A 56,986-nucleotide genomic window follows, 5' to 3' on the forward strand; every position below is an offset into this window, starting at 1 on the left:
TTGAATATGAGTTTGAGATTTTCGATGGTGCACTACTGACTCCGCGTTTGAACTACGGTTGGGTAGATGAGCAGTGGGCAAACCTGTTGTACGATGACAGCACCGATTTACTGGAGTCGCGTGGCTTGTTGTCGGCCTTGATTACTCTGGAAAAAGACGATTGGAAAGTCCAGGCTTATGGCCGTAACCTGACCGATGAAGAGTATATTTCCGGTCAGTATAATGCGCTGAATGTTGAGTATTTTGGCGCTCCCCGGACCGTGGGTGTGAATGTCACCTACAATTTCTAAAGTCTGAAAGCAGGGAATACAGTAGGTATTTGATAAGCCGGTACCCTTCGCCAAAGCGAGGTGCCGGCTTGTTTGTATGCAGATGAATATTTGTCGTGCAATTTGTTACATAGGAACTAGATTGATGATGAAAAAACTTGTTTTGGGGATGCCAGTCTTAAAAACGGGAATTTGGCTTGGCGCTTTTTTTCTCAGTCCGATGGGCTTGGCGTCGCAGAGTGATTTTGCCGATGCATGCCGGAACCTGAAGTCGTTGACGCTTGAGGGCTACGATATTGAGGTTACCGAAGCTGCCTATATCGATCGGTCAGAAAAAATGTCTGAAGCCCCCACTCAGTCGGTGGCTCCTAAAGGTTTCAAGCCCTATTGCAGTCTCAAGGGGTATTTTGAAAAGCGGGTGGGTGTGAATGATAAACCCTACGCGATTGGTTTTGGCCTGGCGTTACCAGAGAGCTGGAATGGACGCTTCCTGTTTCAGGGCGGGGGTGGCTTGAATGGTTTAATTCGCGAGCCTCTGGGGGCGCTTGCAGCGGGTGAGACCCCCGCATTATTTCAGGGTTTTGCGGTTGCCAGTACCGACAGTGGGCATCAAAGTGACAGTCTGTTTAATGTTGAGTTTTTTGAGGATCAGCAATCGCTGTTGAACTTTTATGATCGTGCGGTGGTAAAAACCACTGAGCTGGCGAAAAAAATTGTCGCGAACCACTACGGTCAACCTTCCCTGTACAACTATTTTGTCGGGTGTTCTACCGGTGGTCGTGAAGCGATGTCCATGTCGCAACGCTACCCCAATGTCTTTGATGGTATTGTTGCCGGTGCTCCGGCCATGCGCACCAACTACTCGGAAGTGGCGGATTTATGGTCCGCCGTGACCTTGCAGGCTCTGGTGGATGACCAGCAGCCTGAGCCATTCAGTGTGGCACAACAGAGCTTAATTGTTGATGGTCTGTTAAAGGCGTGTGACGCACGAGATGGTATCCGGGACGGGATGGTTGCAGATGTGGTGGGGTGTGACTTTAGCCCCGCTGCGTTGCAGTGTTCCGCTGAAACTGAAGGGGGAACATGTCTGACCGCAGCGCAGGTCAAGGCGTTGGATAAGGCCTTTGCCGGCCCACGGGACATCGACGGCCGCAATCTTTATCCGGGTTTTTTCTGGGACACCGGTGTCGCAGCGAAAGCAGAGCATGGGATTCCGGGGTTACTGCAGGGGGTTGCCGGCCCATTGGGTAAAAGCCGCATGGGGCCGCCGTTTGATCTGCAACGGGAAATTGCGATCGCCAGGGATTTTCCTTTGGCACCGGGCAATGCAACCTCCACCCAGCTCAGCACGTTTGCTCACGTGGGCGGTAAATTGATGTTCTTTCACGGCGCCAGCGATCCATGGTTTTCCGCCCAAGATACGTTGCAATACTATCAGCGTTTGGCCAAACGCAACGGCGGTCTTGAGCGCGTACAGCAGTGGTCACGGTTGTACCTGGTACCAGGCATGGGCCATTGCCATGGTGGCGAGAGTACGCTGGACCAATTTGATATGCTCAACCCCATGGTGAACTGGGTTGAACAGGGCAAGGCGCCGGAAGCCGTTGAAGCCACAGGCAAAGCATTCCCGGGACGTAGTCGTTCGCTGTGTCCTTATCCCGCCTACGGCCATTATCTGGGACGTGGTGACAGCGAAGAAGCTGTCAATTTTGACTGTAAGCGGTGACAACGAAGGTTCACCGTTGTGGCGTTCTGCTATTGACGGGTCCATACACTGATCGGCCCCTGGGTTGATCGGGCGACAAGGCCATCGAGTAACCGAGCGACCAGGGATCGCTCGGGGATCGCTGGCAACAAACTTACTGACGACTCTCGGCGTCAATGTCGTCCAGCTTATCGAGCTTGCGGATGGTGGGAAATAAATAACAGCCACCCACGGCAACGATCAATGCCATTAGCCCCCCCAGGGCGACAGTTGCCACCGGTGACAGAATCGTCGCCACGCTACCGGCGCGAAAATCCCCCATTTTGTTGGAGGTGGCAATAAAGATGGAATTAACCGCACTGACCCTGCCGCGCAGGTCATCCGGTGTCGCTATTTGAATCAGTGTCGAGCGAATGTTAACACTCACCATATCGGCCGCACCGTATACCCAGAGGGCGACCAGACTGAGCCAGAAAACCGTGGAATAGGCAAACAGGACAATCGATAAGGCAAACACCACCAGCGCGATAAAGAGGCTTGGGCCTGTGTTGCGCATCGGTATTTTGGCCATCACCAAGCCCACCATCACCGCCCCAAGAGCTGGCATGCCCCTTAACACCCCTAGTGCATCAGGCCCAACATGGAGAATATCCAGGGCGTAGATGGGCAGCAACGCCATCACGCTTCCTGCGAGAACCGCAAACATATCCAGACTGATGCTGCCCAGCACGATGGGGTTATTCTTAATAAATTGTATTCCTCCCAGCAGCTGAGCCAAGCCCCGTGCTGTGGGTTGGACGTGGCTGATTGCCGGCAACGTTAAAAAAAGAACAGTACCAGTGAACCCCAGGCCTCCGAGAACCCAATAGGTGTCTTTGTCTATCCACGCCAGCAACAGCCCGGCGATGAAAGGTCCGCTGGTGGAGGCCACGTTCCACACGGTTGAGGTGATGGCGACGGCTTGTGCCAGGGCTTCTCTGCTGACAATGTTGGGTAATATGGCTTGTTGGGCAGGCCCGAAAAAAGCCCGGCTACAGCCGTGAATGAACAGCAGCGTGAAAATGGTGTACTTATCGAAGTCTTGCGTGTGCATGGCGCTGGCGAGAAACAACAGGATCAGCGTTTCCAAAAGCGCGCAGATAACCAGAATCCTCTTGCGTGAAAAATGATCCACCACCCAACCGGTCACCATAAACAACAACAGCATGGGTATAATCTGCACCAGACCCACCATGGCCAGGTCAAATGGGTTGCCGGTGAGTTTGTAGAGGTGCCAGCCGATGGCAACACTGAGCATCGTGTTGGTGAGGCTCATACAGGCACGAGCCATGAGGTAGGGTATGAGAACAGAATAATTCATGGGATTTTTAGCCGACTGGATCAAAAGTGTACCTGCTTTACAGGTGTGACAGGTTTTGTCGGGGAAACTGGTTGACTGGGCGGAGAGTGTTTGTTGTCCCGATAAGTATCTCCAGGTTTGCTAGTGACCATCAGCTGGAATGTCAGCTGATGGTCATACAACTAAACCCCGGGTGTTTTGACGCTACAGGTTTTTAAATCTCTGATGTTAGGCTTTCTGGTTGCGCAGATGATCCACGCTCCATTCGCCCGCACCGGAGAACACGAAATACAAAAAGACAAAGGAGAACAATGCGGCCAGTTCACCGCCGTTGGCCAGAGGCCAGAAGTTTTGCGGCGCGTGGACCATGAAATAGGCAACGGCCATTAACCCGGATAGAAGAAACGCCACTGGGCGGGTGAATAAACCAATGAGAATCAAAAAGCCACCGGCCAGCTCCAGGACGCCGGCGACGCCAGACAGGGAAAAAAGATCAAATTCATACCGTTGAGCGACTGGGTAGCCCCAGATTTTTTGGGCACCATGCTGCATAAACATAAAGGCGGTAATGATGCGCAGTACACTGAGCACCCGGGGGCGCCATTGAGTTAAAACGTTATCCATCTCTATCTCCGTTGATTTTCGAATTAAGTGTTTTTATCTGGTCACTACATTGATATTCGCTACAAACCATTGTGGACCGTCTTTAGCTTTCTGCGGCGATCACGGTGCTGATCAGGTTGCCGCACGAACAGGGACCGTCGGAATGTCGCGATTCGAGAATGTGAGTTTATAGGGAACAGCAATAGAAGCTTCGCCATTAATCGTCGCTATTATAGAGGTAAGAGGGCTGGCCACCTAGTATCTGTAAACTTTTTGCATGCATCTTCAAGTAAAACCCATTGGGTTAAAGAGCGCCATTCATGCATAATTATTGTCGCTGAGTTGAGTTCGATTTCTCATCCCCAGCTATTACCGCTCTCTGGTAAAACTGCACAGGAATCAATGATTTCTGCACTTGGGCTGAGCCATCTTCATGCAAGTGGCTCAGCCGCCTTTTCTTTTTTTGCCAACATCTTCAGTTTGTTGTCTGAACCTCCTGCCGAAGAAAAGATTATTCATACCCGCTAAAGCAAACCCCATGAGTGCTCAAAGCCTCAAGCCTTTATAATTAAAGACAGCAATTAACGACAACCCAAGCCATCTATCACCCGGAGAATCACGAGCGTCCTATGACTCAACTATCGGTGCCCTTCATGCAGTTCCGCGGCGGCAGCTCGAAAGGACTGTATTTCCTCGCGTCAGATTTGCCAGCGGACCCGGCTGAACGCAACCAGTGGCTGTTGTCGGCAGTCGGGCGAGATGCGAGACAAATTGATGGTCTGGGTGGCGGCGATCCGCTGACCAGTAAGGTTGGCATTATCGCCCTCTCATCCCGTGACGATGCCGATATCGATTACCTGTTTGTGCAGGTAGTGGTCGGCGAAAACCGGGTCGATACGACGCCGAACTGCGGCAACATTCTGGCCGGAGTCGGCCCATTTGCGGTAGAGACGGGCTTGATGGCGGTGCAGGGCCCAGAAACTCGCGTCCGCGTTCACATGCTCAATAGCGGTAAGTTGTGCGAGCTGGTGCTGCAAACGCCCAACGGCGCTATGAATTATGACGGCGACACCCGTATTGATGGCGTACCGGGTACATCGGCTCCGGTCATTTGCAACTACATGGATGTGGCGGGGTCGGCTTGTGGATCCCTGTTGCCCACCGGTAATGTACTCGATGTAGTGGATGGTATTGAGGTCACCTGTGTGGATAACGGCATGCCCGTGGTGGTCCTTCGGGCTGAAGATATGGGCATTGTGGGTGATGAATCGCCTGCCGAACTCAACGCCAACGAAGTGCTGAAAGCCAGATTGCAATCCATTCGTTTGCAGTTGGGGCCCATGATGAACCTGGGTGATGTGGATGGCGCGGCTGTTCCTAAGATGTGTTTGATCTCTGAGCCTCAGCGCGGTGGTGTTATCAATACCCGCACGTTTATACCCTACCAGTGCCATGCCGCCATTGGTGTGCTGGGTGCGGTGTCTGCAGCAACGGCCTGCATTCTGCCTGGATCCGTTGCCGAGGGCATTGCCCAGGTGGATTTGACGACCCTCGGCATCGACAATCCTTTGCAGCTCTCTGTTGAGCACCCTTCGGGGGAATTTTCCGTGAGCCTGGCTGTGGACAACAATGGAGAACGTCCTGACGTTCGCAAAGCGGGTTTGTTGCGTACCGCACGCTTGTTAAGTCGCGGTGAAGTATTTATCTCCGAGCGCCTGATCAACCAGGGCTCTTAGTCAATCAAAAGCAAAATGTGTTGAACATATTTTGAGAATAACAAAACTGAATAGAAGGAAATGGCGATGAAAACCGTAGCTATAAAAAACATAGAAAGAGCCGATCCTGCCACAGCCGGCAACCTGGGTGATCTGGGTGTCGCCACAGTGCACGAAGCACAAGGCCGGGTAGGGCTGTTGAAGCCTTACATGCGCCCCATTTATCCGGGTGCCCGTATCGGTGGAAATGCAGTCACCATTATGGCGCAGCCTGGTGACAACTGGATGCTGCACGTGGCCATTGAATTGTGCCAGCCTGGTGATGTGTTGGTGGTGGCCTGCACCACGGACAACACCGATGGTATGTTCGGTGACCTGCTGGCAACCTCAGCCAAGGCTCGTGGCGTGAAGGGGCTGATTATTGATGCGGGCTGTCGCGATGTGCGCGATTTACAGGAGATGGATTTTCCGGTCTGGTCCCGCGCGATTTCTGCCAAGGGCACGGTTAAAAACACCCTGGGCGCGGTCAATGTCCCCATCGTTTGTGCAGGGCAGTTAATTTACCCGGGCGATGTGGTGGTTGCCGATGATGACGGCGTTGTGGTGATTGAGCGCAAGCAGGCCGACTCCGTACTGGAAGCCGGGCGTGCCCGTGAAGCACTGGAAGAAGAGAAACGTCAGAAGCTGGCCTCAGGGGTGCTGGGCATTGACTTGTACAATATGCGCCCGCGCCTGGAAGAGTTTGGCTTTAAATATGTGGAGACGCTCGAAGATCTGGATTCCCTTTGAGTGTTTGCTTGAGTTCGATAGCAGCGAACGACGTTTGAGAGCGTGTCGGTGATTATTGAGCGGTTGCGGTGGGCTGCTGTCGGAACTCTTTTGGTGAGACGCTGGCTAGGCGTTTAAAAAATCGGGTGAAATACGCGGGTTCACTGAAACCCAGGCTGTCAGAAACCTGGCTGATCGTCATGGAGGTGTAAATAAGGTTGCGTTTTGCTTCCAGCAGCAGACGATCATGAATCAGTTGCAGTGCTGTGCGCTGGGCAAAGCGCCGGCACAATGAGTTGAGGTGCGCTGCGGTAATCCCGAGGCGGTGCGCATAGGTTTCGATTGGGGTGTGGTTGCGAAATTCCCGCTCCAGCAGGCGTGAAAACTTGGTAAAGTGCTGGCTGCCTCGATCCGGGGTGGGCGATGTTTTTTCAGCGAGAGCCAATGCCTGGCGACTTAACACAATAATCAGGGCATTCACGGTTGCCTCGATCAACGATTCCCGGCCAGGTTCATGGCCACTGTATTCACGGTTCAATGTCACAAACAGTGTATCCAGAAAAGCTTTGTCCTCGCTGGCGTTGTAGCAGTGAGATTGACTCAGCATCGATTGATGGTCTCCCAACAGGTCAGCGAGTTGTTTTAACAGGGGCGGGGCCAGCGTCAGAACATACCCTTCAATGTCCTCGGAAAAACGAAAGCCGTGCACACACATTGGCGCTGCCAGCAGGATGCAGGGTGTTTGCAGTAGCTGCTCGGTACCATCAAGGCTGGCCACGGCGGTGCCGGTCTGGCAATAGAGTAGATGAGCAAGGTCTGTGTGGCGGTGAGGCTTGATTTCCCAGTGATGCAGGCGGCTGCGTTCGGCAATCGTCTCACAGTGAATCAAGTCCGGTGTCACCCAGTTGCCTTCTTCGCCGTAAAGCTTGAAGAACGGGATGTCTGCGTCATGAGTGCTCATTTGGTTCACCCTGATAAATCCATGAAAAGTCCAATTTTATCATTGTAATGTGCCTTCTAACAGCCCGACAGTCCGTGGAAAATGCAACCTTAATAAAAAATGACTGCATTAGGCCAAGTCGGCTTTGCGAAGGAGAAAGAGTTATGAAAACCAAGGTTGCCATTATTGGAGCGGGCCCATCAGGCTTGTTATTAGGACAGTTGTTGCACAAACGGGGCATCGATAATGTGATCGTGGAGCGCCAGTCGGCTGAGTATGTTCTGGGGCGAATTCGTGCCGGTGTGCTGGAGCAGGGCTTTGTCGATTTAATGCATGAGGCCGGCGTGGCGGGGCGCATGGACGCGGAAGGGCACGTTCACGAGGGTTTTGAAATTGTGGTGGGCGAGCGTCGGGAGCGCATTAACCTCAAGGAGCTCACGGGTGGTGATACCGTGATGGTCTATGGGCAAACAGAAGTCACGCGGGACCTGATGGAAGAGCGTCAGTCTAACGGTGCACCTATCTATTACGAGTCCAGTCATGTTCAGTTGCACGATCTGAAAACAGAATCTCCCTACGTCACCTTTGAACACAACGGCGAGAATATAAAGCTGGAGTGTGATTATGTGGCCGGCTGTGATGGGTTCCACGGTGTTTCGCGTAAAAGTATTCCTGCTGATGTCCTGAAGGAGTATGAGAGAGTCTATCCTTTTGGTTGGCTGGGGATGTTGTCCGATACTCCGCCGGTTGCCGATGAATTAATTTATGCCAAACATGAGCGAGGTTTTGCCTTGTGCAGTCAGCGTTCCGCCACACGCAGTCGTTATTATGTGCAAGTGCCGCTGACGGACAAAGTGGAAGACTGGTCCGACGAACGCTTCTGGGAAGAGTTAAAGTCGCGCTTGCCGAAAGATGTCGCCAATGATTTGGTGACAGGGCCGTCACTGGAAAAAAGTATCGCACCGCTGCGCAGTTTTGTCGCGGAGCCGATGCAATACGGGCGCCTGTTTTTGGCGGGAGACTCCGCTCACATCGTACCTCCAACGGGGGCAAAAGGGTTGAATCTTGCCGCGAGTGATATACATACCTTGTATTCGTTGCTGCAAAAGGTCTATCACGAAGGACGTACCGACCTGATTGACAAGTATTCTGAAACTTGTCTCCGTCGTATCTGGAAGGCCGAGCGTTTTTCCTGGTGGATGACCACCATGCTGCACAAATTTGACGGTGATGACATTGAGCGAAAATTGATTGACGCTGAGCTTGATTACACGCTCGGCAGTGCAGCGGGTCTAACAACCATTGCTGAAAATTATGTGGGACTGCCTTATGAAAATCTTGAGTGATTTGATGTTCATCAATTCACTCCAGGCATCAATTGTTTATTGATGCCTAAGTGCAAAATAAAACGAGTAAATGGCTAAGATCGGTACACTTAGTCTAGAGAAATCTGCCATAATGCGGGCAATAATGAACTTGCAGGGCTGCGCGCCATGTGCAGCCTTTTTCTGTGGAGAATAATAACGCATGGCTGGACCTATCCCCAATATCGATGATAAATCAGCAATTTCTGGCGGTACCTTAGAGGGCTCTCGGCAAAACACTTCCGGTTACGGCTTTGCCATGGGCATATTGACCATGTTGTTTTTTATGTGGGGTTTTATTACCTGCATGAACGACATTTTGATACCTCACCTGAAAGAAGTCTTCTCGCTCAGCTTTACCCAGGCCATGTTGATTCAATTTTGCTTCTTTGGGGCGTATTTTCTGGTGTCTCTGCCTGCGGGCAAGCTGGTTAAAAGGATTGGTTATCAGCGCGGCATTGTTGTTGGTTTGCTGGTCGCCGCTTTCGGTTGTTTTTTGTTTGTGTCGGCCGCTGATTTTCAGGTGTATGCGCTGTTTTTGATGGCACTGTTTGTGCTGGCATCAGGCATCACCATCCTTCAGGTTTCGGCTAACCCTTTCGTCACTGAGCTGGGCGAGCCAGCCAAGGCTTCCAGTCGTCTGAATCTGACCCAGGCTTTCAATTCTCTGGGTACCACATTGGCGCCCATGTTTGGCAGCGTACTGATTTTATCCGCAGTGGCTCAAACGGGCACTACATCTTTGCCCGAGGTGTCAGGCGCTGAGGCGGTAGAATTGCCTTACACCATTCTGGGCGGCATTCTGGTGTTGTTGGCCATTCTGTTTTGGTTTATCAAGCTGCCTTATATTCATTTGTCGGGGCCGTCGGCCAGTTCCGACAAATTGTCATTGTGGAATGAGCCTCGCTTACTGTTGGGGGCGCTGGCCATTTTTACCTATGTAGGTGCCGAGGTCAGCATCGGCAGCGTGTTGGTTAATTTCATTTCTGGCGAATTGGGCATGGGCTTTAGTGAAAGCCAGGCGGCCTGGTATGTCAGTTTTTATTGGGGTGGGGCCATGGTGGGGCGCTTCATTGGTGCTTACCTGATGCGTTTTGTCGATCCGGCCCGTCTGTTGATGATGAATGGTCTGTTGGCTGTGGTTTTACTCGGCCTGACCACCTTGGCGGACGGTTCGGTCGCCATGTGGGCTGTGTTGTTGGTGGGTCTGTGTAATTCTATTATGTTCCCCACCATTTTCAGCCTGGCGCTGGAAGGCTTGGGTGAGCACAAAAGCCAGGGCGCCGGCATTCTCTGCCTGGCCATCGTGGGCGGTGCCATTGTGCCTCTGCTGCACGGGGTTCTGGCCGATTCCATCGGTTTGCGCCTGGCGTTCCTGTTGCCTTGTTTGTGCTACCTGTACATTACCTTCTTTGGTGTCAGCGCCCGACGAAAGGCGCAATAATTTTTTCTAGTTTCTAGTTTCTAGTTTCTAGTTTCTAGTTTTGCCCTGGCGCCTTTTTTGAGCCAGGGCTTGCGGCGCCGCAGTCGGTGTGTCTTCTGGAATGAAGTTGCTATTGTTTCGGCATTTCCTGCGCCACTTGTCGCAACTGTTCCAGAAATAATTGAGCGGCCGGAGACAGGTGGCTGTGAACCCTCATGGTGACACCGATGGGTCTGTAGGTGTGATTCAGTGCAATCGGTAGTGCAGTGAGTACACCATAAAGTTTATCGAAGTAAATCTGATGTTCTGACAGCAGCGCCACACTGTCACTTTCCAGCAGCAATCCTCTGACCGTTGACAGTGAGCTGGTTTCAATGGTGTGCTCTGGTCGGGGCAGGTGATCTTGGCTAAGTTCGCGATCAAACAGTAAGCGAGCAGGCGTATTGCGAGCCGGTAAAATCCAGCGGTAGTGCTGCAAATCCCCAAGGGTAACCTTTTCCTGTTTCGTTAACGGGTGCCCGGTCCTGACAATGACGGCCAGTCGATCTTCAAACAACGTTTCGGTAACCAGTTCTTTTTCGTCCCCCAGAGGGCGGGTGGCACCCACAATAAAGTCCAGATCGCCGGAGCGCAGAGCCACTTCCAGTTGCGCATAGCGGCCTTCCGTGGTGGATACTTCCAGCTGTGGGTGTGATTTGAGGACACGGTTCATGGCTCGTGGGATCAGCACTGTCCGGGTATAAGGCAGGGTACCCACCGCCACTGTGCCGTAGGTCACGCCATCGAGACTGGCAATGTCATCAATGCCATGGCGCAGGTGGGCAAACGCCAATTTGAGGTGTCGGGCCAGTTGCAGGCAAAAAGGGCTGCAGTGAATACCGTTGGTATCGCGCTCAAACAACGACAGCTCCAGCAGGTCTTCCAGTTCCCGTACGGCGCCGGAAATGGCCGCCCGGGTAACCCCCAGATGCTGGGCGGCTATCTTGGTATCACGGTGATCGTATAAGGCAATAAAAGAGGCCAGCCGTTTGTAGCTGATGCTCATGGAAAAAACTGACAGCTTGCTGGCGTCTTTTACGTCGACTTTGATGTTTTGGTAGCTGGCGCCAGCAGCCCGAAATTCCGCTTCAGCCAATTCAACCCAGTGGGCCAGTTTTTCTCCACAGAGGGTGGGCTTCATCCCTGCCGGGGAGCGTTCAAACAGGGGTATCTCAAACTGAGTTTCCAGCTCGCCAATCGCTTTGGTAATGGCGGTCTGCGAGCGGTTGAGTTCTTTCGCGGCTCTGGTCAGGTTTTTGTGTCTGGCGACGTAGGCGAGTGCCTTAAGGTGGCGCAGGCTGATGTGGGGAACACCTTGCGTTTGAGGGATGTTCAAAAGCTTTTCTCATTGTCGATGGCGATCGGGGTTAGCCCTAAGAATAGCGCTAAAGATAGCTAGCGTACACACTTTGGCGCTATTTATACCGAATGTTAGTGAATTATACATTCGTTTGGGGCTGTACCAAACAGAGTGTGCTTTGGGGGTGGTGTGAACTTTTTTCATGGAAAGTAAACGCTATCCCATTAGCCCTGTGAATGCCCCGGGGGTTAGTCTTTACAGTGAGAGAGACAAGTACAGACAGAGCAAGAAGTACAGATAGAGCAAGCTGGTGGCGTGAGACGTGTCAGTTTGCAGTCGCAGTCTTGCTTGAAAGACGTTAAAGAAGCCGGTCTCGGTGAGAGGAAGTGTCTGCAATGGCTAACATCCAAAAAATTTGCCTGCTTGGTTTTGGAGAGGTCGGTCAAGCTTTGGCCGCGGACCTGTTGGCTCAGGGGCCTTTCCTTGAACTCTGTGCATTCGATAAGCAATTTTTGGTCGCTGACAGTCCTGCGGCCCAGGCACTTCAAGCCCATTCTGGCGTTAAAGCGGCTCTTTGGGCTGATCAAGCGGCTCAGGGCTGCCAGCTGGTTATATCGGCTGTGACGGCTGCACAGGCGTTGGCTGCAGCAGAGAGCGTGTTGCCAGGACTTGAAGCAGGGGCTTTCTTTCTGGAGCTTAATTCGGTGTCACCGGGCACAAAACAAGCGGTTGCCGACAAGGTGGCCGCCGCTGGAGGACGATTTGTTGAAGCCTCCATTATGTCCCCTATAGAGCCCAAGCGTCTGCAAGCTCCTATTTTGCTGGGGGGAGCCCATGCGCGTGAATTCTTACCACTTGGGTTGCAGTTGGGCTTTGCCGGTATGCAATTTTGTTCGGACGCTTTGGGCCAGGCTGCTGCAACTAAAATGTGCCGCAGCGTCATGATCAAGGGTATGGAGGCGCTACTGACCGAATCCCTGCTGTCTGCCCGCCATTACGGTGTCGAACAAACCGTACTGGAATCCCTGAACAATCTGTTTCCACTGCCGAACTGGCCAGAACACGCCCGCTATATGATTTCTCGCAGTTTGGAGCACGGAGTTCGTCGTGCAGAAGAAATGCGTGAAGTGTGTCTTACGGTGTCCGAGGCCGGTATTGACCCTCTGATGAGTCAGGGGTGTGTTGAACGCCAGGCGTGGGCCGCACAATTTAAAGACGCCTTACAACAAGACGATCTGAATCCGATGCTGGATGCGATCATCCATCAAAACCAATCTCAGGAGTGAACCCATGATTATCGATTGCCATGGTCATTATACGACGGCTCCGGCCCCACATCAGGAGTTCCGCGAAGCGCAATTGGCGGCGTTTGAAGGGGGGCAGCCCTTGCCCTCGCCGCCGGTCATTAGCGACGATGAAATTCGCGAAAGTGTCGAAAACAATCAGTTGCGGCTATTGCGTGAACGCGGTGCCGATATGACCATCTTTTCCCCGCGCGCATCGGCCATGGCGCATCATGTTGGCAACGAGGCGGTTTCGGCACAATGGACGCGTGCCTGTAATGATCTGATCAAACGCGTTGTGGACTTGTACCCGGAAATCTTTATCGGGGTCTGCCAGCTGCCACAATCCCCGGGTGTCTCCATTGCCAATTCCATTGCTGAACTGGAGCGCTGCGTGAACGAGCTGGGTTTTGTCGGCTGTAACCTGAATCCGGACCCCTCCGGTGGTCACTGGACCTCTGCGCCACTGACGGATAAAAGCTGGTATCCGTTCTATGAAAAAATGGTTGAGCTCAATGTACCCGCTATGATTCATGTGTCCGGTTCCTGCAACCACAACTTTCACGCGACCGGCGCGCATTACATCAACGCCGATACCACCGCGTTTATGCAGTTTATCCAGGGGGATCTGTTTAAAGACTTCCCGGACCTGCGTTTCATCATCCCGCACGGCGGTGGTGCGGTGCCTTATCACTGGGGACGCTACCGCGGTCTGGCCGATATGATGAACCGTCCACCGTTGGTGGAGCACGTGATGAAGAATGTATACTTTGACACCTGCGTTTATCATCAGCCCGGTATTGATCTGCTGTTTAAGGTGATCGACATTGACAATATTTTGTTTGGTTCCGAAATGGTCGGCGCAGTAAGGGGTATTGACCCGGAAACCGGGCAGTATTTTGATGATACCAAACGCTACCTGGAAGCCCTGAATTTGTCAGAGGAAGATCGCTATAAAGTATTTGAAGGCAATGCCCGCCGTGTTTACCCACGTCTGGATGAATCCCTGAAAGCGCGAGGCTTATGATCGTGACGGAAACAACAAAATTTACCATGGATGCCGACTGGTTGCCGTTTCATCCGGCACCGGTAAAACCCACTTATCAACCGCCTGCGGGGGCTGTAGATGCGCACTGCCATGTGTTTGGGCCAGGCGATCAATTTCCATTTGCCCCGCAGCGCAAGTACACCCCTTGTGATGCCTCCAAGGATCAGTTGTGGGCGTTGCGAGACCATTTGGGCTTTAGCCGCAATGTGATTGTGCAGGCCACCTGCCACGGTGCGGATAACCGTGCGTTGGTCGATGCGCTGGAACATTCCGAGGGTCGCGCGCGCGGCGTGGCCACCGTCACCGCAGACATCACCAGTGACGAGCTGGCCAAGCTGCATGCCGCAGGGGTTCGCGGTGTGCGCTTCAACTTTGTCAAACGTCTGGTGGATGCCTTACCGTTTGATTCACTGGGGACCATTGCTGAAAAAATCAAGCCGCTGGGCTGGCACATTGTGATTTACTTTGAATCGCAGGAGCTGCCTGAGCTGTACGATTTTTTTACCTCCCTCCCAACCACCGTGGTTGTGGATCATATGGGACGCCCGGATGTCAGCAAGCCGGTGGACGGCGAAGAGTTCAACCTGTTTGTGAAACTGATGCAGGAAAACCCGAATTTCTGGTCCAAGGTCAGTTGCCCGGAGCGGCTGTCTTTAACAGGGCCTTCCACTTATGACGATGTGGTGCCGTTTGCCCGCCGTATTGTGGAAAACTTCCCTGACCGGGTTTTGTGGGGCACGGATTGGCCACACCCCAACATGAAGAGCCACATGCCGGACGACGGTGAGTTGGTCAATATGATTCCACGCATTGCAGTCACTGAAGAGCTGCAACGCAAACTGCTGGTGGACAATCCGATGCGCCTTTACTGGCCAGAAGAGTGGCAAGCCGCTGGCAACAACACGGGAGAGAAGTAATGTCTCTGGACAAGCCTTATACCAATATACCCGGCACCACTATTTTCGACGCGGATATGGCACGTATCGGTTATCACTTAAACCAGTTTTGCATGTCCTTGATGAAAGCTGAAAATCGCGAGCGCTTTAAAGCCGACGAAAGAGCCTACCTGAATGAATGGCCGATGACCGAAGAGCAGAAACTGGCCGTCCTGGACCGGGATTACAATCGCATGATGGATCAGGGTGGTAATATTTATTTTCTGGCTAAAATCTTTTCCAGTGATGGATTGAGTTTTCAGCATGCGGCCGCCACCATGACGGGCATGAGCCAGGAAGAATACGCACAGATGATGCTGAATGGTGGACGTTCACCGCAAGGCAATCGTTATCTTGGCGAAGAGAAGGGGAAATAAGAACATGGCTAAAATTACTGCAGGTGTTGCCACCTCTCATGTTCCGGCCATTGGTGCCGCCATTGATTTGGGGAAAACTCAGGAGCCGTATTGGGCTCCGCTGTTTGAAGGTTACGAGTTTGCCAAACAGTGGATCGCGGAAGAAAAGCCGGACGTCATTTTGTTGGTCTATAACGATCATGCCTCGGCCTTCAGTATGGACTTTGTGCCAACCTTTGCGATCGGCTGTGCGGAAAAATTTGAACCTGCCGATGAAGGCTGGGGGCCACGTCCGGTGCCTACGGTGGAAGGTCATCCCCGATTGGCTTCACACCTCGCCCAATCGGTGATACAACAGGATTTTGATCTCACCATCGTCAACAAAATGGATGTGGATCATGGCTTAACCGTGCCGTTGTCGCTGATGTTTGGCCAGCCAGACGCCTGGCCTTGTAAAGTCATTCCGATTGCGGTCAACGTGGTGTTGTTCCCGCCACCGTCAGGGCGCCGTTGCTACGAATTGGGTAAAGCCCTGCGCAAAGCCGTCGACAGCTTTGATGAAGACCTGAATGTACAGATCTGGGGCACGGGTGGCATGAGCCACCAGTTGCAGGGACCGCGTGCAGGTTTGATCAATCAGGAATTTGATAAAGAATTTCTGGAAAAGATTGTCAACAATCCCGAGGAGTTGTCTCGGAAACCGCACATCGACTATGTGCGTGAAGCCGGATCTGAAGGCATTGAATTGGTCATGTGGCTGATCATGCGGGGTGCGTTGAATCCTGAAGTGATTGAGAAAAAACGCTTCTATCACGTGCCCGCGTCAAATACCGCGGTAGGTCATTTGGTTTTAGAAAATAAAGAGTAAATTTGTTACTGGAAGTCAAAGATTAATCAAAGATTCCTAAGCCATAGCCGGTGATTGCTCATCCGGCCTTGGCAACCCAAAGAAAACTAGGGAGAAAAGAATGAAAGTTGCATTAGCAGGCCCTGGCGCCTTCGGTATCAAGCATCTGGACGCCATTGAAAAAATCGACGGCGTCGAAGTGGTGTCGCTGATTGGACGTGACCTGGAAAAAACCAAAAAAGTAGCGGAAAAGTATCATATCGGCCACACCTCCACCGAGCTGGCAGACGCACTGGCATTGCCGGAAGTGGACGCGGTGATTTTGTGTACACCGACACAAATGCACGCTGCCCAGTCGATAGAGTGTATGCGAGCCGGCAAGCACGTGGAAGTGGAGATTCCACTGGCAGACAGCTGGGAAGAGGCTGAAGAAGTGCTCAAGGTACAAAAAGAAACCGGCAAAGTGTGCATGGTCGGTCACACCCGTCGATTCAACCCGTCACATCAGTACGTGAACAAAAAGATACGGGCTGGAGAGCTGAACATTCAACAGATGGATGTGCAAACCTATTTCTTCCGTCGCACCAATACCAATGCTCTGGGTGAGGCTCGCAGCTGGACCGATCATCTGCTGTGGCACCACGCCGCTCACACGGTCGATCTGTTTCGCTATCAGGCCGGTGCTGAAATCGTCTCCGCCAATGCACTGGAAGGACCAAAGCACCCGGAGCTGGGCATTGCCATGGACATGTCCATTCAAATGAAAGCGGCCAATGGCGCAATCTGTACCCTGTCCCTGTCCTTCAACAATGACGGCCCGCTGGGTACTTTTTTCCGTTACATCTGTGACAACGGCACCTACATTGCCCGCTATGACGATCTGGTGAATGGTAAAGAAGAGCCGATCGATGTTTCCAAGGTGGATGTGTCCATGAACGGTATTGAACTGCAGGACCGTGAGTTCTTTGCCGCCATTGCCGAAGGGCGTGAGCCTAATTCCAGCGTGGCACAGGTACTGCCTTGTTATAAAGTACTGCACGACCTGGAACAGCAACTGAACGCCGCTCAATAATTTGTGTCAACGCTAACCGCCACCGGAGAATTCGCTATGCAAACCCGTCGTATCGGCAACGCCGAAGTGCCCGCCATCGGTCTTGGGTGTATGAACCTGAGTCACGCCTACGGCACACCACCCGATACCGAGACTGCGACGGCATTACTGCATAAAGCGTTTGATCTGGGCGTTCGCCATTTTGACACGGCGGCACTTTACGGTTTCGGTGCCAATGAAACTTTGGTGGGTGAGGCGATAAAACCTTTCCGCCAGCAGGTTCATCTGGCCAGCAAGTGTGCGATGACCGGTGTTGAGGGGGTTCGCGTCATTGACGGTCGCCCTGAAACCTTGACCCGGACTCTGGATGAAGCGCTGACGCGCTTGCAGACCGATCACATTGATCTGTATTACCTGCACCGCTGGGATAAAAACGTGCCCATTGAAGACAGTGTGGGGGCTTTGTCCCGAGCGGTAGAGGACGGTAAAATTGGCGCGATTGGATTGTCTGAAGTCTCTGCCGCTACCTTGCGTAAAGCGCATGCGGTTCACCCCATTGCTGCGGTCCAGACCGAGTACTCCCTCTGGACCCGCAATGCGGAGATCGCTGTGCTGCAAGCCTGTAAAGAGCTGGACACGAGCTTTGTGGCCTTCTCGCCGGTCGCCCGCGGTTTTTTGACCGGTGCGGTCACTGACCCGGCTGCGTTCGCGGCCAAAGACATCCGCCGCAATATGCCGCGTTTTCAGGAACCGCACTTTAGCAGCAACCAACGTTGGCTGAATGAGTTTGCCGACCTGGCCAAAACAGAGAATTGCAGCATGGCGCAGTTGTCGCTGGCCTGGCTGTTATCGCGCGATGATCATGTCTTGCCGATTCCGGGTACCACCTCGATCGCACACCTGGAAGACAATCTGGCGGCCGCTGAGATCACGCTCTCAGCCGAGGTGATTGGCAAACTGGATGAGTTGATCAACCAGACTACGGTGAGTGGTCCACGCTACCCTGAGGCCACCCAGGCCGAGATTGATACGGAAGAATTTGCCTGAGCAAAACATGGCTTCGATAGCGGACGTCGTCGAAGCCATACCCTGCGTTGAATGCGGCTCCACTTTCCACTCTTTTGTCCGGCGCTACTTCCCCGTTTTATTTTCCGAATCCTGACCAATGACCCGGATGCTGTTGTCCGGGGCCTGGCTGAACAAATCCGCGTAGCGCAAAGTCGCGTTGGCGTGTTCGCGCATGATGGCTTCTGCGCGTGCGCCCTGGCCACAATCGATGGCATCAAAAGCGGCGTGGTGCTGCATATGGGCAAAGTTAAAGCGCCGGTATTCCTGATCCAGATGATTGCGGTCTATGGCCAGAGCATTAACAGACGCAAACGGTAAATGTTCATTGCGGCTCAAGGCGGAAACGATGGCGGGATTTTTACTGGCCTCGAGGATGAGGGTGTGAAAGCGTTGATTGAGGGAGTGATACTCCTCCAGGTCCAGTTCTGTAATGGAGCCTGTTGCGAACAGGGCGTCGCCCTGCGCCAGACATTCGCGCAGTCCCTGGCGTTGTTCGTCAGACAAACCGTTCTCGGCAGCTTGCCGGGCGGCCAGACCTTCCAATACCCCACGCACTTCGACGGCACCACTGATCTCTTCGGCGGACACCTCGCGCACCCGATAGCCACGACGTTCGAGCTTTTCCAGCAGGCCTTCCTGTTCCAGGGCCCTGAAGGCAATCCTGACCGGGGTGCGTGATACGCCCAGGCGCTCAGCCGTGGGAATTTCCGCCACGCGCTCGCCGGCCTGCAGCTCGCCGGAAGCAATCATTTGTCGGAGGGTGCTGAGCACATGTTGGCCGGGTTTTGTCATGGGGTGTTATTTTGAAATCCTGTGTCTCGAATGATGTCTGCATAAGTTGATATTTCCGACATCATAGCAGAATGGATCCAATTTGACGTCTTATCCCATTTGGCTATGCCCGATTCTTGGGCCGTTAAAGGCTCTAAACTGCCTCAGAGACCAAGGCTATTGTCGAATCACTGGGAAATGGGGTTCACTGGGAAGAGGAGTTGTGGCTAATGTGTATGCGTTATGCGCGGATCAAGCAGCCATTATGGCAACGGTTACGTGAAATACACGGTCACTATCAGGGTTGAAACTTAGCTCGTAGAGTTGAAACTCAGCTCGCTGAAAGGGTGCCTGCCACGAGGTGGCTCAGTCGAATGACTGAGCCACCTTGGTCAAGACTGGCTTACGCTTTGTTCATGTAATCGTTGAGTACTTCATGGAAACGCTGCACACGACGTTCTTGATGGGCCATGTTAAATCCCTGGAAGCCGGAGGATGACAGTCCTTCTTGCTGCATTTTGGCTATGCTGAGGTCTTCATCGGCGGTGCGCCCCAGAGACTTTTCCCCATACAGAAACTGGTCATGTTCGCAATCCTTGACTGGGAGATCCGGTCCACCCGCAGGGGACGGTGTGGTTTTCACTCCCTTGACGGGATGCACCATCCACCAGTGGTCAAACAAGCAGCGCTGAGGATCACCGGAGGGATGTGGTCGAGGCCGTAAAAGCTGGACGCCATCGGGGCCAACCGACAAGACGGTATTGGGGAAAATATTGTAAATAACATAGTCCGTGAACTGATAACTGGCGTAGTTTTCGTAGTGCTTATAGCCCTTTAATTCACCCAGCTCGCGCTTTGCGTTTTGCAGGGCGTGGCGAATCCGGCCATGATTTTCTTTGCCGTAGTAATCATCCGGGTCGAGGTTCCACTGGCGCATAATGACTGCCAAATGGTCTGCTACTTCGTCACCTTCCTGCAGTACAGAAGGATTGTGGGAGGGAAACCATCCGCGGTTGTGACCTTCCGCTAAGGTATCAAACTGGCAGGCCTCGTGATTGGCCTCAATATAGGGAATCAGACCGGGGTGTAATACCTGTACGTGGTAGGCTTCATTGAAATTATCGGTAATGATTTTCCAGTTACAGGGGCTATCGGCAGTCATATTCAGAACACGAACGGTATCCTGAATGTTGTAAGAGGCCAGGTCGGTGGTGACGACTTCGCCGAGAAACTCCTCCAGAGAGCAGGCATCCGGGTCCATATTTACCCAGATAAACCCGAATAGGTCGCGGCATTGTATTTCTTTAAGACCCACTCTGCCACAGGGACTCCCCTGTGGATAATCGTCTTCGTTAGGGACGTGAACCGTGTTGCCTTGACGATCAAACTGCCAGCCGTGGTATGGGCAGGTGAAATGGTTAATGAAAGATTCGCCTTCCTCGGAAATGCGAGTTCCCCGGTGGGGGCAAGAGTTGTAGAAGGCTCTTAATTGATTGTCATCGCCTCGAACACAGATTATCGACTCGCTGCCGAGGTTGGTGGTGACATACTCTCCGGGTTCCTCTATATGGTAGGAGAGCCCGGCAACGTTCCAGGTTTTTGACCAGACATTTTGCCATTCTTGTTTGGCGTATTCTGTGTCGGTGTAGCGTTCGGCACAAATAGAATCGCCGCGCAAGGTTGCTTCTGGTAACTTAATCGGTTGGTCCAGGTCGGATGTCAGAGCATAGGCACTGGTGGTTATCGTCATGGCAGAAAACCTCTCTTCAATATACTTATTGTATTTATAGGGGTTGGAAACTTAGTTTAGTCAAACGTATAAAAATAAACAATATTAATTGTTTTTTTTGGCTGAATTTCCGACCTTGACTGATGAAGTGGTCAAATGGGCTGTTATTCGCCGTGAATGGGCATAAACGTGCGCTGTTTGAATAGCCACTGGCCGTCTATTTTTACCAGCTTGTCATCATATTGTCCGCGTGGGCGTAATTCGGTGCCGTCCTGAGTCACCGCGACTTCTGCGGTATAGCTACGGGCGGTGGCGGTATTACCGGTTACCTGAATCGAACCCGGTGAGATGGCCATGAAGACAAACGGAAACAGTTCCATACCTTGCATCCAGCCTTCAATAATATTGCTTTTTCCTTTAACCGCTTCCATACCCGGGACTACGGGAAGGTTCCACTCAGATTCTTCTGCCCAGGTTGATCCCCAGGTATGGGCATTGCGTTGATTGACCCCATCGGCGTAGGTGTCCATCAGTTCACGGATCATTAACCGATCTTCAAAGTTGCCAGAAAAAGACATAACTTGCTCCTCGTGTGTTAGACATTCAATGAATAACATTGAATGTTTATTATTGTTACTTAAGTCAGGGTTCGAAAACTATACCGTATCAACAAACATTAAAACAATCATGTTTGTATTTATTGTTGTGTGGCTATAGAATATGCAACCAAACATGGGTTGTAACCTGCGATGAAAGGTAAGTTTATGCATTATAAGAATAAACAGTTTTATCTTAAGAAACGTCCACAAGGAATTGCTGATTTAGACAGCGTGCCCTTAAAAGAATCTGATATCACCCAAATTGAAGACGGCCAACTATTGATTGAAAATCATTACTTTTCAATTGATCCGGCGATTCGGGGGTGGATGCGCGATGAGCCCAGTTATATGCCGCCTATTGAGTTGGGCGAGGTCATTCGCAGTTCGACTGTGGGAACGGTGATCGAAAGCCGCCATCCGGAATATTCCGTGGGGGATGTGGTGTATGGCATCAATGGCTGGGAAACCCACAGCGTGTCAAATGGCTATTTCCTGACTAAGATACCTGACAACAACCGTTACCCCCTGTCGTATTATCTGAGTGTGATGGGCGCGGTGGGCTTGACTGCCTATTTTGGTATCACCGATCGCTCGGGCCTGAAACCAGGGGAGACCCTGTTGATGAGTGCCGCAGCCGGAGCTGTTGGGTCACTGGGGGGGCAAATAGCCAAATTGATGGGATGTCGTGTCGTGGGTATCGCCGGTAGCGAAGAAAAATGCGCCAGAATTAAGGCGTTGGGTTTTGATGATGTGATTAATTACAAAACCACAGATGATATGACTGCGGCCATTGCCAAAGCCTGTCCAGAAGGCGTTGATGTGTATTTTGATAATGTCGGTGGCGAAATTCTGGATGCCGCCCTGATGAATTTGAAGTCTCACGGACGCGTACTGTTTTGCGGTTCTATCTCGTCGTATAACGCGACGGAGCCGGTTCCAGGACCTTATAATTGGTGGCAGATCCTCGCTCGAAGCGCTGAAATTCGCGGTTTTTTGGTCAGTGATTATTTTTCACAGTTTGCCAGCGCGGCCGAAACTCTGGGACAGTGGTTGGATGATGGCAAGATAGAATTTAACGAAGAGATTGTCGAAGGTTTCGAAAATTGTTTGTTAGCGTTTAACCGCTTATTTGATGGTAGCAACCAAGGTAAGTTACTGATAAAAATCTAGCGCCCGGCAGTAACGGGTCATTGAATCCTAGTTATGTTGTAACCTGCTTAGGCGCTGTTTATCAGCGCCTTTTTTGTGTTTCTATACTTTGCGCTGACGGTATGAGAGGTTGATTTGCAATCTCTTTAGACAGCCAGTTAGACCGCGACCTGCAGCATACCCGCGTCAGAAACCTGCAGGGGATAGGTGTTGAGAGGGACGTTCGTCAGCTGTCCCATGGGTTTACCGGTTTCCAGGTTAAACCTCACACCATGCAGAGGGCAGGAGATGAAGCAATTGCGAATTCTACCGCCTTCCAGTTCCGCACGCTGATGCGTGCACATGTTGTCTACGGCGTAGTACTCTCCTCCGGCGTTGCAAATTAAGATATTTTTGCCGTCAATAAGCAGGGCCTTACTGCTGTTATGTTCCAGCTCGTGAGCTGGAAATGCGTCGTGATAGCGGGTCATAATATTCACTTCTTTTCTACGGTAGTCACTTCGTAGAACCACGGAGCCGATGTGGACTCGCGGTTCTACTCATGGCGAGATGAGGGTTCAAAACCGTGAACTCAGTCTCGATTACGCTTTCAAATATTTGTCTATGGTTTGGTGCAGGTGACGAATGCGACTCTCCTGATAAGTGGCGAGGCTCACAGTGCCTTTTTTGGAGGCGAGCATACCGCGCTGCACCGCGGGCATATTGCTGTCATCCTGATCAAACACCGGACCCAGTGCGCCCAGCTCCTCAGCGCAACTGAACGGCAGATTCGGATCGAGTTTGTTGACCGGCACGGCCGCGGGCTTCTCGCTTCCTTTGGGGTATCGCATCAACAGCATAATATCAAAAATGCAAGAGTTATGATCGTCGCCATTGGGCAAAAAACGATAGACAATGTTGCCATGATAGCCAACCCAGATTTGAAAATTGGGGAAGGCACTGTACAAAATAGCGTCTTCGAGTTCGGCCATGGTGGCTTGCGAAAGGTCTTCACCGCAAGCATCCTCAAACAGCCCACGATTGGTGTCGGCCACGTATTTTCTGGCGCTGACTCCGGCGGGAAGAATCTGGCCATCCGAGGAATTCAGGGCCATACGGCCAGACAATTCGAGAATGTCACGCATCACATCCTCTTCAGAAACCCCGGATAGATGCGGGCTGGGGACGCCCATGGGGGTTACGGATCTACTGATATTATCCCCAAAGGTGTCGTATTGAGAGTTGGCATCGCCCGTGAAGGTCATGATTTGACTGTGGGTAGCCACAGTGTGGAATGACTCCATAAACGCTTCAGCGCCTACTTTCCAATTGCACTTAACGACACGTTGCACATGAATGCCTTTGTAGTAATCGTGCAGTGGGTAGCGGCTGAAGTGATCGGGCAATGGCGCCAGGTATTCCTCCAGCGGTTGTGCGTGTTCATCGAAGTTAATAAACACAAAACCGCCCCAGGTGCCGACTTTGACCTGGGGGAGTTTCATGTCTTTTTCGTCAAGATGGCGGAAATCCCATTTACAGGGAATGCCTTTAAAGTCGCCGTCCAGATCCCAGGTGGCACCGTGAAAAGGGCATTTGAATTCTTTGACGTGCCCGTCCTCATCGCGCAGCAGACGTCCGCGATGGAGGCAAGAGTTAATGAAGCCTTTAATTTCGTTTTCACTGGAGCGGGTAATAATGACAGACTCATTGATCACTTCATACACATGGTGATCGCCAACTTCTGGAATGTCTTCTTCGCGGCAAGCCATTTGCCAGGCTTTAGGCCAGAGCTTTTTCGCTTCCAGATCGTGGTATTCACGAGAGACCCAGCGTGCAACGTCAAGGTCCTCGTCGCCCATGTGATCGCAGGAATTTTCGCGCAAATATAGGGGTACTTCGACCTCTTCGAGATCCAGTAAATCCTGAAAAGAGGTCCCTTGGCAGCGGACGTTATCACCTTGTTGACGAGCTTTATCGGTAGTGGTCATGGAGCTGACTCCTTAGTTATTATTTGGGGACTTACACGGTTAATATATTGACGCCACTGATGCCAGGAGCACCATAAACATGGGTGTAACCGACTTTGGGCGAGCCTGGCACCTGACGGTTACCCCCTTCACCACGCAGTTGTACACAAATTTCATGCACCTGGCGCAGGCCAGAGGCGCCCACCGGTTCACCGTTGGCCAGACAGCCGCCATCGGTATTGACCGGCATGGCACCATCGATGCGGGTGGCGCCATCGCGCAATAATTGTTCCTGTTCACCGTGCTCACAAAAACCGTTTTCGGCCATGTGAATGACTTCGGTACCGCTGTCGGTATCTTGCAGCTGCAAAACGTCTACCTCTTGCGGGCCGATACCTGCCAGTTCAAAGGCGGCTTTGGAAGCGGTGACTGTGGGGGCGTCGGCGACCTGCATGGGCTGCGACGGGCTGAATACTTCGAAGCTGCCATAGTGCCGGGTGCGCACGGCTGCGGCTTTGAGGAGAACGGGTTTTCGGGTATAGCGCCGGGCGATATCGGCGTTACAGAGAATCAGTGCTGCGCCACCTTCAGCCGGGCTGCAGAACATATACTTACGCAGTGGATCGCTGACCATTTGGGAGTTGGCGATTTGCTCGTAAGAAAGGGCTTCTCGACGCCAGGCGGTTGAGGTCAGTGAGCCGTTATAAAAAGCTTTCTCGGCGACCCGAATCAGGGCATCGTTGGTAATTCCATGATCGTGCATATAGCGCTGGGTCTTCATGGCAAAAAATTGAGTGGTTAACATCATGCCACTTTCACCATACCAATTATCCAGACCCCAGTCTGACGGTTTGGGGTTAAAGGCGCCGCGGGGGTGTTTATCAAAGCCAACCACAACCCCCATGTCGTATTCACCGGATTTTATTGCGGTGTAAGCTGCGTGCAACGAGCTGCCGCCGGTGGCACAGCCGTTCCAGATGTTAGTGAATTGCAGTCCTGTAAGGCCCAATTCATTGACCAGGGCATCGGCGTTGCCGCCATCCTGGCTGCCGCCGTAAGCAAATTGCATGTCTTTCCATTGCAATCCGGCATCGGCGAGTGCGGCGCGCACAGCGTTGGCGCCCTGTTGCTGCCCGGTCAACTCGGGAGAGCGACCGAAGGGGTGCAAACCGATTCCAATAATGGCCACGTCCATGGGTTACTCCTCTACAGGTTTAAAGCTGAACATCATAATTTGGTTACCGTCGGCATCAGTGCGCAGCGGTTCAACCACCAGGTCCAGAGGCATGCCGATGGTCAGTGGGGCAGCCGGGTTCAGTTGTATGCGACCTTCAACACGCACCCCGCCCGGCATTTCTACATAGCCTACCCCATAGGGGGTGAAGGATTCCGCTGTCTCATCGGTGGCGTAGGGGGGTTTGGGCATAAAGCTTTGAATGGTCCAGGTCCAAAGCTTGCCGCGGTGGCCAAGCGATACAATTTGGGTATCGCGCTGGCCACAACAGCGACAGTCCGGTTGGGACGGAAAGCTGGCTTCGCCGCAGTGCTGACACCGACTGCCGAGTAATTCCGGGTGGTCGGACGGCCAGCTGAACAGGCCTTCCTGGATTGCAATTTGAGAAGTCATATCCGTCCTCAGTGATGAATGGCTATGTTCAGCGAGTCGAGCACGGACTCGTGCATAGACTCGGAGAGAGTGGGGTGTGGAAATATGGTGTGGGCAAGCTCCTGCTCGGTGGCCTCCAGTTGCTGGGCAATGCAGAAGCCCTGGATTTGCTCGGTCACTTCCGCGCCAATCATGTGGGCACCGAGCAGTTCACCGCTGTGGGCATCAAACACGGTTTTGACAAAGCCGCTGGCTTCGTCAATGGCCAGTGCTTTGCCGTTGCCTGACAGGTTAAAGCGGCCAATCCGGACATCGAGGCCATTATCCCGGGCCGCCTTTTCGGTGAGACCGACACTGGCAATTTGCGGTCGGCAATAGGTGCAGCCGGGAACCCGGTTTTTTTGCAGAGGTTTTACCGCGCCCAGACCGGCAATTTTTTCGACACAGATCACCGCTTCGTGGCTGGCTTTGTGGGCGAGCCAGGGCGGCCCGGACACATCGCCAATGGCATAGAGCCCGACCACATTGGTTTTACTGAATTCATCGGTGCTAATAAAACCACGCTGGGTATGAACGCCGAGTGTTTCCAAGCCGAGTTGCTCAATGTTGCCGCTGATGCCCACCGCCACAATCACGCGGTCGAACGCTTGCGTGTGGTTGCCACTGTGGTCGGTGAGGGTAGCCGTCACCTCGTCGTCACTGAGCTGGATTGCTTGCACGGTTGTGGCCGTGTGCACAGCAATACCGCGCTGACGAAAACTTTTTTCCAGTTGAGTCGACACTTCCTGATCTTCAACCGGGACGATGCGCGAAGCGGCTTCGATTAACGTGACCTGACTGCCCAAATCATTATAGAGACTGGCAAATTCCACACCGATGGCGCCAGCGCCTATGACCAGTAATCGTTGGGGGAGTTTGGTTGGGGTCATCGCTTCGCGTGCGCCCCAGATCTTATCGCCATCAACGTGAATGTCTGGCAGGTCGCGAGCGTGGGCACCGGTGGCCAGAATAATGTGGTCGGCTTTATAGCGGCTGCATTCTGTGCCGTTGTTGATCTCCAGGGTAAAGGTATCGACCAGTCTGGCTTCACCCGCCAGGACCGTGATGTTGTGTTTTTTCATCAGGAACTCTATGCCCTGGCTGAGCCGTTTAGCGGTATTGCGGCTGTGGCCCACCAGTTTGGCAAGGTCGAGAGTCGGTGTGCCTATGTCGAACCCAAAGTGGGCAGCGTGTTTCAGGCTTTGGGCCATATCAGCGCCACGCAGCAGGGCTTTGGTAGGAATACAACCCCAGTTTAAACACACGCCACCCAGGTCAGACTTTTCGACCAGCGCGGTTTTAAAGCCAAGTTGCGCAGCGCGTATGGCTGCCACATAGCCGCCCGGACCACCACCGACTACCATCAAATCAAAATTGCTCATAACAGCACGTCCTCTCAGCCCAGTATGGTCGCGGGTTGTTCGAGCAATCCCTTGAGACAGCTCATAAATTCGGCTGCCAGAGCGCCATCAATAACCCGGTGATCACTGGATAGCGACAGAGACATCATGGTGGCAACCGTCAGCTCTCCGTTGCGGACTACCGCGCAGGGCTCGCCAGTGCCGACAGCCAGGATGGCTGCCTGCGGAGGATTAATGATGGCATCGAAGCTTTTGACGCCAAACATGCCCAGGTTCGATACACAAAAGGTTCCGCCCTGAAATTCTTCCGCTGACAGCCGGCCAATTTTGGCGCGTGTGGCCAGATCGCGAATCTCGTTCGACAGCGCGACCAGGCCTTTGGTCTCTGACGCTTTCACAATGGGGGTGATCAAACCTTCATCAATAGCCACCGCCACGGAAATGTCGGCATGCTGAAAACGGGTGATGTTTTCGCCATCAAACTGAATGTTCATGGAGGGAATTTTTTGCAGCGCGCTGGCACAGGCTTTAACGATAAAGTCGTTGACGGAAACTTTCGCCTGTCGGTTGCTAGCGTTAATGAGTTTGCGTGTGGCCAACAGATTATCAATACAGACATCGGTATTGACCCTGAAATGAGGCGCTGTTTGCTTGGACTCCTGCAGGCGACGGGCAATGGTTTTGCGCATGCCCGACATGGCTATGATCTCGGTTTGCAGTTCGGCAGGGGGCTCGATGTGGCTCTGCCCGGTAGTTGACGGAACCGGGGTCTGTTGGCGTGCGGCCTGAGCTTCCACATCCGCTTTACAGACGCGACCGCGATCGCCACTGGCGCGGCAATCCAGCAGATTGACCTTCAGATCTTTGGCTAATCTGCGCGCCACAGCGGTGGCTTTGACCTGACTGTCATCCGCCGCCGGGCGCGGCCGCTCGGCGGAGTCGCTCTGGCCGATTAACTGGCCGCCGGCGGCCAGCACAGCCTGCTCCAGATCGGCTTTGGTGACGCGATTGTGACGACCCGTGCCGTTCAAGTTGTTGAGGTTGACACCATAGTCTTTGGCCAGCCGACGGGCGACTACGGTAGCGCCTACCGAGCTGTCATCCTCTCCTAGAGCTAGACTGCCCAGTGAGGTTGTGGGTGTTGATGCAGCGGTGAGCGTCGGGGAAGAGGGCGCTAGCGGTTTGGCCTCCGCGTCTTGACGGGCAACCGGTGCGAGTTCCTGGGCAGCACTCTCTGTCGCATGGTTACTTGTGTCGTTGCTGCGGCTGGCAATGAAGACCTGAATGTCCTCTTCGCTGACATCGTTGGAAGCAATGACTCCCAGCAGTGCGCCGACATTGAGGGTATCGCCAGGGTTGGCAGTAATCGCTCGCAGGTTACCCGCATGTGACGCGGTAATAGTGTTGATGATTTTGCTTGTTTCCACATCGAGCAAATCGGCACCTTCGATGACCGGGTCGCCGATATTTAAATGCCAGACACTGATAACACCTTCTGACATTTCCATGCCCCACTTGGGCATGTTAATCGCTGTAATTACCGACATATTAAGCCCCCAGTACGTCTCTGACAGCGTTGACAATACGATCAACGCTGGGCACATAGGCATCTTCCAGTACCGGAGAAAACGGCACGGGTGCATGAGGTGCGGTGACTTTGCGAATCGGTGCACGCAAACTGGAAAACCCTTTTTCAGCCACGATACTGGAAATATCGGCGGCCAGACTGCAGCGCTCGTGGGCTTCATCTACGATAACCAGCCGCCCGGTCACTTCTACACTTTCCAGAATGGATTCTTCATCCAGTGGCGAGACCGTTCGTGGGTCGATTACGTCACAGCTGATGCCTTCTTTAGCCAGCAAGTCGGCGGCTTCGATGGCGCGAGTGACCATATTGGAAATGGCCACGATCGTCACATCGGTGCCCTGCCGCGGGAAGGCGGCTTCGCCGAAGGGGATGGTATAGGGCTCATCCGGCACTTCGCACTTCAGGTCATACATGATTTTATGTTCGAGAAAGAGAACCGGATCGTCGTCACGGATGGCCTGAATTAATAAGCCCTTGGCATCGTAAGCGTTGCTCGGCATCACTACCTTGAGTCCCGGAATGTGCGTGACCACTGGGTGTAGCATGTTTGAGTGCTGAGCTCCGGCACGCCAGCCGGCCCCGACGGTTCCCCGGATCACCATGGGGGTGCGGGCTTTGCCGCCGAACATATAGCGGAACTTTGCCGCCTGATTAAAAATCTGGTCAAAGCAAACACCGATAAAATCGAAAAACATTAATTCAGCTACCGGTCGCAGACCATTGTTGGCAGCACCGGCAGCGGCGCCAATGATGGCCGACTCACTGATGGGGGTGTCAATAACCCGCTCGCGACCAAACTCGGGCATAAGACCTTTGGTCACGCCAAAGACGCCGCCGTAGGCATCGTCCTGGCCGGCGCAGCCTGCACCGCCGGAAACTTCTTCGCCCAGGATGATGACCGTGGGATCACGGCGCATTTCCTGACGCAGGGCATCATTGATTGCCTCCCGGTAAGTTTTGAGAGAACTGGTGCCTGATGTAGGTGTAGTGGTCATGCGTAGTTCCTAATTATTTTTGTATTCAGTGCTTTTTTAGTGAGAGCTTTTTAATAAGAGCAGTAAACGTCAGCCATCAAATCTATGGCCGGATCAGGGTCGGGGGCGTTCAGGCCTTCTTGCACGGCAGAGGCAATGAGTAGCTCGACCTCCTCGTCGATGGCGTCCATGTCGGGGGCCTGGAGCCAGGATTCTGCGAGAACCCGGTTGCGGAAAAGAGTCAGACAGTCCCTATTTACCTTGGCATCGGCAATTTCGTTTTTGCCGCGGTAGAGTTGTGGATCACCAATAAAGTGACCATCAAAACGTACGGTTTCGGCTTCGATGGAGGAGGGTCCCTCGCCTTGGCGTGCTCGCTGAATGGCTCGTTGACAGGCTTCATAGGTGGCAAAGAAGTCGGTGCCGTCGACATACTCAGAAGGCATGCCGAAGGCGCCGTTGCGCTCGGCCAGACTGTCACAGCCCAGGGCGTAATTTGCGCTGGTGCCCTCGCCATAACCATTATTTTCAAAGATAAAAACATGGGGGAGCTTGAGAACAGCAGCGAAGTTAAGGGCTTCCAATACGGTGCCCTGGTTGGCGCTGCCATCTCCACTGAAGGACATGGCGATATCTTTGGTGCCGCGCGTCTTGGCGCCTAGTGCTGCGCCGTTGCACAGGGGCGGGCCACCACCGACGATGGCGTTGGCACCAATCATGCCTTTGTCAAAGTCGGCAATATGCATGGAACCGCCTTTACCTTTACACAGGCCGGTGGCCTTACCCATGATCTCTTTCATCATGCCGATTACATCGCAGCCCTTGGCGATACAGTGGCCGTGGCCGCGGTGAGTACTGCCGATGATGTCCTTATAGGTAAGGTCAATACAGGCAGCAACAGCAATCGCTTCCTGACCGTTTGACGCGTGTACAAAACCGGGGATATTGCCCCCTTCAAACTCTTTAATGCACCGCTCTTCAAATATGCGGATGGTTTTCATTGTGCGATAAACACGCAATAGGAATTCGGGTTGATATGGCATTGAGCGGCCCCTTTATTACTGATTATTGATAGGCAGAACTTAGTTTACAGTAAAGCACAAAAAAAACAATACCGATTGTTTTGTATGGTTAAGTTTGTCTTTTATGTATATACAAACAGGTGTCGGTTATTGTAAATTGTTGTAATCTTGGAGCTGTGAATACACGGAAAATCACTAAAGAGTAGGAAAATGGCGCAAACATCATCGAACACACAAGCTCGGCCCACTCGTCGAGACGCTGGCTGGCAAGCTGAAAAAAGCGCAATGACGCGCACGGCAATCTTGGATGCCGCTATCCACTGTTTTATAGAGTTGGGGTATGCCAACACGACCACGGCACTGATTGCGAATCAGGCAGGGGTGTCACGGGGGGCGATGATGCACCACTTTCCCTCTCGCATGTCGGTGATGAAGGCGGTGATCATGTATCTGCATGAATTGCGCTTGAAAGAGTATCAGGAGCTGATGGCGGATATTGATACGCCGGAGGCCCAATTGACTCATAAAGACATTCGCAATTCGGTTGAGATGGCCTGGAATTACGTCAATATGCCGTCGTTTATTGCGTATCAGGAGTTGTTGGCGGCCTCGCGTACCGACCCTGAATTGAAAGCGGTTATGGAACCGGTGGAAAAAGATTTTGAGAAGCAGTTTCTGCAGATGGTAAAGTCAGTGTTTCCTCATTGGCAGCGATTGCCGGCGCTGGAGCCGGCTCATGATCTGGTGCAGTTTTTAATGAAGGGTATGGCGTTGAGTCACATGTCCAGTCGCCGCAATGCCAGAGCGCAAAAGGTGATTGACTATCTCGCCCTGATTTTGATGGAAATTTACGATGAATCCAGTCTGGCCGATGAGGCCACGACGAGCAAAGCGAAATAAATGAAAGGCGGAGGTTCGAGTGTATCCCAGGTGTCGATCAAAGACAGCAGTCGGACTGCGGGCACCAAGGATATAATACTGGATGCCGCCGAAGCGTCATTTGTTGAACGGGGTTATTTTGGAACCTCGTTGCGTGATATAACCTCGCGAGCGGGCCTGCAAGTTGCGCTGAGCTACTATCATTTTGGCAGTAAAGAAAATCTGTTCAGGGCGGTGGTGGAGCGGCGTGCCGAGGAAAACGCCCGAGGGCTCGAAGTCGCACTGCAACAGGAGCTGGTGACTGAAGTGTGCGCCGCCGATAAACTCCAGGCGATTCTGCAGGCTTTTCTGTATCCGGTTGTTGAGCGCTCACTCAATGGCGATCCCGGCTGGAAAAATTACATCCGCCTGATGGCTCAACTCGCGCATGTGCCACAGCATGAAACATACATACAGCCCGTGGCCAGTCGTTACGATGCGGTTGTGGCAAAATTCATAGTCAGTTTGCAGCAGTTATTTCCCCAGATGGCGGAAGAGGATGTGCACTGGGCATTTTATTTTTATCAGGCAGCGATTACACACGTACTGGCTGAGTCAGGATTGATCGACCGCCAGTCAAATGGATTGTGCAGAGCCGCAGATCTAAATCGTATCGTTGATAAAATGAGCCGTTTTTTTACGGCTGGCTTCCTCAGTCTTTGCCCGCCGGCGGGCGCGTCCACAGAATAGTCAGTCCACACGAAAGGTTGGAAGGGAGGTGGACTTTCGGGCTGACGAGGACGTGCCACCGCGGTCATAAACAGCGAGTTTTCTGTGTTGCCGTGTGGACTTCTCTCGATACTTGCCACTTATGTACAATCAACAATCTGGGGTGATTGGTCAGAAGGCGGGACGGATGGGGTTATTGCCATCCCACTCACTGGCTTCACGCTGTATTCGCTGAAAAAATTCAGCCTGGGAACTCGACGCTTCTATCAATTCGATCATGCAGCCCAGAGTTGCACTGGTATCGAGGTAACAGAAACGTTTACCGCCGACACTACCGCTGAACGCAACCTTGGTGCCGGTCTTGGTGTAGCTGGCGAGATCTACGTCATAATCATCACAGTAAAGGGCCATATGGTGAAAGCCCTCTTGGCCTTTAGGGATGGTGTCGCGATAAGCTGAAGGCGCATCGTTGAGTTGACACACCAGTTCGATCTGAATGTCGCCCGCTTGAGCCAGTGCAAATTCAGCTTCAACTTGTGTGGGCATGCCGCGATAGAGTTGTTCTTCAATGGTGACGCCTTGCACGTGAAAAAAAGGGCCGATGCCTGCGGTGCGAGTCCAGAACCGCATGGCTTGTTGCAGATCGTTTACGACCCAGCTGTTTTGCATAAATGTGCGAGTGGGGAACGGGGGCGAGCTCATGCTTCATCCTCCTTGACGATGGCGTCCATACCGTGCAACGGGGTAAATGTTTTTCTGGCAAACAGCCAGTGATCTCCGCGTTTAACAAATTCGTCGTGGTATAAGCCGGTAACAACGCCGGATCTGCCGGCCGTACTCTCCACCAGTTCTGAGGTCCAGAGACGACCTTTGGCGTGCGAACCGTTAATTTCCAGGGATCCCAGGTAGCCCGAGAAGTTGTGAAATGGGTAGTTGGCAATTTGTAATTCCCATACATCGGCAATGGCATCGCGACCGATGACCGGGTCCAGCCAGGGAAGGTGCCAGATACCTTCCATGTCCCAAGTGTTGGCAAAATCGATTTTATTGCGCCGTGACACGGCATCACCGTAGGTGGCAACCAACTCCTGTATCAGTATGCGGTCTTCCAGGGGCCCATAAAACGCCATAAGTACACCTCTTTTTATTATCAGTTATTAAACAAAACAATCATGACTGTTTAGTCGTTTGACTAAATATTCAGACAGATTGGAAAGCCTGTCAATCCCTTTCTTTCGATCAAAATGGCTTTCACCATTAAAAACAAATAGTCGTGACTGTTTTATTTATTAAAAATGATGTATGGTAAAAAAAATAAAAATTAAAAGAGGAATCACCCTATGCTGAATCATGGCCGTTTATCGAATAAAGTCGCATTAATTACTGGTGTGGCTTCAGATCCCAGTCTGGGCAGAGCCATTGCCTATCGTTTTGCTGAGGAGGGCGCGCGTTTGGTTGTCAGTGATATTGATGCCCGAGGCCTTGAGGATTGTGTCAGGCAGTTACAAGGTATGGGGGCCGAAGTGACCTCACTGCTGCAAGACGTTACCCTGGAAGGCGATTGGCAAAAAGCCATTGAACACACCGAAACTGCTTTTGGGCAACTGGATATTTTGATCAATAATGCCGGCATTGCCGTGTTGCGGCCATTACAAGACCTCTCTCTGGCTGATTTTGAAAAACAAATGACGGTGAACATGACCAGCGTTTATCTGGGCTGTCGCTTCGGCTTACAGGCTATGAAGAAGGGCGGTGGAGGCTCGATCGTGAATATGTCTTCCATTGCCGGAATTGTGGGTATCCCCGGTGTTTCTGCGTATGCGGCGAGTAAAGGCGGAGTCAGAGCCTTCACGAAAAACGTTGCCATGGAAGGAGCTCCGGACAATGTGCGTTGTAACTCCATTCATCCGGGAACTATCGCAACCAACATCATGCTGGATTCACAGCGCGACAACCCTGAGCAACACGAGCTGCTGATTAATGCCATCCCGTTGAAGCGTCTGGGCCGGCCGGTCGAGGTGGCTAACTGTGCACTGTTTTTAGCCAGTGAAGAATCGGCTTACATAACCGGAGCTGAGTTGGTTATCGATGGCGGTGTGATCGCAAAATAATACGAAAAAGGCACATGACTGGTGTTGTTGCGAAACGAGGTATGTCGCCGAAAAAAAATTATTTCGGACTGCTTATTCAGTCGATCCAATTTAATTTTCGACTGACGTGTTAGCGAATGTCTTATTCAACACGGTGTGCGAAACAAGAGGTATTTTCCATGGGTAAGCTAGAAGGTAAAGTGGCATCAATTATTGGTGCGGCCGGTAAAGACAATATGGGGCAGGTGATCGCGCGCCGTTTTGCTGCTGAGGGAGCAAAAGTTGTGGTATCGGGTCGTCATGAAGAACCATTGCATCAATTGGCACAAGAGATTGATGGCGATTGGGTGTTGTGTGATTTGACCCGTAAATCTTCGGTAGAAAGTATGATTGATACCGTCACGCAGCGGTATGGTCGCGTGGATATTGCGGTGAATTGTACCGGTTGGGGGTTGCTGGTACCTTTTACTGAAAATACCGAGGAAGAACTGGATCGTATGGTGGACCTGCAATTCAAGGGGCCGTTCTTTTGGCTGCAGAAATTGATTTCCACTATGGAAAGCGGCGGCGGTTCAATCATACAGATTTCTTCAGCCACTGCTAAAATCATGTTGGATGACCATGCGGCTTATATGGGTACGAAAGCCGGAACAGATCATTTAATTCGCTGTGTGGCGAATCAGTATGGCGAAAACGGTATTCGCGCTAACAGTATTTCACCGGGTATTACTGAAACCCCTATGACATCGGAAGCCATGAAAAGTCCGGCACTGGAGGAGACCTTCCGTAAATGCTATCCGCTCGGGCGGGTAGGGACCAGTGATGATATTGCCGCCGCTGCGGTTTTTCTGGCATCAGATGAATGTTTTATGACCGGCCAGAATTTGCAGGTTAATGGGGGGTTGACGTTACGCCGCAACCCTTTGGGCACGGAAATATACGATGCGATGGTGGCGGCGGGTGAGGTGTCTGTCTAGTTTGATATTGCACTCACAGGGCTTTTAGCAAAGTACAGTGGAGAGAAAATGAAATTAAAAAATAAGAATGTTTTGTTTACCGGTGCTGCTGGTGACATCGGCCGAGCAACCGTGAAGCGATTTTTAGCTGAAGGCGCACGTGTAATGATGGCGGACTGGGATGAGAAGGCGTTATCCGAGTTTGCAAACACGTTATCGGGTGAGGTGGGTTACATTCAGGTCGATGTATCTCGGATGGAAGATAATCAAAAGATGGTTGAGGCCACGGTTGAGCGATTCGGCGGAATTGATGTCTTTGTTGCCAACGCCGGAATTGAAGGCAAGGTCTCTCCCATTGATGAATGCTCGTTGGAGGAGTTTAACCGGGTTCTATCGGTCAATGTCAGTGGTGTTTGGGCAGGCTTGAAAGCGGTAAAGGCGGTTATGAAAGAACGGGGCGGGAGCATTGTGATTACCTCCTCGGGAGCGGGGGTAATGGGGAGCCCGAATATGATGCCATATAACAGCAGCAAGCATGCCGTTATTGGTTTGATGCGGTGTGCCGCCAAAGAGTTTGCGCCCTTCAATATCCGGGTCAATACCGTGAATCCCGGTCCACTGGATTCGCGCATGATGCGATCTATCGAAGACGGTTATGCTCCAGGATCCAGTGGTGAGTTTAAACAAGCACTTGAGCAGATGACTCCGATGGGACGTTATGGTCGAGCCGATGAGATCAGTGGCATGATGCTGTTTTTGGCTAGTGAGGATGCCAGTTATTGTACGGGTGGCGTGTACATGGTTGACGGTGGAAACTCCTGCTGATCTGGACGCTCGCCAATTTTAAAATACCACAAAAATAAATAACAGTGGATGAGAGAAATGTTTGATTTTACGAATAAAACCGTTTTGATTACGGGTGCCGGAGCCGGACTGGGTCTGTCATGTGCGGAAGCATTTGCTCGTGCAGGTGCCAGAGTTGCCTTGGTCGATATCTCTGAACCATCAGTAGCCGAGGCAGCACAATCCTTGTCAGTATTTGGCGGTGAAGTCTTGGCGCTCAATGGTGATGTCAGTAAAGCCGATGATGTAAAAAATATTCTTCAGCAGGTGGTGCAACAGTGGGGTTCATTGGATATTGCGGTGAATAACGCCGGCATCTCCTCTGCCTTAAAGCCCTTGGCTGAAACCACGGAAGAAGATTACGATCGGGTGATGGCGGTGAATGTCAAGGGCGTGTGGTTGTGTATGCGAGCCGAGCTGCAACAGATGCTCAAGCAAAACAGTGGCACTATCGTCAACATGGCATCTGCCTTGTCACATCGAGTATTTCCCAACGCGTCCTTTTATGTAACCAGTAAATTTGCGGTGGCGGGGTTGACCCGAACCGCCGCGTTGGAATATGCCGAAACGCCGATTCGCATAAACGCGGTGTGTCCGGGCAATGTGGCGACACCGCTGGTAAAAAGTACCGTCGAAGATTTGAATACTTTGGCTTCCTTGCATTCGATGAAGCGTTTAGGGACACCAGAGGAAGTGGCGAATGCAGTAATGTTCCTGGCATCCGATTTATCCAGTTTTAATACTGGAACACTTTTACCCGTTGACGGTGGCTGGACAGCACAATAAATAAGGTGAGTTATGACATTTGAACATAAAGTAGCCCTGGTTACCGGCGGTGCTGAAGGCATCGGTGCCGGTATTGTCGAACGTTTGAGCAAAAAGGGAGCCAAGGTTTATATCGGCGATATTAATGAAGATAAATCCCTCACTCTGGCACGACTATTCAAAAATGTAGAATTTTTATCTCTGGATGTGTGCGAAGAAAGCCAATGGCAGGCAGCAATCGAGACGATAGAGCGTAAATCCGGTCAGTTGGATATTTTGATACAGAGTGCGGGAATCTCTCGGCCCGGCAGTATCGAAGAAGTGGACCTTGACGAGTGGCGAGATCACATGCGAGTTCATGGTGAAGGCGCTTTTCTGGGGTGTAAATATGCAGTTGCCAGCATGAAAAAGTCTGGCGGCGGGGCTATTGTCAATATTTCATCTGTAGAGAGCATTCGCCCTGGCCCGCTGTTTACCTGTTATGGTGCTGCCAAGGCCGCTCAAGATGCAGTGACCAAAACCGTGGCTCTGCACTGTGGAGAAATGGGTTACAACATTCGCTGTAATTCTCTGCACCCTGCGGCTACCTACACTCCGCTGTTAGAGCAATATTTGGCCAGTGCTGAGGATCCTGAGGCGCTGGAAAAGGTGTATGCCGGTATGCAGCCGCTCAATCGTATCGCGACGGTCGATGAAGTGGCTCGGTGCTGCCTGTTTTTAGCGTCTGAGGATGCGAGTTTTATCACCGGCCATCAGATGTATGTGGATGGTGGTGTGTTGGCGAAGCCTTATCCGTCGGGTCAAGGTGCCTAACAGTACCTATTGAGTCGAGTCAAAAATCTTGGGCAATAATTAGAGCTGATTATGACGTTTCCAGTATTAAAAAATAAAGTGGCCATTGTTACCGGTGGCGCCATGGGTATGGGGCAGGCTACCGCAGAATTGTTCGCAGAGGCGGGCGCGAGTGTGATGGTGGCAGACCTTAATGAAACATTAGGTCAACAGGTTGTCGACAGCATCAATGCCAGCGGGGGTACTGCCGCATTTTGCCGGGTAGATATCTCACAGGCTCGTGAGGTGGAGGTGATGGTTGCAACGACGGTAGAGGCATTTGGTCGACTTGATGTTGCCATCAACAACGCCGCCATGGCGCCTGATGACAAACCTGTGGCAGAGTTTGACGAGTCGGTTTGGGACAAGGTTATGGCTGTTGATTTAAAGGGGACAGCACTGTGTATGAAGTATGAAATTGCACAATTGATGGCCCAGGGCAATGGCGGTTCTATTGTGAATATATCCTCGGTAAGTGGATTTCGTCCGCAGCCAAATAACATTGCCTATGTCGCCGCAAAACATGGTGTTGTGGGTATGACAAAAGTGGCAGCACTGGAATATGGTGGCAATAATATACGAGTGAATACCGTTGCACCGGGAGCCATTGATACCCCTATGCTTCGTACCACCATGACTGACGTGGGGGTTGACCCCGATGAATTTGCATCACAATTAAGTCTGTTAAACCGATTTGGTCAGGCAAGAGAGATTGCACAGGCGAGTTTATGGTTAGCGTCGGATTTATCTTCCTATCTAACGGGGACGACCATACACGCTGATGCAGGTTACACCAGTCGCTAATAAGGGCGCTGGTGGAGGCTTAGGGAGTGAAGACTTGGTGAAGGTACTGTCGGTGATGATTTAGCCAGCACTTGGTAGTGTCAAATTTGTAGTTTTGAGTAGATTTCGGCAAGTTTCTGCGGCCTGTTGGGCCGCGAGATTGGCAGGCAGTTGATCCAGCTGAGCCGAAAAAATCTCTGGGCCAATATCGGTGAGCTGTTGCCGTTGGAGTAGGGCCAGTAGCCTGAGCAATGGGAGTTCTCCCTTGCCGGGAAGCTCCCTCAGCTGTAGACATTCTTCGAACAGATCCTCAACAACCGGTCGCAATGCAGCATCCGCAAGCTGTACCGTCTTAATGACGTTAGTCGGAAGCTTTGCCAGCAGCTGCCAGTCCGGATTTCCGCGAAAAAAATGCCAGCAATCGAACAAGATTCCCGCATTGGAGGGTTGGTATGGCTGATAAATGTTCCAGGCGGTGGCCAAATCCGGTATTCCCCACATCGGCAAGAATTCCAGATCAACCTGAATCTCCAACGTTTTGGCCTTGTCGCAGAAGAGTGCGAAATGGTCAGACAACACCTCCATGGGAAACTGGTCAGGACTAAATGTTCCGGTTGCGCAAATGCGTTTTAACCCCAGACTCTCGCAAATCGCCAGACATTCGTCAGCACTGGCCGCAAACACCTGCTTGGCGGCTGCGGGTAAATCCGAATTGTACTTAACCGGAGCCCACCCGCTAAAACCATCATAGTGCCCCAGCTGTACGCCATAGTCAGCCGCCAGAGCGCGTATGTCTCGTGGGCGCTTACCTGTCGCAGTCAAATGCCGGTAAGTTGGTAATCCTATCGGCAAATGACTGAAGCCGTGTCGGGCGGCGGCGGCCAGCTGTTGTTCAAAGGTGTGATTGCGAACACAGGCAGGCCAGAGGCTAAAATTCAGGGTTGAATTGCGCATTGTATCGTCTCAGTCCCACAGGCGCTCAGGTGCGTCAGGGCTTATGATTTCCTGGAGTTCGAATACGTTACCGTCCGGGTCTCTGCCGTAGGTGGCTTTCACACTGCCGAAATCCTGTGGCGGTACATGGAAATGTATGCCTGCGTCTTTTAGCCGCTGATATTCTGTCTCGATATCGATGACGTCAAAGCATATATGAGTGAGCCCGGGAGTGTTGACGCTAGGAAGTTCTGTCGAGGGTGTTGATAAGGGTTTCACAAACTCGAACAGCTCGATACACAGATTGTCTCCACGCAGCATAATTTGTTGAGCGGCGCTGTCTTTAAGGTCCAGTACAGCATTAATGGCTTGAGTGCCCTCCGGCCAGCTGGTATCTGATACTTGTCGAAAGCCCAGTAGATCCTGGTAAAAACTCAAAGCGCGTTTCAAATTCGGTGTAGATATCGCAATGTGATGAGCACCTCTGATCATGACATTTCTCCGTTCAGGTATTTGTCGAGAGTCTGGTGCAGTTGGCGGATACGAATTTCCTGATAATTACCCAGTGTTTCTCCGGGTTTTAAGCTGGCTTTAAAGCCGCGCTGCTGACTTTCCAGATTGCCGGTATCCTGATCGTAAATGGTGGCCAGACCGGGATCGAAGCCTGGAATTTCATGGAAAGATTGTTGCAAATCCAGTTCAAAGGGTTCGGCCGGGTCGGGTACTTTACCGGAGTCCGGCAGAGGTTGCAGATACAGTAAATCAAAGATGGTTTGATCGGGGTTGCAACCGTCGGGACGAAAACGATAGACCATGGGGAACAGCAGGGAAGGAAAGAAACAGGTATTGGGAAACAAACAATATTCAATGGCGTCGATGGTTTCACTGACGCTCAAATCCGAAAAGTCTCGATTATAAGCTTGGCCCAGGCTTGACTTAAGATGCTCGGCAAAGACTTTGCGTGCTGATTCGCCCGGTGGAACCGTTAAGCCATGTTGCTGATTGTGGGTACCTTCAACTACGGCTTCGGCAAACAGGGCATCGAGAATGGCCTGTTGCTCTGGCTGAGACTTGAGATGAGGGCTGGGGTAACCGACCAAATGCACAAAGCGGGATACATGGTCTCCGTAAATATCGTACTGTGTATTGGCATCGCCAACCGTTGTTACCCCTTGGGGATGAGTTTCCAGAACATGATAGGATTCCAGGAACGCTTCCAGACACGCCTTCCAGTTGGCAGGCAGTTTTTTCCGCACATACATGGCGGTGAATTTCTGATCGAGCTTCCAGTTTTTGAAATGTTCAGGTAAAACCCCAAGCTGATCTGACAGGGGTGAGGCTTCTGAATCGAAGTTGATAAAAACAAACCCATTCCAGCATTCAACCTTTACTTGTGGCAGCGAAAATTTATCATCTTCCACATGGGGAAAGTCCCACTTGCAGGGTACATCTTCCAGTTTACCATCCAATGACCAAGTGAAGCCGTGAAATGGGCAGCGTAAGTTTTTACTTCGGCCGCAACTTTCTGATGGTTTGAGCTGAGTGCCGCGATGCAAGCAGGCGTTGGCAAACGCTTTGATTGCTCCCGATTCGGTACGCACGATAATCACTGATTTGTCTACAATGTCATAGACGACGTAGTCGCCGGTATCGGGGATTTCTTCTTCTCGGCACGCCCACTGCCAGGTCTTCAGCCACATGGACTCGGTCTCTTTCTGGAAGAAGGCAGGGTCAGTGTAGCGCTGGAAAGCAATGTCGGAATCTCCCAGAAATTCATAGGATTCTTCCACCAGATGCGCTGGTACACGGTCTTTATCGGCCAAGATAACATCTTTTGTTGAAGGCCCGGGGCAGCGTTGAGTTCCGGGTTGCTGGCAGTCTTGTGGCTTGCTTGATGTTGACATGAATACATATCCTCCGCTGTTATTATTTTGCGGTGAGCCGCGAGAATCGGTTTATTTTTTTGAGGAAGGTCTATATTCTATCAATCGCGATATAAAAACAAGCAATATTGTTTATTTTAAAAGGATGGTAAGGTAAGCATCAAATTTAGCCCTATAAAAATAATCAGAGACACCAGAGGACATCTCCATGAACGCTATCTCAGCCTCAAAAAATAAATCAAATCAACAGGTTAAAAGTATTAATAGATTTCATAAAGCCGCGTTGATCCCCTCTTTGCTGGCTTGTTGCTACGCCACCGAAAGCTTGGCACAGAGCCAGAGACAGGCCATTGAAGAAGTTGTTGTCACTGCACAAAAGCGTGAAGAGAGCTTGCAGGACACACCGATCGCGGTAACGGCGCTCACCGGCAATATGCTTGAGCGACAGTTTGCCCTTGATTTAAAAGACATCAGTGGCTCCGTACCGAGTCTGGTGGTTACCAGTGTGGTCAATTCAGGAATGACAGCAGCAATCAGTATCCGTGGCATCGGCGTACAGGAAGCCGACGGTTTTATTGATCCTTCCGTGGGCGTGGTGGTCGACGGTGTGTATCAGGGAAGTAATACAACTGCGTTGCTGGATCTGTTTGACGTTGAGCAGATAGAAATCCTGCGCGGACCCCAAGGTACTCTTTTTGGTGCCAATACTATTGGCGGTGTGGTCAATGTCACGACGGCAAAACCCGATTCCGAATTTGGCGGAAAAGTCAAAGTCAGTGCGGGAAACTGGGGTCGACGAGATACAGCAATTTCGCTTACAGGTCCATTAATAGAGGACAAGCTTCTGGCAAAAATAGCCATCATGCAAAAAAAGTTCGATGGTTTCTACGAAAATGTCATTGATGGCTCAGATATGGGATCTCAGGATGTACTGTCTGGACGGGGCTATCTGTCGTATGTTGGTGCGGAATCATTTGATGCCACGCTGCAGTTTGAATACGGTAAAGGACGGAATGATTCACCGGTGGTGATGAATTATGCCGATCCTGGTATGGCTTTTTATGTGCCAGGTTATTCGAAAACGCTGGGTGATTCAGAGGATTTTAACTCGGCTACTCAGGTTAAAGACGCTTCCGATTATGATATCAGTGGAACTACTCTGACGATGAACTGGGAGTTGGATGCTGCCACGATTACGTCTATCAGTAACTATCGTGAATTTGAACTGGATGAATGGACGGATCAGGATGGCTCGCCACAGAGTTTGTTAGACACTCGCCGTATTACCAATAACCGGCAGATATCGCAGGAATTGAGAGCGAATATTGCGATTTCTGATCGATTTGATTTGACCGCTGGCGCGTATTATTTCTTTCAGAATTGGGCACTGAACTCGTACAGTGATTTGACGGCATTTGACGTTTTTCTGCCGGGCTATGAAGCCCTGATGTTTCCAGAGCAGGACGATGAATCTTACTCGGTATTTGCCCAGGGGTATTATGATCTGACCGGCAGTGTTCGCTTGCAGGCGGGTTTGCGTTATACCTATCAGGAAAAAGAAATGACGATACTGAATCAGACCGCTTCGTTTGGCAACGTGTTGGCAGAGACCCCTGCAAGTGGCAAGGATCACTGGGAAAATCTCGGCTGGCGCATTGGTTTTGACTGGCAGGTCGACGATGGTGCAATGGTATACGGGTATCAGGCACGAGGGTTTAAGTCGGGAGGGTTTAATGGGCGCATCAACTTCCCGGAAGATATTGGCCCCTATGATCCGGAAATTGTGGATACCTGGGAAGTGGGCGCAAAGACCGATTGGTTCGACGGTACACTGCGGATAAACGCAGCCTTGTTTTATAACGACTATCAGGACATGCAAGTGGATCAGTTGCGCTATGTCGGCGCAGATGTGGTAACGCGAGTGGAAAACGCTGCAGGCGCAGTGATTCAGGGTGTGGAACTGGAAGTGACAGCAGTGCCAGTCGCCGGACTGACGCTAAATGCCAGCCTGAGTTACATGGACGCTGAATACGATGATTTCTATTTTGATGTGGACGCCAATCCCGCCAATGGACAGGAAGATGCATCGGGTCTCGAACTGCGTAATGCTCCACAGATGCAAGGATCATTGGGCATTGCTTATGATATGGATTTTGGGCCTGGGTTCAGCACTTTCAATTTGGTGGCAAGTTACAGCGACGAGCGTCAGACGGATACCCGTAACCATCCAGTGGGGAGCATTGAGGCGATGTGGATATATAACGCCAGTTTGCGTTGGACCGACAGCTCAGAGACCTGGAGTATCGCTTTACAAGGAAAAAATCTGAGTGATGAAAAATACATTGCTTCAGGTTTTCACGCTCCAGGGGTCATGAATTTTGTGGCTTACGGCGATCGCCGCACCGTTGCCGCCGAAGTGGCGTATAACTTTTAACTCCTCACCACACAGATAACGACCAGGGACGGTCTGAATACGCAGGTAATACTATGATAAATACGCTGGAAAGCTTGATTGCCAAGCAATCTCTGCATGAATTAAACAGCGCCTACGCGAGAGCCGTAGATCGGTTGGATTATGAGCTGATGCTGTCCATTTGGGCGCCGGCGGCAGAGGTTGACGTCGGTGTTTTTAAAGGCACGGCAACAGAATACAGCCAGCTGATTACACAACCAAACCCCGCCTTGAAGAAAAGCTCGCACTTGATCGGAAATGAATGGTTTCAGCTTTGCGAGGAGGGTGCGGTGGGAGAAAGTTATGTGTACGCAGCTTCCTTGATGGTGGTTGAAACGGAGCTTGCAGCAATGTTGGTGGGTGGCCGTTATCTCGATCATTACACCCAAGTAAGCGGTGACTGGAAAATTTACCGGCGAACCTTTGTCCTTGACTGGCAGAGGGAGCAGTCCGTCAACACGGATAAAGATGCGGCATTTGAGACAATGTTTGAGCATAAGGGCACCACGGGGCCCGCTGATCTGGTTTTCAGTTTGTGGTCCTAGGTGTTTAGAGATAAACGTAAACCGGTTGCGCTGAGCCCGCAATTTATTTACCATAAAAAAATCATAGTGGATTGTTTTTTGTGGAGAATGTTAACGGGTCGGTGCAATTAATTCAGCCGCGTGACCGTGCGAGGCTCTCAAGACACTCAGTAGCCCAAACTGCTGTACATAGAAAGCATCGATTTACGACGTAGATAGACATCAATTTTTAAAAATAGATGAATAAGCCATTAGCGCCAGGCTCACAGTAACGGTAGAAGCCAGGTCGTTATGTGGGAACCCCTTCCTTTGATACGGTAGACAATGAATACATGGAAAACTTAATGAATCGACAATGGGTGTTAAACAAACGTCCGCTAAAAGCTGTTGAAGAGGATACATTCAGTTTGCGTTCCAAATCTTTGGACCCGTTAAAGGACGGGGAATTTCGGATAGAAGTACAGTATTTATCGGTGGATCCAGCTCAGCGTGGGTGGCTCAATGATGTACCAAGTTACGTTCCTCCGGTGCAAATAGGCGAGGTCATGCGTGCCTCGGGCGTGGGTAAGGTGATTGAATCCAGGCACCCCGATTTTGTCTGTGGTGATGCGGTCGAGGGGGGATTGGGCTGGCAGGAATACGCCACCTGCAACGGCGCAGAAGTTTTTCCGGTACGCAAAATTACCAGCAATCATCCGCTTTCTTACTCTTTGCATGTTTTTGGTTTAACAGGCTTAACGGCTTATTTCGGTATGCTCAGAGTTGGTGAAGTGAAGGCGGGAGATGTGGTTGTCATTTCCGGGGCCGCTGGCGCGACGGGATCGATTGCAGGGCAGCTGGCCAAGCTACAGGGCGCGGAAGTTATTGGTATCGCTGGCGGGCGAGAAAAATGCGACTGGTTGATCGATACCCTCGGGTTTGACGCTGCCATCGATTATAAGCAGGAGTCTGTGTCTGAGCGATTGGCTGAGCTGTGTGGGAACCGTATCGATTTGTTTTTTGACAATGTTGGCGGTCCGATTTTGGACGAGGTACTGCTCAATCTGAAGCAAGGCGGTCGCATTGTGATTTGTGGTGGTATCTCCAGTGGTTATGGCGTGGGGGACTTGCCTCCAGGCCCCAAAAATTACATGCAGCTTGTTATCCGTCGCGCGTCCATGAAAGGGTTTCTTGTGTTGGATTTCGACAGCGAATTTCCACAGGCCCAACAGCAGTTGATGAACTTGGTGGATGAAGGGTCACTTAAGGTATGCGAGGCTCTGGCAGAGGGCATAGAGGCTTGCCCCACAGCTCTGCGAGGATTATTTACGGGAAATAATCTGGGTAAGCAACTCATACAGATTCGTCACCCATCGTCAACCATAATGTCATAGGAATACACGATGCCTACTCCAGCAACTATTGAATCTGTCGCCGGGTTTTTAAGCTTGGCGCAATTGGCAGAAATCAAGGCTCGCAATTGCCCCACTAAACCTGCGATATTCCTTGAACATGAATCGCCCATTACGTTCGGGGCTGTCTTTAATGAAGCACTGCATCTGGCTGCCAGTTTGCATCGACTGGGGTTACGTCAGGGTGATGTAGTCAGTTTTCAACTGCCAAACTGGAGAGAAACGGCGGTCATAGATATTGCTTGCTGTTGGTTGGGTTTGGTGATTAACCCTATTATCCCTATTTATCGCGAACGTGAAGTCGGTCATATTCTGTCAGACTGTGGCGCTAAAGCCGTATTTATTCTTGATCAGTACCGTAACTTTGATCATCTCCATATGATTGAAGGGCTCAGAAGCCAGCTTCCAGAGCTGGAGCATATTATTCTTGTCCGGTCTGAGCAATCTGTTGACGGTGTTCTGCATTATCAATCTTTGCTTGAAACCTCTGAATTGCCGCCGTCGAAGGTTGAAGTGCAACCGGATGATACTAAATTGATTATGTATACCTCGGGCACAACCGGGCGGGCAAAGGCTGTACACCATTCTCATCGCTCTCTGGCCTGTGCCATCCTGAATGGTGTAGAAGGGTGGTCTCTCGATGCCGAAGATGTCATGTTGATGCCATCCCCTGTGACGCACATTACCGGCTATGCAAACGGGATAGAGTTGCCGTTTTTTAGCGATGCCAAATCTGCTCTTATGGAGCGTTGGAATGTTGAGGATGCGTTAACCTATATTGACCGTGTTAAGGCGACTGTGTGTGTCAGTGCAACTCCATTTTTGCAGGAATTGGTGGAGGCTGCAGAGAATAAACAGTTAAAGTTGCCGAGTCTCAGAGCATTTGCCTGTGGTGGTGCATCTGTCCCACCGACGTTAATTACCCGCACCGCAGAAGTCTTGGAAAACTGCCAGGCTTTTCGGGTTTATGGCTGTACAGAAGCACCATTGGTGTCAGTAGGTTTTATTGAGAAAGATGAGTTAAACCTGGCGGCCAATACCGATGGACGTATCTTAAACTGGGAGGTCCTTGTAATTGATGATCAGGGCAGGGTGTTGGATCCGGGTCAAGATGGGGAGATTGTTGTACGCGGCCCGGCGATGATGAAAGGCTACGGCGAAGCCGAACAAACTCGCTTGGCGGTCGATGATCAGGGCTATTTTCACACTGGTGACATTGGCCACACCACCGCTGAGGGGGCTATTGTTATCACCGACCGTAAAAAAGACATCATCATACGCGGTGGTGAAAATTTATCGGCGAGAGAAATCGAAGATGTTCTGCACACACATCCTTTGATCGTAGAAGCCGCTGTAGTTGCCATGCCGCATGAAAGATTGGGGGAAGGTGTGTGCGCGGTGTTGGTCACTCGCGATGGTAGCCAACCCTCATTGGCAGAACTGCAATTGTTTCTTGAAGAATCCAAGCTGGCCAAACAAAAATGGCCAGAAAAGCTGGAGTACCTGACGCAGATGCCGAAAACGGCGTCGGGAAAAATTAAAAAAGACATTCTTCGAAAAAAGATTGTCCCCAGTTGATGTAATGATCACGGCTATTCCAATGTCTATGGTTTTTTGAGCATGAGTGTCATTGATTACCAGAGCCAGACGCGTCTGTTGCTGTCGGTTAAAGGTCATCCCTATGATCGCGATGCTTTCTTTGATTTGTTCGAGGGTATGCCAGCCGTCAGTTATACGACAGTTGAGCAACCGGCGAGCCAGGCATTTTTTGCCCCTGAACTGGCCAAGCAGTATCAGCTGCATGTGCTTTATGATATGCCCGGGCTTGATTTCAGTTCACAACCTCCTGGTCTGATGGACCCGCCCGCACACTTTAAGCAGAATTTTCTCGATCTGCTAGAGGAGGGGCATGGTTTCTTGTTTCTTCACCACGCCATTGCCAGCTGGCCTACCTGGTCCGAATATGCCGAAATTGTGGGTGGCCGCTTTTTGTATCGGCCCGGAAATGTGCGTGGCAACCCCTGTCTGGATTCAGGTTATCGCCATGATGTGACCTACACTGCAAAAGTACAGCCTTGGTTGCCTATCACCCAAGGTGTGCCTGAATGTTTTTCCATTACCGATGAACTTTACCTGTATGAGGTATTTGAGGCCGATGTGGAACCATTGGTGAGGGGGGATTACCCGCCGCATTGGCAACATTTTTATTCAGCGGCGAATGCCGGGGTTGGTCAAATGTACAGTAATGATAACTGGCTGCACCCAAGGGGTTCTGAGCTGTTGGGGTGGGTAAAACATTATAAAAACAGTCCTATTGTCTACCTGCAGATGGGTGATGGTTCCAGTGCTTACGGTAATCCTCATTACCAGCGCTTGCTTTATAACGCCGTATCCTGGCTCGCCAGCGACGCCGCCCTGGACTGGGCCAGAAACCGCAATTTAGGGTAAAACCCCCGATGCTTGATTGCTTTACTGAGTCTCAGTGTTTACAATACAAAACAAACAGTATAGATTGTTTTATAGAGTCACCAGTGTTTTTTGTTAGATAACTGTGACATAAGCTAGTCGTACAGGACAGACAGATGATACCGGGAAGCAGAAATGAGTGATATTGAGTTTCGTGAAGAAGTCCGCGCTTTCATACGAGAGGCGCTGACCACAGACATTCAACGTGCTGGTGAATTAATGACCAGCGTGTTTGCTAATTTTGACGCCACCATGACCTGGCATCGACGACTCAACGAAAAAGGCTGGGTGGCACCCGATTGGCCGGAGGAATACGGTGGCACCGGGTGGAGTTTGAATCAGCGCTATATTTTTCAGGAGGAGTGCAAGCTTGCCAACGCACCGTCGCTGCTGGCGATGGGTATTCAGATGCTTGGGCCTATGCTGATTCACTACGGTACTGAGGAGCAAAAAGCGTATTACTTACCGCGCATCTTATCGGGTGAAGATGTTTGGTGTCAGGGCTATTCGGAACCTGGTGCGGGTTCTGATCTGGCTTCTTTGAAAACCAGTGCTGTGCGCGATGGAGATGATTATCTCATCAACGGTTCCAAGATATGGACCAGTTATGCCCAGTTCGCGAATAAGATCTTTTGTCTAGTTCGCACTTCCAAAGAGGGCAAGCCACAAGCGGGTATCAGTTTTATTCTTGTGGATATGGACGCGGAAGGCATTCAGGTCGACCCCATTGTTGGGCTGGATGGTGTCATCGAACAATGTCAGGTATTTTTTGACAATGTGCGTGTCTCTGTCAGTCAGTTGGTCGGTAAAGAAAATGAAGGTTGGGAGGTGGCTAAATACCTATTGGAATTTGAGCGTGGCGGTCACAACTTTACCATTGATCATAAAAAACAAATGGCCAAAATTTGTAAGCAAGCTGTATCTGAGTATGACAGTGAAGGCAGGCTGTGGGCACAAAACCCGGTATTTAATAACCGTTTTGCAGACGTGGCTGTCGATGCTCTGGCATTGGAGTATACCGAGTTAAGAATCAAAGGCGCGCTGAATGCAGGTGGCAACCCCGGAGCTTTATCTTCACTGTGCAAAGTAATGGGAACTGAAATTGGTCAGCGGTTTAACGAATTAAGCATGGATATCCTTGGTGTACAGGCCTTACCGAAACAGCTTGAAGCACTGGAACCTGACTTCCAAGGCGAGATAGTAGGGCCTGATTATGCGCTAACCACTATGCCGGAATATATTAATAATCGAGCTTCTACCATTTATGGTGGTTCGGCTGAAATTCAGCGCGACATTATTGCCAAGCGTGTGTTGGGGCTCTGAGGAAATTAGCACTATGTATATTGAATTCTCTGATGAGCAGCGGATGTTGAAAGACAGTGCTGAAAAATATTTACAGGACAATTATGACTTTGACGGACGTCAGGTGGTAGTGAATTCTGAAGCACCTTTCTCTATGCAACACTGGTCCATGTTTGCGAATTTAGGCTGGTTGGCCATGACTTTCGAAGAGGAGGTTGGTGGTTTTGGTGGCGGCGCGCTAGAAACCATGTTGTTGAGTGAGCAATTGGGAACAAATCTGGTTGTTGAGCCCTATGTGGAGACCATTGTATTAGGTGGGCAACTGATTGCGCGAGGTGGCAGTGAGAATGTGACATCTCAATGCCTGGACTCCGTAATGGCTGGCGAGTACCAGCTGGCGTTTGCGTGGGCAGAAAAACACCATGCTCACGCTATGCAGGATATAGCCCTAATCGCGAAGCTAAAGCCACAGGAGAACCCGTCTGTAATTCAGCTCAATGGCCATAAGACCGTTGTACTCAACGGGGCCGCTGCTGATGGAATCATTGTACTTGCACGAACGGCGGGCAATGTGGGTGAAATGGATGGCCTCAGTCTGGTCTTCGTCCCTGTCAACACGAAGGGCTGCGAACGAAGGTCTTACAAAACTCACGATGGTCGCAATGCCGCAGAATTTACCTTTAACCAGGTTCAAGTACCCGCAGATCACATTATCGGTAAAGTCGGTCAGGCGCAGGCGTTACTGAAACCGGTGATGCAGCAGGTATTGCTGTCGCTCTGTGCTGAAGCCGTTGGTGCTATGTCTTCATTGTTGACCGCCACCGTAGATTACACCAAACAGCGTCAGCAGTTTGGACGCTCTATCGCACAGTTTCAGGTTTTACGACACCGTATGGCTGACATGTTTATGGAACTGGAACTCTCCCGTTCTCTGATGCTAGCCGCTGCCTGGAAGCTGGATCAGGGCAGCGATGATGCCGAACGGTGTTTGTCCGCACTGAAGGCAAAGATCGCCAAGGCCGGGAAATTTGTGTCCCATAATGCCATTCAGTTACATGGTGGTATCGCAACAACCGACGAATTGAATGTCGGACACTTTTTTAAACGTATTGCCGCAATTAACAGTCAATTTGGCACAAGAGATGATCATTTGTCGCGTTTTTCGGCGTCATTTCAATATTGAGCATTAAAGGATAACGTTATGGATCTTAAATTAAAAAATAAAGTGATATTAATTACCGGTGGATCTAAAGGAATCGGCCTTGCACTGGGTAAGTATCTGGCTAATGAAGGAGCCAAAGTCAGTATTTGCGCCCGCAACGAAGCAGAAGTTGCAGCCGCTGTTGAACAAATTAAAGCGCTGGGTACAGACGCTTATGGAGCGGCCGTAGACGTTACCGATCAGGAGTCTATCAGCCAATGGGTGTCTGACTCGGCCAGAACCTTGGGCGGTATTGACGGATACATTGCCAATGTCAGTGCGGGTGGGGCGGATGTGGAAGAGTCGGGTTGGCGCAGGAATTTTGAAACTGACATCCTCGCAACCTGGAAAATTGTCGAAACCCTTTTGCCTTATTTGGAAAAATCTGAAATTCCGTCCATCGTGAACATCTCTTCAACGGCGGCGTTGGAAGCCTTTGCGGGAGCTGTACCTTTTGGTGCAATGAAAGCAGCGATGCTGAATTATTTCGGCAATCTGGCAAATGTTTTGGCGCCTCAGCATATTCGTGTGAATAGCGTTAGCCCGGGTCCAGTATTTATCAAAGATGGCGCCTGGGATCAAATCAAACAAGCCATGCCTGAGGTATACGAATCAACGGTCGCAGCCATTCCCATGGGGCGCATGGCGACCGCAGAAGAAGTTTGCGCACAGGTGGCGCTGTTGCTAAGTCCCGTCTCTAGCTTTACCACCGGAACGAATGTTGTGATCGATGGTGGCTTCACCAAGCGTATTCAATACTGATCTAGTGACTGAGGTAGAGTGATGAAAAAAGATTTTCTTGATTTGACAGGTAAGATTGCTTTTGTAACTGGAGCCTCCAGTGGCTTAGGCGCACATTTTGCCGAGGTGCTTTCTTCACGCGGTGCAAAAGTGATTTGCACCGCACGTCGTCTGGATCTGTTACAGGCGCTGGCTGAAAAAATTCGAACGAAGGGCGGCAACGCCATCGCGGTTGTTATGGACGTTACCTGCCGGGATTCAGTGAAGCAAGCTCTTGATCAGGCAGAAGCTGCCTACGGCGTCCCTGATATCGTTGTGTGCAATGCAGGCGCCACTGGCGGACAGCCTTTTCTGGAGATGGAAGAGGCTGTTTGGGATCATGTACTAGCCGTGAATGTGAAGGGTGTATTCAATGTCGGTCAGGAAGTTGCCCAAAGATTAGTGCAAGCCAAAAAAACTGGCAGCATCATTAACATCTCTTCCATTTGTGGCACTCGTACATTCCCTGGATTAGCACACTATGCCGCTTCCAAGGCAGCTGTGGATCAATTGACACGAACAATGGCTCAGGAATTGGTTGCACAAGGTGTGCGTGTGAATGCTATAGCCCCAGGGTACTTTTTGACGGACCTGACCGCTGACTATTATGAAACAGAGGCCGGTAAGAAGGACGTGGCTGGATTGCCGCTAGGACGCCTGGGAAAATTGCATGAGCTGGATGGTCAACTACTGTTACTCGCGAGTGATGTATCCAGTTATATGAATGGGGGTATCTACACGGTTGATGCCGGCCACTCTGTTCGACTGGGCTGAGCTAAATTTTATTAACAAGCTTTGCACTTACAGCGGCTTCGGCCGCTTTTTTTATATTATTTAATAGGCGTTTTTTGCCATGTGTACGGTTATGGTTTGAGGCGAGAACAACATCATGCACAGATCAGAATTTGCTAAGATGGACTGTCACTGTACATCGTAAGATGAGGATGAGGATGAGGATGAGGATGAGGATGTCAGCGTCCTTGCTAATCAGTGAGTAACGGTAAGTGAGATTAAAAACCCATTTCCTCAGGTGTTGGGATACGGCGGAGTGTTTGACCTCCGGATATATCCAGAATTTGGCCAGTAATAAAGGCTTCATCAGAGGCCAGCCACAATGCAGCATTGGCAATATCGTCAGCTGTAGGCAGACGATTGAGTGGGATTTCCCGCAGAAAAGCCTGCTCTATGGTCGGTACCTTGAGATAGTCTGCGGTCATCGCTGTTGGGGTAAAGCCCGGCGCCAATGAATTAACGCGTATATTCTGGGCGCCATATTCACCTGCGGCGATGCGCACCACCTGATCAGCTCCGGCTTTGCTACCCCCATAGGCTCCCAGGCCGGGTGGGCTAATGATACTGGCCTGGGATGAGGTGGTCACAATGGAGCCGCCAGCCTTCATCTGAGCAGCCATTTGCTTAATAAATAAGGTTGCACCGATAAAGTGAACGTTGCTGGTTTGCTGCAGCATCTCCTCAGTGGTCTCTGCGATTGGGGCAGAGGCGTCTATTCCGGCAAAGTTGATGGCGATATCAAGTTTGCCAAACTCGTCGAGGGCTTTACTGGCGAGCTGTTGCAGTTGTGATTCTACGGTAATGTCACAAACTACAGCTGCAGCGCCTAATGGGGCTGCCACTGACTGAACCTTGTCAAGCTGGCGACCGGCTAACACCAGTTTGGCGCCTTCGGCGTGAAACCGGCGGGCTGTGGTTGCAGCCATACTGCGCTCATCCGATACACCAAGAATAACAGCAACTTTACCTTCTAATCTGCCTGGCATAAGTGTCTCCTATATTGTTTATTGTGGCATTTTTATGTTTGGTAACTGCTTTGTTCTGCAGAGTTGCGAGCTTCTCGGGCAAGGTCATCGAAGGGTTCGATAGCCCATTGAATTCCCCGGCGCAGCAAGGTGTAAAAGACCGGTAGATCCCAGGCGCAGCGATCAATACTGGGCCAGTAATCCAGCAGTGGTTGCATGTCATAGTGATGACGACAGTGACCAAGAGTTAGATAGAGGACTTCGCCTTTACCTACCGAGTGGGTATAAAAGACCGGATGGCGTGCGTGTTCCCAGTCATCTTCCTGAAAACCTTCGGCCTTACCCCCGTATTCCGCATCCAGCAGAACATTGAGCTCGCCATAGGTCTTCATCAAATAGAGCTCATCGGTGGTTTCGAAAGGCTCAATATCCTTGACCAGCGGGTGCTCTGGATTGGCAACGGATACCGTATAAGGCGCGATGGGCGGGTGCGAGCGAAACATGGATCCCAGAGTCTCGACAAATAATGGAGCCCAATCCGGTGTCCCGTAGACGCCATCGGACATCAGTCGAATGATGGAATTTGTTCCATGCAAGGCATACCAGCGCCCCCCGTTTTCGACCCATTGATACAGCGCTTCCTGAGCTTTAAGAGAGGGAACAATATTGCAGGTGTAGGAGATAATTAAGTCCGCTTCGACAATCGCGTCAAGGTTTTCATAATCTTCGAAAATCCTGACACGGATACGATCATCCTCTGCCAATAGTTTGAGTAATTCCAGCCGGGCAAAGTCAATGTCGTGCCAATCGCCTGCAGCGATCAGTACGGCATTGATGCGCCCTGCGGTGTATTTTGATTCGGCCATATAAATACCTGTTGGATTACGGTGCTTTATGAAAATAGTTGGCTGTTTGGAATCTACAGTTTGGGTTCTGGTAAGCCAGGATCATCAGCCAGGCAGTAATCTACCCATTTATGGAAAAATTGATTGCCGCGCTCATTGCGGCCAAAAGTCACATGGGTGTGAGCGTTGGATTCAACACCTTTCTGGATTTTTAGACCCATAAAGTAGTCTTCTTCATCCACGACATCACGCAACCACTCCATCATGTTTTCATTGGCCTGCTGCTGCTCTTCGTTCTGAGGTGCTTCAGGGTGGATGAAGTAAAGATGGGTCGTGTTTTCCGCCGGCGTTGGCCCGGGAATGATCTGGGCAATTTGGGTAATTTCTGGTGCAACAAATATGGACACATTGGGAAACAGCAGACGGATAAAATCGTAGCCATCGTTTTCATGTTTCCAGTAATCGGACTTGTCGACGTTTTTAAGTTTATCAATACTTCTCTGTGGAAATCCTAACAAAATATGCGGTCCGTAATTCTCAAACTGCATAATGTTGGAATAGGTTCTGGGAGTGACGGTCTTGGGGTGAGCGGTAGCAAAATGGTAACCCTCCAGATAACCGTCATAAGCGATTTTCCAGTTTGCTCCATAAATTGTTCGTTTGCCGCAGTAGTGCCAGTGCTCAAAACCCAGCCTGGCGATATCCTTGATCATGCCACCCAGATATTCTTCAAAATTTACCGTTGTATCACCATTGAGCACGGTAAAAATCATACCGCCATGTTCGTAAGAGGGCAGTTGAGGAAGCCCGTTGCAGTCTTTATCTACTTCACCAAACTTAGCCGGTTCCGAAACCGCCAGCAGACTGCCGTCGTTGCGAAATGACCAGCCGTGATAGGAGCAGGTAAAGCGAGAGCGCTTGCCGGATTCTTCCGTGACCACTTGCATGGCCCGGTGAGGGCAGACATTGAGCATTACGCGGACACTGCCATCGGCCAGACGGGTTATCAACAGCGGCTTATCGAGAAACTGGAGTGTTTTATAGCAGCCGGGTTCTGGCAGTTCATTACTCATTGCGACAAAAACGGGTCGGTTCTTGAAAATGAGGTCCATTTCCTGCTGCCAGATCTGTGGATCGGTATAGGCGCTGCTGGGAACAGACAGGGTATCTTCGGCCATATCGGTTGTTTTATTGTCGACATGGTCGATCATCTTTTCGACCATGTCGTTATAGAGTGATTGTGTGGTCATGGGTCTTTCCTCAATAGCTCGCAGTTAAGCGTCCAGCACCAGTGGACCACTGGCGCTGATCTCGTATTTCATCAGTTCCATATTGGTGATACTCAAATCAGCACTGAGAGCCAAAAATGTCTGAATATGGGGGGTACTCAAATGCGCCATTAAATCTTCTTCGGCTTCCCATTCTTCAAAAATACAGACGATATTGGGGGCGGTGATATCCAGCGCTATGGAATAGCGAATGCATCCTTTTTCGGCTAGGGTTGGAACAACAACCTGGCGTGCTCCGGTGATATAGCGGTCCACATCTTTCGGGTCTAGTGTGATTCTGGCTGAGATAATAATCATGATTTTTCTCCATAATTCAGGGCGTAACCGTGACTGAGGTCGTGGTTTGATTCAAGCCGTTGTATGACTCAGGTGGTAGCCTGACGCAGGCCTTCAAACATTAGGGCGTAGGCGCCGGATAGAAATGCGCGAGCTTCTTGTTCCCGGCCAGGTTCAGTTTGGAATTCAGAGTGATAGCTCAGGCGGGAGCCATGCTCAGAAAGTTGAGATAGGGTTCCTGTTGCCTGATAGCGTGTTAACCCAGCAGGTCGTTTGCCAACAATTGCCAGGGTATAGGTGTAGGACCGGGGATCAATACTGATGAGTTGTTCGCTTACGGCGTCATCAAATCCTTCATTATAAATATGACGAATCATGCCGATGCCCTGACCCTCAATATCCACTCGTTCAATATTGACAATCTGACCCTTTGGCCACCAGCGCTCAATATTGCCAAAGTCCTGTAGCAGATCCCAGATCTGATCCCTCTGCGCTGAAAAATCATGATGTACATCAATGGCTTGCATATTTGACTACTTATTTTGATTGTTATTATCAGGCCAGCGTGTGTGACCTCTCTCTGTTGATATTATCGACCGCAAAACACCAGCCAGGTGTGTAAATCTGGCTTCAGCAATACGTCAATATAAGCATAAAACTAATCAACACCAAAATAAAAGTCAAGCGTGATTGATTTTATTTTGAATGGGTTATATCCTGATTTTATTCGTAGGTTCTTCTCAGTGAAGAGTATCGAGCTCAAAACAAAAATAAAATAGGTTTTTTATGACCCAATTACACAATCGTCAATTGTATCTCCATCAGCGCCCAGTGGGTGTGCCAACTGAAGAAGACATCCGAATGCGGACGGTCCTCGTCCCCGATTTGCAGGAGGGGGAAGTTCTCATTGAGAATCATTATCTGTCATTGGATCCGGCCATCAGAGACTGGATGAGTGACAATGACAGCTATTTGGAACCGATACCTTTAGGTGGATGTATTCGCAGCACCACTTTGGGCAAGGTACTCAAAAGTAATCATTCCGCGTTTTCTGAAGGAGATTATGTTCAGGGGCTGGCGGTAAATGGTTGGGAAGAATTGACAGTAAATCATGGCGATCTTCTCACCCAAGTACCAAACGACGGAAATTACTCACCTCGTAATTACTTAAGTATTTTTAGTGGTGCCATGGGGC

General features: G+C 51.1%; 58 protein-coding genes (2 of these 58 only partly in view). 33 read left to right on the plus strand and 25 right to left on the minus strand.

Annotated elements, in window-relative coordinates; translation table 11 throughout:
* Together G8770_RS14740 and G8770_RS14745 are read left to right on the plus strand one after the other, a co-directional pair.
* A protein-coding gene (locus G8770_RS14740) for a TonB-dependent receptor domain-containing protein (RefSeq protein ID WP_167188300.1) crosses the window boundary here: on the plus strand, positions 1-290 show its final stretch. 1,876 nt of this gene lie to the left of the window's left edge; 290 of the gene's 2,166 nt are visible here — the last part of the coding sequence; the start codon falls outside the window, past its left edge; the stop codon is at positions 288-290.
* Positions 291-414: 124 nt separating this feature from the next.
* Positions 415-1,995 (plus strand): DUF6351 family protein, encoded by a 1,581-nt coding sequence (locus G8770_RS14745; protein WP_167188303.1) that lies wholly within the window; start codon positions 415-417, stop codon positions 1,993-1,995.
* Between the two features lie 133 nt (positions 1,996-2,128).
* Here G8770_RS14745 and G8770_RS14750 read toward each other — a convergent pair whose 3' ends face one another.
* Positions 2,129-3,334 carry an MFS transporter gene (locus G8770_RS14750; RefSeq protein WP_167188306.1) on the minus strand — a complete coding sequence of 402 codons (1,206 nt, stop codon included), beginning with the start codon at positions 3,332-3,334 and terminating at the stop codon, positions 2,129-2,131.
* Positions 3,335-3,541: 207 nt separating this feature from the next.
* Positions 3,542-3,937, minus strand: coding sequence for a DoxX family protein (locus G8770_RS14755; RefSeq protein WP_167188309.1), 396 nt, complete (start codon positions 3,935-3,937; stop codon positions 3,542-3,544).
* Between the two features lie 252 nt (positions 3,938-4,189).
* On the opposite strand from G8770_RS14755, the gene G8770_RS14760 reads away from it, so the two are divergent.
* The 3 genes from G8770_RS14760 to G8770_RS14770 all read left to right on the plus strand — a co-directional run bounded on the left by G8770_RS14760 (position 4,190) and on the right by G8770_RS14770 (position 6,420).
* On the plus strand, positions 4,190-4,444 hold the full coding sequence (locus tag G8770_RS14760; RefSeq protein WP_167188312.1) for a hypothetical protein: 255 nt from the start codon (positions 4,190-4,192) through the stop codon (positions 4,442-4,444).
* A gap of 101 nt (positions 4,445-4,545) precedes the next feature.
* Positions 4,546-5,652, plus strand: coding sequence for a 4-oxalomesaconate tautomerase (locus tag G8770_RS14765; protein ID WP_167188315.1), 1,107 nt, complete (start codon positions 4,546-4,548; stop codon positions 5,650-5,652).
* A gap of 66 nt (positions 5,653-5,718) precedes the next feature.
* On the plus strand, positions 5,719-6,420 hold the full coding sequence (locus tag G8770_RS14770) for a 4-carboxy-4-hydroxy-2-oxoadipate aldolase/oxaloacetate decarboxylase (protein ID WP_208022282.1): 702 nt from the start codon (positions 5,719-5,721) through the stop codon (positions 6,418-6,420).
* 52 nt (positions 6,421-6,472) lie between these two features.
* Here G8770_RS14770 and G8770_RS14775 read toward each other — a convergent pair whose 3' ends face one another.
* Complete coding sequence (locus G8770_RS14775) at positions 6,473-7,360, minus strand: helix-turn-helix domain-containing protein (protein ID WP_167188321.1); 888 nt, start codon at positions 7,358-7,360, stop codon at positions 6,473-6,475.
* Positions 7,361-7,503: 143 nt separating this feature from the next.
* Here G8770_RS14775 and pobA point away from each other — a divergent pair, with 143 nt between their 5' ends.
* Positions 7,504-8,685: a 4-hydroxybenzoate 3-monooxygenase gene (gene pobA, locus G8770_RS14780; RefSeq protein WP_167188324.1), complete on the plus strand. Its 1,182-nt coding sequence runs from the start codon at positions 7,504-7,506 to the stop codon at positions 8,683-8,685.
* A gap of 181 nt (positions 8,686-8,866) precedes the next feature.
* A complete protein-coding gene (locus tag G8770_RS14785; RefSeq protein ID WP_167188327.1) occupies positions 8,867-10,147 on the plus strand; it encodes a sugar MFS transporter in 1,281 nt (426 codons plus the stop codon).
* Between the two features lie 109 nt (positions 10,148-10,256).
* On the opposite strand, the gene G8770_RS14790 is transcribed toward G8770_RS14785, so the two are convergent.
* Positions 10,257-11,501 carry a LysR substrate-binding domain-containing protein gene (locus G8770_RS14790; protein ID WP_208022283.1) on the minus strand — a complete coding sequence of 415 codons (1,245 nt, stop codon included), beginning with the start codon at positions 11,499-11,501 and terminating at the stop codon, positions 10,257-10,259.
* Between the two features lie 359 nt (positions 11,502-11,860).
* Here G8770_RS14790 and G8770_RS14795 point away from each other — a divergent pair, with 359 nt between their 5' ends.
* From G8770_RS14795 to G8770_RS14825, 7 genes are all read left to right on the plus strand, one after another.
* Complete coding sequence (locus G8770_RS14795; RefSeq protein ID WP_167188330.1) at positions 11,861-12,751, plus strand: DUF1932 domain-containing protein; 891 nt, start codon at positions 11,861-11,863, stop codon at positions 12,749-12,751.
* Between the two features lie 4 nt (positions 12,752-12,755).
* Positions 12,756-13,775, plus strand: a complete 1,020-nt coding sequence (locus tag G8770_RS14800; protein ID WP_167188331.1) for an amidohydrolase family protein — start codon at positions 12,756-12,758, stop codon at positions 13,773-13,775.
* A gap of 2 nt (positions 13,776-13,777) precedes the next feature.
* On the plus strand, positions 13,778-14,713 hold the full coding sequence (locus tag G8770_RS14805) for an amidohydrolase family protein (RefSeq protein WP_341771156.1): 936 nt from the start codon (positions 13,778-13,780) through the stop codon (positions 14,711-14,713).
* A complete protein-coding gene (ligA, locus tag G8770_RS14810; protein ID WP_167188334.1) occupies positions 14,713-15,108 on the plus strand; it encodes a protocatechuate 4,5-dioxygenase subunit alpha in 396 nt (131 codons plus the stop codon). The genes G8770_RS14805 and ligA overlap by 1 nt, the downstream gene beginning before the upstream one ends.
* A gap of 4 nt (positions 15,109-15,112) precedes the next feature.
* Positions 15,113-15,955, plus strand: coding sequence for a class III extradiol dioxygenase subunit beta (locus G8770_RS14815; protein WP_167188337.1), 843 nt, complete (start codon positions 15,113-15,115; stop codon positions 15,953-15,955).
* A 100-nt stretch (positions 15,956-16,055) separates the two neighbouring features.
* Positions 16,056-17,006: a Gfo/Idh/MocA family oxidoreductase gene (locus G8770_RS14820; RefSeq protein ID WP_167188339.1), complete on the plus strand. Its 951-nt coding sequence runs from the start codon at positions 16,056-16,058 to the stop codon at positions 17,004-17,006.
* A gap of 36 nt (positions 17,007-17,042) precedes the next feature.
* Positions 17,043-18,032 carry an aldo/keto reductase gene (locus tag G8770_RS14825; RefSeq protein ID WP_167188341.1) on the plus strand — a complete coding sequence of 330 codons (990 nt, stop codon included), beginning with the start codon at positions 17,043-17,045 and terminating at the stop codon, positions 18,030-18,032.
* Positions 18,033-18,116: 84 nt separating this feature from the next.
* Here the strand turns inward: G8770_RS14825 and G8770_RS14830 are convergent, their stop codons facing one another.
* The 3 genes from G8770_RS14830 to G8770_RS14840 form a co-directional block, all read right to left on the minus strand.
* The gene (locus G8770_RS14830; protein WP_167188344.1) at positions 18,117-18,845 is read right to left on the minus strand and encodes a GntR family transcriptional regulator; all 729 of its coding nucleotides are present in this window, start codon (positions 18,843-18,845) and stop codon (positions 18,117-18,119) included.
* A gap of 382 nt (positions 18,846-19,227) precedes the next feature.
* On the minus strand, positions 19,228-20,574 hold the full coding sequence (locus G8770_RS14835; RefSeq protein ID WP_208022284.1) for an aromatic ring-hydroxylating oxygenase subunit alpha: 1,347 nt from the start codon (positions 20,572-20,574) through the stop codon (positions 19,228-19,230).
* A 143-nt stretch (positions 20,575-20,717) separates the two neighbouring features.
* The gene (locus G8770_RS14840) at positions 20,718-21,131 is read right to left on the minus strand and encodes a nuclear transport factor 2 family protein (protein ID WP_167188346.1); all 414 of its coding nucleotides are present in this window, start codon (positions 21,129-21,131) and stop codon (positions 20,718-20,720) included.
* A gap of 186 nt (positions 21,132-21,317) precedes the next feature.
* On the opposite strand from G8770_RS14840, the gene G8770_RS14845 reads away from it, so the two are divergent.
* The gene (locus tag G8770_RS14845; protein ID WP_167188349.1) at positions 21,318-22,322 is read left to right on the plus strand and encodes an NADP-dependent oxidoreductase; all 1,005 of its coding nucleotides are present in this window, start codon (positions 21,318-21,320) and stop codon (positions 22,320-22,322) included.
* A 137-nt stretch (positions 22,323-22,459) separates the two neighbouring features.
* Here G8770_RS14845 and G8770_RS14850 read toward each other — a convergent pair whose 3' ends face one another.
* The 8 genes from G8770_RS14850 to G8770_RS14885 all read right to left on the minus strand — a co-directional run bounded on the left by G8770_RS14850 (position 22,460) and on the right by G8770_RS14885 (position 30,858).
* Complete coding sequence (locus G8770_RS14850) at positions 22,460-22,771, minus strand: Rieske (2Fe-2S) protein (RefSeq protein ID WP_167188352.1); 312 nt, start codon at positions 22,769-22,771, stop codon at positions 22,460-22,462.
* Positions 22,772-22,882: 111 nt separating this feature from the next.
* Positions 22,883-24,268 (minus strand): aromatic ring-hydroxylating oxygenase subunit alpha, encoded by a 1,386-nt coding sequence (locus tag G8770_RS14855; protein ID WP_167188355.1) that lies wholly within the window; start codon positions 24,266-24,268, stop codon positions 22,883-22,885.
* Positions 24,269-24,299: 31 nt separating this feature from the next.
* Positions 24,300-25,442, minus strand: coding sequence for a thiolase family protein (locus G8770_RS14860; protein WP_167188358.1), 1,143 nt, complete (start codon positions 25,440-25,442; stop codon positions 24,300-24,302).
* 3 nt (positions 25,443-25,445) lie between these two features.
* A complete protein-coding gene (locus tag G8770_RS14865) occupies positions 25,446-25,874 on the minus strand; it encodes a Zn-ribbon domain-containing OB-fold protein (protein ID WP_167188361.1) in 429 nt (142 codons plus the stop codon).
* Positions 25,875-25,882: 8 nt separating this feature from the next.
* A complete protein-coding gene (gene lpdA / locus G8770_RS14870; protein WP_167188364.1) occupies positions 25,883-27,274 on the minus strand; it encodes a dihydrolipoyl dehydrogenase in 1,392 nt (463 codons plus the stop codon).
* Between the two features lie 14 nt (positions 27,275-27,288).
* On the minus strand, positions 27,289-28,800 hold the full coding sequence (locus tag G8770_RS14875; RefSeq protein ID WP_167188367.1) for a 2-oxo acid dehydrogenase subunit E2: 1,512 nt from the start codon (positions 28,798-28,800) through the stop codon (positions 27,289-27,291).
* Position 28,801: 1 nt separating this feature from the next.
* The gene (locus G8770_RS14880) at positions 28,802-29,836 is read right to left on the minus strand and encodes an alpha-ketoacid dehydrogenase subunit beta (protein WP_167188370.1); all 1,035 of its coding nucleotides are present in this window, start codon (positions 29,834-29,836) and stop codon (positions 28,802-28,804) included.
* A 50-nt stretch (positions 29,837-29,886) separates the two neighbouring features.
* On the minus strand, positions 29,887-30,858 hold the full coding sequence (locus tag G8770_RS14885) for a thiamine pyrophosphate-dependent dehydrogenase E1 component subunit alpha (protein ID WP_167188373.1): 972 nt from the start codon (positions 30,856-30,858) through the stop codon (positions 29,887-29,889).
* Positions 30,859-31,047: 189 nt separating this feature from the next.
* Between G8770_RS14885 and G8770_RS14890 the strand changes: the two genes are divergently transcribed.
* Positions 31,048-31,737, plus strand: a complete 690-nt coding sequence (locus tag G8770_RS14890; protein WP_208022285.1) for a TetR/AcrR family transcriptional regulator — start codon at positions 31,048-31,050, stop codon at positions 31,735-31,737.
* Positions 31,738-32,445 carry a TetR/AcrR family transcriptional regulator gene (locus tag G8770_RS14895; RefSeq protein WP_167188376.1) on the plus strand — a complete coding sequence of 236 codons (708 nt, stop codon included), beginning with the start codon at positions 31,738-31,740 and terminating at the stop codon, positions 32,443-32,445. It abuts the gene before it with no gap.
* Positions 32,446-32,595: 150 nt separating this feature from the next.
* Here G8770_RS14895 and G8770_RS14900 read toward each other — a convergent pair whose 3' ends face one another.
* Both G8770_RS14900 and G8770_RS14905 read right to left on the minus strand, forming a co-directional pair.
* The gene (locus G8770_RS14900; RefSeq protein WP_208022286.1) at positions 32,596-33,126 is read right to left on the minus strand and encodes a VOC family protein; all 531 of its coding nucleotides are present in this window, start codon (positions 33,124-33,126) and stop codon (positions 32,596-32,598) included.
* Positions 33,123-33,554, minus strand: a complete 432-nt coding sequence (locus G8770_RS14905; RefSeq protein ID WP_167188378.1) for a nuclear transport factor 2 family protein — start codon at positions 33,552-33,554, stop codon at positions 33,123-33,125. The genes G8770_RS14900 and G8770_RS14905 overlap by 4 nt, the downstream gene beginning before the upstream one ends.
* 210 nt (positions 33,555-33,764) lie before the next feature.
* Between G8770_RS14905 and G8770_RS14910 the strand changes: the two genes are divergently transcribed.
* The 6 genes from G8770_RS14910 (at position 33,765) to G8770_RS14935 (ending at position 38,713) form a co-directional block, all read left to right on the plus strand.
* Entirely contained in the window at positions 33,765-34,535 is a 771-nt protein-coding gene (locus G8770_RS14910) for an SDR family NAD(P)-dependent oxidoreductase (RefSeq protein WP_167188381.1), read from the plus strand.
* Positions 34,536-34,693: 158 nt separating this feature from the next.
* Entirely contained in the window at positions 34,694-35,491 is a 798-nt protein-coding gene (locus G8770_RS14915; RefSeq protein WP_167188384.1) for an SDR family NAD(P)-dependent oxidoreductase, read from the plus strand.
* Positions 35,492-35,539: 48 nt separating this feature from the next.
* The gene (locus tag G8770_RS14920) at positions 35,540-36,295 is read left to right on the plus strand and encodes an SDR family NAD(P)-dependent oxidoreductase (protein ID WP_167188388.1); all 756 of its coding nucleotides are present in this window, start codon (positions 35,540-35,542) and stop codon (positions 36,293-36,295) included.
* Positions 36,296-36,352: 57 nt separating this feature from the next.
* Positions 36,353-37,099: an SDR family NAD(P)-dependent oxidoreductase gene (locus G8770_RS14925; protein ID WP_167188405.1), complete on the plus strand. Its 747-nt coding sequence runs from the start codon at positions 36,353-36,355 to the stop codon at positions 37,097-37,099.
* A 12-nt stretch (positions 37,100-37,111) separates the two neighbouring features.
* Complete coding sequence (locus G8770_RS14930) at positions 37,112-37,891, plus strand: SDR family oxidoreductase (RefSeq protein WP_167188408.1); 780 nt, start codon at positions 37,112-37,114, stop codon at positions 37,889-37,891.
* Positions 37,892-37,942: 51 nt separating this feature from the next.
* Positions 37,943-38,713, plus strand: coding sequence for an SDR family NAD(P)-dependent oxidoreductase (locus G8770_RS14935; protein WP_167188411.1), 771 nt, complete (start codon positions 37,943-37,945; stop codon positions 38,711-38,713).
* Between the two features lie 60 nt (positions 38,714-38,773).
* On the opposite strand, the gene G8770_RS14940 is transcribed toward G8770_RS14935, so the two are convergent.
* The 3 genes from G8770_RS14940 to G8770_RS14950 are packed head-to-tail and all read right to left on the minus strand — an operon-like array spanning position 38,774 to position 41,448.
* The gene (locus G8770_RS14940) at positions 38,774-39,646 is read right to left on the minus strand and encodes a sugar phosphate isomerase/epimerase family protein (protein ID WP_167188414.1); all 873 of its coding nucleotides are present in this window, start codon (positions 39,644-39,646) and stop codon (positions 38,774-38,776) included.
* A 9-nt stretch (positions 39,647-39,655) separates the two neighbouring features.
* Complete coding sequence (locus tag G8770_RS14945) at positions 39,656-40,117, minus strand: VOC family protein (protein ID WP_167188417.1); 462 nt, start codon at positions 40,115-40,117, stop codon at positions 39,656-39,658.
* Positions 40,114-41,448: an aromatic ring-hydroxylating oxygenase subunit alpha gene (locus G8770_RS14950; protein ID WP_208022287.1), complete on the minus strand. Its 1,335-nt coding sequence runs from the start codon at positions 41,446-41,448 to the stop codon at positions 40,114-40,116. Before G8770_RS14950 ends, G8770_RS14945 begins: the two co-directional genes overlap by 4 nt.
* Before the next feature lie 268 nt (positions 41,449-41,716).
* On the opposite strand from G8770_RS14950, the gene G8770_RS14955 reads away from it, so the two are divergent.
* The 9 genes from G8770_RS14955 to G8770_RS14995 all read left to right on the plus strand — a co-directional run bounded on the left by G8770_RS14955 (position 41,717) and on the right by G8770_RS14995 (position 52,398).
* Positions 41,717-43,942: a TonB-dependent receptor gene (locus G8770_RS14955; protein WP_167188423.1), complete on the plus strand. Its 2,226-nt coding sequence runs from the start codon at positions 41,717-41,719 to the stop codon at positions 43,940-43,942.
* Positions 43,943-43,995: 53 nt separating this feature from the next.
* Complete coding sequence (locus tag G8770_RS14960; protein ID WP_167188426.1) at positions 43,996-44,505, plus strand: nuclear transport factor 2 family protein; 510 nt, start codon at positions 43,996-43,998, stop codon at positions 44,503-44,505.
* Between the two features lie 272 nt (positions 44,506-44,777).
* Positions 44,778-45,857, plus strand: a complete 1,080-nt coding sequence (locus G8770_RS14965) for a zinc-binding dehydrogenase (RefSeq protein WP_208022288.1) — start codon at positions 44,778-44,780, stop codon at positions 45,855-45,857.
* Positions 45,858-45,866: 9 nt separating this feature from the next.
* Positions 45,867-47,453, plus strand: coding sequence for an AMP-binding protein (locus tag G8770_RS14970; protein ID WP_167188429.1), 1,587 nt, complete (start codon positions 45,867-45,869; stop codon positions 47,451-47,453).
* A gap of 42 nt (positions 47,454-47,495) precedes the next feature.
* The gene (locus tag G8770_RS14975; RefSeq protein WP_167188432.1) at positions 47,496-48,323 is read left to right on the plus strand and encodes a ThuA domain-containing protein; all 828 of its coding nucleotides are present in this window, start codon (positions 47,496-47,498) and stop codon (positions 48,321-48,323) included.
* A gap of 153 nt (positions 48,324-48,476) precedes the next feature.
* The gene (locus G8770_RS14980) at positions 48,477-49,664 is read left to right on the plus strand and encodes an acyl-CoA dehydrogenase family protein (protein ID WP_167188435.1); all 1,188 of its coding nucleotides are present in this window, start codon (positions 48,477-48,479) and stop codon (positions 49,662-49,664) included.
* A 13-nt stretch (positions 49,665-49,677) separates the two neighbouring features.
* Complete coding sequence (locus G8770_RS14985) at positions 49,678-50,826, plus strand: acyl-CoA dehydrogenase family protein (protein ID WP_167188438.1); 1,149 nt, start codon at positions 49,678-49,680, stop codon at positions 50,824-50,826.
* A gap of 18 nt (positions 50,827-50,844) precedes the next feature.
* Positions 50,845-51,606 carry an SDR family NAD(P)-dependent oxidoreductase gene (locus G8770_RS14990; protein WP_167188441.1) on the plus strand — a complete coding sequence of 254 codons (762 nt, stop codon included), beginning with the start codon at positions 50,845-50,847 and terminating at the stop codon, positions 51,604-51,606.
* A gap of 21 nt (positions 51,607-51,627) precedes the next feature.
* Positions 51,628-52,398, plus strand: a complete 771-nt coding sequence (locus G8770_RS14995; protein ID WP_167188443.1) for an SDR family NAD(P)-dependent oxidoreductase — start codon at positions 51,628-51,630, stop codon at positions 52,396-52,398.
* Between the two features lie 236 nt (positions 52,399-52,634).
* Here G8770_RS14995 and G8770_RS15000 read toward each other — a convergent pair whose 3' ends face one another.
* The 5 genes from G8770_RS15000 to G8770_RS15020 form a co-directional block, all read right to left on the minus strand.
* Positions 52,635-53,402, minus strand: a complete 768-nt coding sequence (locus G8770_RS15000) for an SDR family NAD(P)-dependent oxidoreductase (protein WP_167188446.1) — start codon at positions 53,400-53,402, stop codon at positions 52,635-52,637.
* A 32-nt stretch (positions 53,403-53,434) separates the two neighbouring features.
* Positions 53,435-54,247 (minus strand): ThuA domain-containing protein, encoded by an 813-nt coding sequence (locus G8770_RS15005; RefSeq protein WP_167188450.1) that lies wholly within the window; start codon positions 54,245-54,247, stop codon positions 53,435-53,437.
* Between the two features lie 53 nt (positions 54,248-54,300).
* Positions 54,301-55,476: an aromatic ring-hydroxylating oxygenase subunit alpha gene (locus G8770_RS15010; protein ID WP_167188453.1), complete on the minus strand. Its 1,176-nt coding sequence runs from the start codon at positions 55,474-55,476 to the stop codon at positions 54,301-54,303.
* A gap of 24 nt (positions 55,477-55,500) precedes the next feature.
* Positions 55,501-55,812, minus strand: coding sequence for a putative quinol monooxygenase (locus G8770_RS15015; RefSeq protein ID WP_167188456.1), 312 nt, complete (start codon positions 55,810-55,812; stop codon positions 55,501-55,503).
* Positions 55,813-55,880: 68 nt separating this feature from the next.
* A complete protein-coding gene (locus G8770_RS15020; protein ID WP_167188458.1) occupies positions 55,881-56,318 on the minus strand; it encodes an SRPBCC family protein in 438 nt (145 codons plus the stop codon).
* 259 nt (positions 56,319-56,577) lie between these two features.
* Here G8770_RS15020 and G8770_RS15025 point away from each other — a divergent pair, with 259 nt between their 5' ends.
* Positions 56,578-56,986 carry the 5' end (the start) of an NADP-dependent oxidoreductase gene (locus G8770_RS15025; protein ID WP_167188461.1) on the plus strand. It continues 626 nt past the right edge of the window, so the window shows 409 of its 1,035 coding nt (coding positions 1-409); it begins with the start codon at positions 56,578-56,580; the stop codon falls past the right edge of the window.

The sequence above is a fragment of the Pseudomaricurvus hydrocarbonicus genome (genome assembly GCF_011602365.1).
GTDB lineage: Bacteria > Pseudomonadota > Gammaproteobacteria > Pseudomonadales > Cellvibrionaceae > Pseudomaricurvus > Pseudomaricurvus hydrocarbonicus.

Coding starts and splice junctions, on each gene's coding strand:
- G8770_RS14745 (WP_167188303.1), top strand. CDS start 415: ATGATGAAAAAACTTGTTTTGGGGATGCCAGTCTTAAAAACGGGAATT.
- G8770_RS14750 (WP_167188306.1), bottom strand. CDS start 3,334: ATGAATTATTCTGTTCTCATACCCTACCTCATGGCTCGTGCCTGTATG.
- G8770_RS14755 (WP_167188309.1), bottom strand. CDS start 3,937: ATGGATAACGTTTTAACTCAATGGCGCCCCCGGGTGCTCAGTGTACTG.
- G8770_RS14765 (WP_167188315.1), top strand. CDS start 4,546: ATGACTCAACTATCGGTGCCCTTCATGCAGTTCCGCGGCGGCAGCTCG.
- G8770_RS14770 (WP_208022282.1), top strand. CDS start 5,719: ATGAAAACCGTAGCTATAAAAAACATAGAAAGAGCCGATCCTGCCACA.
- G8770_RS14775 (WP_167188321.1), bottom strand. CDS start 7,360: ATGAGCACTCATGACGCAGACATCCCGTTCTTCAAGCTTTACGGCGAA.
- pobA (WP_167188324.1), top strand. CDS start 7,504: ATGAAAACCAAGGTTGCCATTATTGGAGCGGGCCCATCAGGCTTGTTA.
- G8770_RS14785 (WP_167188327.1), top strand. CDS start 8,867: ATGGCTGGACCTATCCCCAATATCGATGATAAATCAGCAATTTCTGGC.
- G8770_RS14795 (WP_167188330.1), top strand. CDS start 11,861: ATGGCTAACATCCAAAAAATTTGCCTGCTTGGTTTTGGAGAGGTCGGT.
- G8770_RS14800 (WP_167188331.1), top strand. CDS start 12,756: ATGATTATCGATTGCCATGGTCATTATACGACGGCTCCGGCCCCACAT.
- ligA (WP_167188334.1), top strand. CDS start 14,713: ATGTCTCTGGACAAGCCTTATACCAATATACCCGGCACCACTATTTTC.
- G8770_RS14815 (WP_167188337.1), top strand. CDS start 15,113: ATGGCTAAAATTACTGCAGGTGTTGCCACCTCTCATGTTCCGGCCATT.
- G8770_RS14820 (WP_167188339.1), top strand. CDS start 16,056: ATGAAAGTTGCATTAGCAGGCCCTGGCGCCTTCGGTATCAAGCATCTG.
- G8770_RS14825 (WP_167188341.1), top strand. CDS start 17,043: ATGCAAACCCGTCGTATCGGCAACGCCGAAGTGCCCGCCATCGGTCTT.
- G8770_RS14830 (WP_167188344.1), bottom strand. CDS start 18,845: ATGACAAAACCCGGCCAACATGTGCTCAGCACCCTCCGACAAATGATT.
- G8770_RS14835 (WP_208022284.1), bottom strand. CDS start 20,574: ATGACGATAACCACCAGTGCCTATGCTCTGACATCCGACCTGGACCAA.
- G8770_RS14840 (WP_167188346.1), bottom strand. CDS start 21,131: ATGTCTTTTTCTGGCAACTTTGAAGATCGGTTAATGATCCGTGAACTG.
- G8770_RS14845 (WP_167188349.1), top strand. CDS start 21,318: ATGCATTATAAGAATAAACAGTTTTATCTTAAGAAACGTCCACAAGGA.
- G8770_RS14850 (WP_167188352.1), bottom strand. CDS start 22,771: ATGACCCGCTATCACGACGCATTTCCAGCTCACGAGCTGGAACATAAC.
- G8770_RS14855 (WP_167188355.1), bottom strand. CDS start 24,268: ATGACCACTACCGATAAAGCTCGTCAACAAGGTGATAACGTCCGCTGC.
- G8770_RS14860 (WP_167188358.1), bottom strand. CDS start 25,442: ATGGACGTGGCCATTATTGGAATCGGTTTGCACCCCTTCGGTCGCTCT.
- G8770_RS14865 (WP_167188361.1), bottom strand. CDS start 25,874: ATGACTTCTCAAATTGCAATCCAGGAAGGCCTGTTCAGCTGGCCGTCC.
- lpdA (WP_167188364.1), bottom strand. CDS start 27,274: ATGAGCAATTTTGATTTGATGGTAGTCGGTGGTGGTCCGGGCGGCTAT.
- G8770_RS14875 (WP_167188367.1), bottom strand. CDS start 28,800: ATGTCGGTAATTACAGCGATTAACATGCCCAAGTGGGGCATGGAAATG.
- G8770_RS14880 (WP_167188370.1), bottom strand. CDS start 29,836: ATGACCACTACACCTACATCAGGCACCAGTTCTCTCAAAACTTACCGG.
- G8770_RS14885 (WP_167188373.1), bottom strand. CDS start 30,858: ATGCCATATCAACCCGAATTCCTATTGCGTGTTTATCGCACAATGAAA.
- G8770_RS14890 (WP_208022285.1), top strand. CDS start 31,048: ATGGCGCAAACATCATCGAACACACAAGCTCGGCCCACTCGTCGAGAC.
- G8770_RS14895 (WP_167188376.1), top strand. CDS start 31,738: ATGAAAGGCGGAGGTTCGAGTGTATCCCAGGTGTCGATCAAAGACAGC.
- G8770_RS14900 (WP_208022286.1), bottom strand. CDS start 33,126: ATGAGCTCGCCCCCGTTCCCCACTCGCACATTTATGCAAAACAGCTGG.
- G8770_RS14905 (WP_167188378.1), bottom strand. CDS start 33,554: ATGGCGTTTTATGGGCCCCTGGAAGACCGCATACTGATACAGGAGTTG.
- G8770_RS14910 (WP_167188381.1), top strand. CDS start 33,765: ATGCTGAATCATGGCCGTTTATCGAATAAAGTCGCATTAATTACTGGT.
- G8770_RS14915 (WP_167188384.1), top strand. CDS start 34,694: ATGGGTAAGCTAGAAGGTAAAGTGGCATCAATTATTGGTGCGGCCGGT.
- G8770_RS14920 (WP_167188388.1), top strand. CDS start 35,540: ATGAAATTAAAAAATAAGAATGTTTTGTTTACCGGTGCTGCTGGTGAC.
- G8770_RS14925 (WP_167188405.1), top strand. CDS start 36,353: ATGTTTGATTTTACGAATAAAACCGTTTTGATTACGGGTGCCGGAGCC.
- G8770_RS14930 (WP_167188408.1), top strand. CDS start 37,112: ATGACATTTGAACATAAAGTAGCCCTGGTTACCGGCGGTGCTGAAGGC.
- G8770_RS14935 (WP_167188411.1), top strand. CDS start 37,943: ATGACGTTTCCAGTATTAAAAAATAAAGTGGCCATTGTTACCGGTGGC.
- G8770_RS14940 (WP_167188414.1), bottom strand. CDS start 39,646: ATGCGCAATTCAACCCTGAATTTTAGCCTCTGGCCTGCCTGTGTTCGC.
- G8770_RS14945 (WP_167188417.1), bottom strand. CDS start 40,117: ATGATCAGAGGTGCTCATCACATTGCGATATCTACACCGAATTTGAAA.
- G8770_RS14955 (WP_167188423.1), top strand. CDS start 41,717: ATGAACGCTATCTCAGCCTCAAAAAATAAATCAAATCAACAGGTTAAA.
- G8770_RS14960 (WP_167188426.1), top strand. CDS start 43,996: ATGATAAATACGCTGGAAAGCTTGATTGCCAAGCAATCTCTGCATGAA.
- G8770_RS14970 (WP_167188429.1), top strand. CDS start 45,867: ATGCCTACTCCAGCAACTATTGAATCTGTCGCCGGGTTTTTAAGCTTG.
- G8770_RS14975 (WP_167188432.1), top strand. CDS start 47,496: ATGAGTGTCATTGATTACCAGAGCCAGACGCGTCTGTTGCTGTCGGTT.
- G8770_RS14980 (WP_167188435.1), top strand. CDS start 48,477: ATGAGTGATATTGAGTTTCGTGAAGAAGTCCGCGCTTTCATACGAGAG.
- G8770_RS14985 (WP_167188438.1), top strand. CDS start 49,678: ATGTATATTGAATTCTCTGATGAGCAGCGGATGTTGAAAGACAGTGCT.
- G8770_RS14990 (WP_167188441.1), top strand. CDS start 50,845: ATGGATCTTAAATTAAAAAATAAAGTGATATTAATTACCGGTGGATCT.
- G8770_RS14995 (WP_167188443.1), top strand. CDS start 51,628: ATGAAAAAAGATTTTCTTGATTTGACAGGTAAGATTGCTTTTGTAACT.
- G8770_RS15000 (WP_167188446.1), bottom strand. CDS start 53,402: ATGCCAGGCAGATTAGAAGGTAAAGTTGCTGTTATTCTTGGTGTATCG.
- G8770_RS15005 (WP_167188450.1), bottom strand. CDS start 54,247: ATGGCCGAATCAAAATACACCGCAGGGCGCATCAATGCCGTACTGATC.
- G8770_RS15010 (WP_167188453.1), bottom strand. CDS start 55,476: ATGACCACACAATCACTCTATAACGACATGGTCGAAAAGATGATCGAC.
- G8770_RS15015 (WP_167188456.1), bottom strand. CDS start 55,812: ATGATTATTATCTCAGCCAGAATCACACTAGACCCGAAAGATGTGGAC.
- G8770_RS15020 (WP_167188458.1), bottom strand. CDS start 56,318: ATGCAAGCCATTGATGTACATCATGATTTTTCAGCGCAGAGGGATCAG.